Annotated in this window: 46 protein-coding genes and 1 tRNA gene (1 of these 47 running past the window's edge); 35 read left to right on the forward strand and 12 right to left on the reverse strand. The window is 62.1% G+C overall.

Annotation, left to right across the window (positions count from 1 at the left end; genetic code table 11):
* From AC27VQ_RS13340 to AC27VQ_RS13360, 5 genes are all read left to right on the forward strand, one after another.
* Positions 1 to 80, forward strand: partial view of an SGNH/GDSL hydrolase family protein gene (locus tag AC27VQ_RS13340; RefSeq protein ID WP_488716617.1) — the 3' portion only. Its footprint begins 562 nt before the window's first position; only the last 80 of its 642 coding nucleotides appear in the window; its start codon lies beyond the left edge, outside the window; the stop codon is at positions 78 to 80.
* Positions 81 to 138: 58 nt separating this feature from the next.
* Positions 139 to 1,584, forward strand: coding sequence for a dihydrolipoyl dehydrogenase (gene lpdA, locus AC27VQ_RS13345; protein ID WP_313526857.1), 1,446 nt, complete (start codon positions 139 to 141; stop codon positions 1,582 to 1,584).
* 90 nt (positions 1,585 to 1,674) lie between these two features.
* On the forward strand, positions 1,675 to 2,652 hold the full coding sequence (gene lipA / locus AC27VQ_RS13350; protein WP_488716618.1) for a lipoyl synthase: 978 nt from the start codon (positions 1,675 to 1,677) through the stop codon (positions 2,650 to 2,652).
* Between the two features lie 193 nt (positions 2,653 to 2,845).
* Positions 2,846 to 3,298: a type II toxin-antitoxin system RatA family toxin gene (locus AC27VQ_RS13355; protein WP_421592533.1), complete on the forward strand. Its 453-nt coding sequence runs from the start codon at positions 2,846 to 2,848 to the stop codon at positions 3,296 to 3,298.
* Positions 3,299 to 3,330: 32 nt separating this feature from the next.
* Positions 3,331 to 4,140, forward strand: coding sequence for a hypothetical protein (locus AC27VQ_RS13360; RefSeq protein ID WP_488716619.1), 810 nt, complete (start codon positions 3,331 to 3,333; stop codon positions 4,138 to 4,140).
* Here the strand turns inward: AC27VQ_RS13360 and AC27VQ_RS13365 are convergent.
* From AC27VQ_RS13365 to AC27VQ_RS13375, 3 genes are read right to left on the reverse strand one after another with little or no spacing between them, the layout of a single operon-like run.
* Positions 4,137 to 4,637, reverse strand: coding sequence for a CinA family protein (locus AC27VQ_RS13365; RefSeq protein ID WP_421592531.1), 501 nt, complete (start codon positions 4,635 to 4,637; stop codon positions 4,137 to 4,139). The genes AC27VQ_RS13360 and AC27VQ_RS13365 overlap by 4 nt on opposite strands.
* Complete coding sequence (locus AC27VQ_RS13370) at positions 4,634 to 5,854, reverse strand: bifunctional 2-C-methyl-D-erythritol 4-phosphate cytidylyltransferase/2-C-methyl-D-erythritol 2,4-cyclodiphosphate synthase (protein WP_488716620.1); 1,221 nt, start codon at positions 5,852 to 5,854, stop codon at positions 4,634 to 4,636. The genes AC27VQ_RS13365 and AC27VQ_RS13370 overlap by 4 nt, the downstream gene beginning before the upstream one ends.
* A 32-nt stretch (positions 5,855 to 5,886) precedes the next feature.
* Positions 5,887 to 6,015: a hypothetical protein gene (locus AC27VQ_RS13375; protein ID WP_421592558.1), complete on the reverse strand. Its 129-nt coding sequence runs from the start codon at positions 6,013 to 6,015 to the stop codon at positions 5,887 to 5,889.
* Between AC27VQ_RS13375 and dusB the strand changes: the two genes are divergently transcribed.
* The 9 genes from dusB to hflX all read left to right on the forward strand — a co-directional run bounded on the left by dusB (position 5,992) and on the right by hflX (position 17,469).
* A complete protein-coding gene (dusB, locus tag AC27VQ_RS13380) occupies positions 5,992 to 7,017 on the forward strand; it encodes a tRNA dihydrouridine synthase DusB (RefSeq protein ID WP_488716621.1) in 1,026 nt (341 codons plus the stop codon). The genes AC27VQ_RS13375 and dusB overlap by 24 nt on opposite strands.
* On the forward strand, positions 7,014 to 8,165 hold the full coding sequence (locus AC27VQ_RS13385; RefSeq protein WP_488716622.1) for a two-component system sensor histidine kinase NtrB: 1,152 nt from the start codon (positions 7,014 to 7,016) through the stop codon (positions 8,163 to 8,165). The genes dusB and AC27VQ_RS13385 overlap by 4 nt, the downstream gene beginning before the upstream one ends.
* Positions 8,165 to 9,619: a nitrogen regulation protein NR(I) gene (gene ntrC / locus AC27VQ_RS13390; RefSeq protein ID WP_488716623.1), complete on the forward strand. Its 1,455-nt coding sequence runs from the start codon at positions 8,165 to 8,167 to the stop codon at positions 9,617 to 9,619. Before AC27VQ_RS13385 ends, ntrC begins: the two co-directional genes overlap by 1 nt.
* Before the next feature lie 206 nt (positions 9,620 to 9,825).
* A complete protein-coding gene (locus AC27VQ_RS13395) occupies positions 9,826 to 12,099 on the forward strand; it encodes a sensor histidine kinase NtrY-like (protein WP_488716624.1) in 2,274 nt (757 codons plus the stop codon).
* The gene (gene ntrX, locus AC27VQ_RS13400) at positions 12,089 to 13,453 is read left to right on the forward strand and encodes a nitrogen assimilation response regulator NtrX (protein ID WP_313526882.1); all 1,365 of its coding nucleotides are present in this window, start codon (positions 12,089 to 12,091) and stop codon (positions 13,451 to 13,453) included. The genes AC27VQ_RS13395 and ntrX overlap by 11 nt, the downstream gene beginning before the upstream one ends.
* Positions 13,454 to 13,482: 29 nt before the next feature.
* Entirely contained in the window at positions 13,483 to 14,859 is a 1,377-nt protein-coding gene (gene trkA / locus AC27VQ_RS13405) for a Trk system potassium transporter TrkA (RefSeq protein WP_488716625.1), read from the forward strand.
* A gap of 7 nt (positions 14,860 to 14,866) precedes the next feature.
* Positions 14,867 to 15,730 carry a D-amino-acid transaminase gene (locus AC27VQ_RS13410; RefSeq protein WP_488716626.1) on the forward strand — a complete coding sequence of 288 codons (864 nt, stop codon included), beginning with the start codon at positions 14,867 to 14,869 and terminating at the stop codon, positions 15,728 to 15,730.
* Positions 15,731 to 15,829: 99 nt separating this feature from the next.
* Positions 15,830 to 16,072, forward strand: a complete 243-nt coding sequence (gene hfq, locus AC27VQ_RS13415; RefSeq protein ID WP_023514954.1) for an RNA chaperone Hfq — start codon at positions 15,830 to 15,832, stop codon at positions 16,070 to 16,072.
* A 77-nt stretch (positions 16,073 to 16,149) separates the two neighbouring features.
* Complete coding sequence (gene hflX / locus AC27VQ_RS13420) at positions 16,150 to 17,469, forward strand: GTPase HflX (RefSeq protein ID WP_488716627.1); 1,320 nt, start codon at positions 16,150 to 16,152, stop codon at positions 17,467 to 17,469.
* A 7-nt stretch (positions 17,470 to 17,476) separates the two neighbouring features.
* Here hflX and mazG read toward each other — a convergent pair whose 3' ends face one another.
* Positions 17,477 to 18,328 carry a nucleoside triphosphate pyrophosphohydrolase gene (gene mazG, locus AC27VQ_RS13425; RefSeq protein ID WP_488716628.1) on the reverse strand — a complete coding sequence of 284 codons (852 nt, stop codon included), beginning with the start codon at positions 18,326 to 18,328 and terminating at the stop codon, positions 17,477 to 17,479.
* Positions 18,329 to 18,335: 7 nt separating this feature from the next.
* Entirely contained in the window at positions 18,336 to 18,923 is a 588-nt protein-coding gene (locus AC27VQ_RS13430; RefSeq protein ID WP_488716666.1) for a nucleoside deaminase, read from the reverse strand.
* A gap of 197 nt (positions 18,924 to 19,120) precedes the next feature.
* On the opposite strand from AC27VQ_RS13430, the gene cysG reads away from it, so the two are divergent.
* The 5 genes from cysG to AC27VQ_RS13455 all read left to right on the forward strand — a co-directional run bounded on the left by cysG (position 19,121) and on the right by AC27VQ_RS13455 (position 24,112).
* Complete coding sequence (cysG, locus tag AC27VQ_RS13435; protein ID WP_488716629.1) at positions 19,121 to 20,560, forward strand: siroheme synthase CysG; 1,440 nt, start codon at positions 19,121 to 19,123, stop codon at positions 20,558 to 20,560.
* A gap of 1 nt (position 20,561) precedes the next feature.
* Positions 20,562 to 20,879 (forward strand): DUF2849 domain-containing protein, encoded by a 318-nt coding sequence (locus tag AC27VQ_RS13440; protein ID WP_488716630.1) that lies wholly within the window; start codon positions 20,562 to 20,564, stop codon positions 20,877 to 20,879.
* A gap of 11 nt (positions 20,880 to 20,890) precedes the next feature.
* The gene (locus AC27VQ_RS13445) at positions 20,891 to 22,564 is read left to right on the forward strand and encodes a nitrite/sulfite reductase (protein ID WP_488716631.1); all 1,674 of its coding nucleotides are present in this window, start codon (positions 20,891 to 20,893) and stop codon (positions 22,562 to 22,564) included.
* A 13-nt stretch (positions 22,565 to 22,577) separates the two neighbouring features.
* Positions 22,578 to 23,078, forward strand: coding sequence for a DUF934 domain-containing protein (locus tag AC27VQ_RS13450; RefSeq protein ID WP_488716632.1), 501 nt, complete (start codon positions 22,578 to 22,580; stop codon positions 23,076 to 23,078).
* A 221-nt stretch (positions 23,079 to 23,299) separates the two neighbouring features.
* Positions 23,300 to 24,112 carry a ferredoxin--NADP reductase gene (locus AC27VQ_RS13455; RefSeq protein WP_488716633.1) on the forward strand — a complete coding sequence of 271 codons (813 nt, stop codon included), beginning with the start codon at positions 23,300 to 23,302 and terminating at the stop codon, positions 24,110 to 24,112.
* Positions 24,113 to 24,164: 52 nt separating this feature from the next.
* Here the strand turns inward: AC27VQ_RS13455 and AC27VQ_RS13460 are convergent, their stop codons facing one another.
* Complete coding sequence (locus tag AC27VQ_RS13460) at positions 24,165 to 24,785, reverse strand: GntR family transcriptional regulator (protein ID WP_488716634.1); 621 nt, start codon at positions 24,783 to 24,785, stop codon at positions 24,165 to 24,167.
* A gap of 166 nt (positions 24,786 to 24,951) precedes the next feature.
* Positions 24,952 to 26,898, reverse strand: a complete 1,947-nt coding sequence (locus AC27VQ_RS13465; RefSeq protein WP_488716635.1) for a M10 family metallopeptidase — start codon at positions 26,896 to 26,898, stop codon at positions 24,952 to 24,954.
* Positions 26,899 to 27,005: 107 nt separating this feature from the next.
* Here AC27VQ_RS13465 and AC27VQ_RS13470 point away from each other — a divergent pair, with 107 nt between their 5' ends.
* The 6 genes from AC27VQ_RS13470 (at position 27,006) to AC27VQ_RS13495 (ending at position 36,305) form a co-directional block, all read left to right on the forward strand.
* Positions 27,006 to 27,281: a hypothetical protein gene (locus AC27VQ_RS13470; RefSeq protein WP_488716636.1), complete on the forward strand. Its 276-nt coding sequence runs from the start codon at positions 27,006 to 27,008 to the stop codon at positions 27,279 to 27,281.
* A gap of 224 nt (positions 27,282 to 27,505) precedes the next feature.
* The gene (locus AC27VQ_RS13475) at positions 27,506 to 28,765 is read left to right on the forward strand and encodes a ferredoxin reductase family protein (RefSeq protein ID WP_488716637.1); all 1,260 of its coding nucleotides are present in this window, start codon (positions 27,506 to 27,508) and stop codon (positions 28,763 to 28,765) included.
* Positions 28,766 to 28,869: 104 nt separating this feature from the next.
* Positions 28,870 to 32,187 carry a c-type cytochrome gene (locus tag AC27VQ_RS13480; protein ID WP_488716638.1) on the forward strand — a complete coding sequence of 1,106 codons (3,318 nt, stop codon included), beginning with the start codon at positions 28,870 to 28,872 and terminating at the stop codon, positions 32,185 to 32,187.
* Positions 32,188 to 32,260: 73 nt separating this feature from the next.
* Positions 32,261 to 33,148 (forward strand): OmpA family protein, encoded by an 888-nt coding sequence (locus AC27VQ_RS13485; protein ID WP_488716639.1) that lies wholly within the window; start codon positions 32,261 to 32,263, stop codon positions 33,146 to 33,148.
* Positions 33,145 to 34,713 carry a caspase family protein gene (locus AC27VQ_RS13490; protein ID WP_488716640.1) on the forward strand — a complete coding sequence of 523 codons (1,569 nt, stop codon included), beginning with the start codon at positions 33,145 to 33,147 and terminating at the stop codon, positions 34,711 to 34,713. Before AC27VQ_RS13485 ends, AC27VQ_RS13490 begins: the two co-directional genes overlap by 4 nt.
* Positions 34,713 to 36,305, forward strand: a complete 1,593-nt coding sequence (locus AC27VQ_RS13495; protein WP_488716641.1) for a caspase family protein — start codon at positions 34,713 to 34,715, stop codon at positions 36,303 to 36,305. Before AC27VQ_RS13490 ends, AC27VQ_RS13495 begins: the two co-directional genes overlap by 1 nt.
* Positions 36,306 to 36,368: 63 nt before the next feature.
* Here the strand turns inward: AC27VQ_RS13495 and AC27VQ_RS13500 are convergent, their stop codons facing one another.
* Both AC27VQ_RS13500 and AC27VQ_RS13505 read right to left on the reverse strand, forming a co-directional pair.
* Positions 36,369 to 36,557 carry a hypothetical protein gene (locus AC27VQ_RS13500; RefSeq protein WP_488716642.1) on the reverse strand — a complete coding sequence of 63 codons (189 nt, stop codon included), beginning with the start codon at positions 36,555 to 36,557 and terminating at the stop codon, positions 36,369 to 36,371.
* Between the two features lie 219 nt (positions 36,558 to 36,776).
* Positions 36,777 to 36,852 (reverse strand) — tRNA-Lys (locus AC27VQ_RS13505).
* Positions 36,853 to 37,083: 231 nt separating this feature from the next.
* On the opposite strand from AC27VQ_RS13505, the gene AC27VQ_RS13510 reads away from it, so the two are divergent.
* Complete coding sequence (locus AC27VQ_RS13510; RefSeq protein WP_488716643.1) at positions 37,084 to 37,833, forward strand: cytochrome c biogenesis CcdA family protein; 750 nt, start codon at positions 37,084 to 37,086, stop codon at positions 37,831 to 37,833.
* 45 nt (positions 37,834 to 37,878) lie between these two features.
* Positions 37,879 to 38,841 (forward strand): AEC family transporter, encoded by a 963-nt coding sequence (locus AC27VQ_RS13515; protein WP_488716644.1) that lies wholly within the window; start codon positions 37,879 to 37,881, stop codon positions 38,839 to 38,841.
* Here the strand turns inward: AC27VQ_RS13515 and AC27VQ_RS13520 are convergent.
* Entirely contained in the window at positions 38,809 to 40,017 is a 1,209-nt protein-coding gene (locus tag AC27VQ_RS13520) for a UbiH/UbiF family hydroxylase (protein ID WP_488716645.1), read from the reverse strand. The two genes, AC27VQ_RS13515 and AC27VQ_RS13520, sit on opposite strands and share 33 nt — an antisense overlap.
* Positions 40,018 to 40,270: 253 nt before the next feature.
* Here AC27VQ_RS13520 and pcsA point away from each other — a divergent pair, with 253 nt between their 5' ends.
* From pcsA to AC27VQ_RS13555, 7 genes are all read left to right on the forward strand, one after another.
* Positions 40,271 to 40,993 carry a phosphatidylcholine synthase gene (gene pcsA / locus AC27VQ_RS13525; RefSeq protein WP_488716646.1) on the forward strand — a complete coding sequence of 241 codons (723 nt, stop codon included), beginning with the start codon at positions 40,271 to 40,273 and terminating at the stop codon, positions 40,991 to 40,993.
* A gap of 21 nt (positions 40,994 to 41,014) precedes the next feature.
* Positions 41,015 to 41,986, forward strand: coding sequence for a quinone oxidoreductase family protein (locus tag AC27VQ_RS13530; RefSeq protein ID WP_488716647.1), 972 nt, complete (start codon positions 41,015 to 41,017; stop codon positions 41,984 to 41,986).
* Positions 41,987 to 42,037: 51 nt separating this feature from the next.
* Positions 42,038 to 43,609 carry an ABC transporter ATP-binding protein gene (locus AC27VQ_RS13535; protein ID WP_488716648.1) on the forward strand — a complete coding sequence of 524 codons (1,572 nt, stop codon included), beginning with the start codon at positions 42,038 to 42,040 and terminating at the stop codon, positions 43,607 to 43,609.
* Positions 43,599 to 44,693, forward strand: a complete 1,095-nt coding sequence (locus tag AC27VQ_RS13540) for an ABC transporter permease (protein WP_488716649.1) — start codon at positions 43,599 to 43,601, stop codon at positions 44,691 to 44,693. Before AC27VQ_RS13535 ends, AC27VQ_RS13540 begins: the two co-directional genes overlap by 11 nt.
* Positions 44,693 to 45,613, forward strand: a complete 921-nt coding sequence (locus tag AC27VQ_RS13545) for an ABC transporter permease (RefSeq protein WP_421592502.1) — start codon at positions 44,693 to 44,695, stop codon at positions 45,611 to 45,613. Before AC27VQ_RS13540 ends, AC27VQ_RS13545 begins: the two co-directional genes overlap by 1 nt.
* A gap of 41 nt (positions 45,614 to 45,654) precedes the next feature.
* A complete protein-coding gene (locus AC27VQ_RS13550; protein WP_421592501.1) occupies positions 45,655 to 46,725 on the forward strand; it encodes a BMP family ABC transporter substrate-binding protein in 1,071 nt (356 codons plus the stop codon).
* A 199-nt stretch (positions 46,726 to 46,924) separates the two neighbouring features.
* Complete coding sequence (locus AC27VQ_RS13555) at positions 46,925 to 47,632, forward strand: FadR/GntR family transcriptional regulator (RefSeq protein ID WP_488716667.1); 708 nt, start codon at positions 46,925 to 46,927, stop codon at positions 47,630 to 47,632.
* A 72-nt stretch (positions 47,633 to 47,704) separates the two neighbouring features.
* On the opposite strand, the gene AC27VQ_RS13560 is transcribed toward AC27VQ_RS13555, so the two are convergent.
* Both AC27VQ_RS13560 and AC27VQ_RS13565 read right to left on the reverse strand, forming a co-directional pair.
* A complete protein-coding gene (locus AC27VQ_RS13560) occupies positions 47,705 to 48,052 on the reverse strand; it encodes a hypothetical protein (RefSeq protein ID WP_313526958.1) in 348 nt (115 codons plus the stop codon).
* A gap of 124 nt (positions 48,053 to 48,176) precedes the next feature.
* The gene (locus AC27VQ_RS13565) at positions 48,177 to 48,704 is read right to left on the reverse strand and encodes a DUF992 domain-containing protein (protein ID WP_488716650.1); all 528 of its coding nucleotides are present in this window, start codon (positions 48,702 to 48,704) and stop codon (positions 48,177 to 48,179) included.
* A 572-nt stretch (positions 48,705 to 49,276) separates the two neighbouring features.
* On the opposite strand from AC27VQ_RS13565, the gene AC27VQ_RS13570 reads away from it, so the two are divergent.
* Positions 49,277 to 49,858: a hypothetical protein gene (locus tag AC27VQ_RS13570; protein ID WP_488716651.1), complete on the forward strand. Its 582-nt coding sequence runs from the start codon at positions 49,277 to 49,279 to the stop codon at positions 49,856 to 49,858.
* The last annotated feature ends 257 nt before the right edge of the window (positions 49,859 to 50,115 follow it).

Consider the following 50,115-nt stretch of genomic DNA (forward strand, 5'->3'; position numbering starts at 1 on the left):
GCGTGCATCTCGATGCGAAGAACACGCGGGCGATCGGCAAGGGTCTCGAGCCGGTCGTGCGCATGATGCTCGGATTATAATTCTAGAGAACAAAGGCGCGGTGCTTCTTCCCGCGCGAGAAACAAGGCAGGAAACGACATGGCTCAGACTTACGACGTCATCGTTATCGGTTCGGGTCCGGGCGGCTATATTGCCGCGATCCGCGCGGCGCAGCTCGGCCTGAAGACGGCCATCGTGGAGCGCGAACATCTCGCCGGCATCTGCTCCAACTGGGGCTGCATCCCGACCAAGGCGCTGCTGCGCTCGGCGGAAATCTTCCATTATGCCCAGCATCCGGGTGACTACGGCATCAAGATCGAGGGATCGGTGACGCCGGACCTGAAGGCGATCGTCGCCCGCTCGCGCGGCATCGCGGGCCGCATGAACGGCGGCGTCGGCTTCCTGATGAAGAAGAACAAGGTCGACATCATCTGGGGCGAAGCCAAGATCACCAAGCCGGGCGAAATTGTCGTGTCCAAGACGACGAAGGCGATCCAGCAGCCGCAGGCGCCGCTGCCGAAGAATGTTCTGCCCGAAGGTACCTACACGGCGAAGAACATCGTCATCGCCACGGGTGCGCGTCCGCGCGCGCTGCCGGGTATCGAGCCCGACGGTAAGTTGATCTGGACCTATTTCGAGGCGATGAAGCCGGAGGAAATGCCCAAATCGCTGCTCGTCATGGGCTCGGGCGCCATCGGCATCGAATTCGCCTCCTTCTACCGCACGCTCGGCGTCGATGTGACGGTCGTTGAAGTCATGAAGGCCGTCATGCCGGTCGAGGACGCGGAAATCTCGGCGCTCGCCAAAAAGCAGTTCGAGAAGCAGGGCATGAAGATCCATCTGGAGGCCAAGGTCGCCAAGGTGGAAAAGGGCGCCAACTCGATCACCGCCCATGTCGAGATGAAGGACGGCAAGGTGGAAAAAATCACCGCCGACCGCATGATCTCCGCCGTCGGCGTGCAGGCCAATATCGAGAATATCGGCCTTGAGGCGATCGGCGTGAAGACCGATCGCGGCTTCATCGCCATCGACGGCTACGGCAAGACCAACGTGCCGGGCATCTACGCCATCGGCGACGTCGCCGGTCCCCCGATGCTCGCCCACAAGGCCGAGCACGAGGCCGTCATCTGCATCGAGAAGATCGCCGGCCTGCCGAACGTCCACCCGATGGACAAGTCGAAGATCCCGGGCTGCACCTATTGCCACCCGCAGGTCGCCTCGGTCGGCCTCACGGAAGCCAAGGCCAAGGAACAGGGCCGCGACGTCAGAGTCGGCCGCTTCACCTTCGCCGGTAACGGCAAGGCCGTGGCGCTCGGTGAGGACCAGGGCATGGTCAAGACGATCTTCGACAAGAAGACCGGCGAATTGCTCGGTGCCCATATGGTGGGTGCGGAAGTGACCGAGATGATCCAGGGCTTCGTCGTCGCCATGAACCTGGAGACGACAGAGGAAGAGCTGATGCACACCATCTTCCCGCATCCGACGATCTCGGAAACGATGAAGGAAAGCGTGCTCGATGCCTATGGCCGTGCGCTCAACGCTTGAACGTGCTAAAGCCCGCCTCCACATGAGGCGGGCTCGCTTTTTGAGTGTCCGCAGGACAGGTGCGAAAGCCTGCCAGGAAGTGGAAACGACATGGTCACGATTCTCGACCGCACCAAACTCGACCCTGACGCCAAGCGCGTGCGCCACCCGGAAAAGGCCAATCGGCCGGACACGGAAGTGCTGCGCAAGCCGGAATGGATCCGCGTCAAGGCGCCGGTTTCCAAGGGTTATCAGGAAACGCGCGATCTGGTGCGCAGCCACAAGCTGGTGACGGTCTGCGAGGAAGCGGGCTGCCCGAATATCGGCGAGTGCTGGGATAAAAAGCACGCTACCTTCATGATCATGGGCGAGATCTGTACCCGCGCCTGCGCCTTCTGCAACGTGGCGACGGGCAAGCCGAACGCACTCGACATGGCTGAACCGGAAAACGTCGCCAAGGCCGTCAAGCAGATGGGCCTGTCGCACGTCGTCATCACGTCGGTGGACCGTGACGATCTGGCGGACGGCGGCGCAGAGCATTTCGAGAAGGTGATCTGGGCGATCCGCGCGGCCTCGCCGCTGACGACGATCGAAATCCTCACCCCCGACTTCCTCAAGAAGCCGGGCGCGCTGGAGCGCGTCGTCGCCGCCAAGCCCGACGTCTTCAACCATAATATGGAAACCGTGCCAGGCAACTACCTGACGGTCCGTCCGGGTGCGCGTTACTTCCACTCCGTGCGCCTGCTGCAGCGCGTGAAGGAACTCGACCCGAGCATGTTCACCAAGTCGGGCATCATGGTGGGCCTTGGCGAGGAGCGCAACGAAGTGCTTCAGCTGATGGACGACCTGCGCACCGCCGATGTCGACTTCCTGACCATCGGCCAGTACCTCCAGCCGACCCGCAAGCACCATGCCGTCATGAGCTTCGTGACGCCGGAGGAGTTCAAGTCCTACGAGACCGTCGCCTATGCCAAGGGCTTCCTGATGGTCTCGTCGAGCCCGCTGACGCGCTCCTCGCACCATGCCGGCGACGACTTCGCCCGCCTTAAGGCCGCCCGCGAGCGCAAGGTTCTCGCCGCCGCGGAATAGGCCCTTTCCGCCGTCACCCTTCGAGCCCCGCCATCCGTCCGACGGCGGGGTTTTTCGTTTGGCGACAGCATCCAGCCCAAAGAGGCAAAGCCTTGCGGCCGATGGCCGCGATATGCTGGTTTGCGTATTGAAATCGCGGGGCGAGAATGACCTTCCACTTGCAAGATTAGCCATGGTTCATTAGCTCTCGGCCATGCCCCAGTTCGAAACCCGCCGTCCGGTTCCCCACTCGCCCGAGCAGATGTATGCCCTCGTCGCCGACGTCGAGCGCTACCCGGAATTCCTGCCGCTTTGCGAGGCTCTGAGCGTGCGCTCGCGCAAGGAGCGTGACGGCAAGGAGCTGCTCGTGGCGGACATGACCGTCGGCTACAAGGCGATCCGCGAGACGTTTACCACGCAGGTGCTGCTGAACGGCGCAGAGCGGGCGATCGACGTGAAATATATCGATGGGCCGTTCCGCTATCTCGACAACCGCTGGCGCTTCGAGCCGCTGCCGGGCGGTGGCTGCTCGGTGCATTTCTTCATCGACTACGAGTTCAAGAGCCGCATTCTCGGCGCGCTGATGGGCTCGATGTTCGACCGTGCCTTCCGCATGTTCACCGAGGCGTTCGAGAAGCGCGCCGACACGATCTATCCGGCAGCCTGAATTTTTCAGTCCGCTCGCCCGTTACCGGGGACATGATCACCCGGTTCGCTCCCTTCGCCCTGATCGCCTTCATCTGCACGCCTGCGGCCGCGCAGGAAGCGCCGGGAGACTACATTCTTCTCCTCGATGAACAGAACCGGCCGCTCACCGGCAGTTATCGCATCGGGCCGGATGTGAAGATGACGATCCAGGGCAGGGAGGATGGCTTGCCCCGAAATCCGGTTTATCTGGATCGCGCCTTCTTCCCCACGCGCGAAGCGGAGATGCTGGCCTTCTACAATGCGCGTCATGCCTATTCCTCCGATCCGGCGGCGATCGACGTCGGCGGTGAGATGCGCATCGTGGACACGGAGACGCTGCAGCCGCCGCTCTTCAAGGACCAGAAGCCGGAGCGCGAGAAGGCGCTGAAAGTGAAGGTCTCGGCGCGCCTGGCCTTCGAGGCGAGCGGCTACAAGCTCGTCGGCAAGGCTTATACCGTCGAAGGGGCCGAACTTGGCGACGAGGACCGGCGCCTCGGCGATTTTTTCCATGTCGAGACCTTAGATATGGTGCTGTCCGCTCCGGCAGCCCGCAAGATCGCTGCCGTCGAGACCGGTAAGGCCTTGAGTTCCAGCGATTTCGAGGCGCTTTTCGTGGAGCGGACAAGCCCTATTCCGGATTTCACGAAATGCATCACCGAAAAGCGCAAGACAGCTGACTACAAGGCGCTCGCCGAAAAGCAGAAGGCGAGCGTCGATGCTTTCCTCGCGAAGAATTTCCCGGAGGGGCAGGTTTTCTGGGCAGATACGGCGCGCTACGAGGCGAATTTCGCCATGAACATCTATTCGCTCTGCCCGAATTAATCCCTCGCGATTTCGATCAGCATTTCCAGCGCGGTGCGCACTGTCGCAAGCCTGACGGCATTGCGGCCGATATCGCCGTAGCGCATTTCCCGATGCAGTGTCTCGTGGCCGGTGCGCGCGGCGGCGAGGTGGACGAGGCCGACGGGTTTTTCCTCCGTGCCGCCGCCCGGACCGGCAATGCCGGTCACGGCAATCGAGATATTGGCGCCGGAATTGCCGATGGCGCCCTGCGCCATTTCCAGCGCGGTCGGCCGCGAGACGGCGCCGTGCGCCTTCAAAGTCGCGTTGGCGACGCCGATCATCTCGCGCTTGGCCTCGTTGGAATAGGTGACGAAGCCTCGGTCGAAGACATTCGAGGAACCGGGAATTTCCGTGATCACGCCGGCAATCAGGCCTGCGGTGCAGGATTCGGCGGTGGCAATCAGCAGCTTCTTTTCGGTGAAATCGGCAACGAGGCCGCGTGCGGTCTCTTCAATGTCCTCAGGCCAGAAACTCATGCGTCGGTTCCCTTGTAGACGACGGTGGCGGTGGCGATGGCGGCAATGCCTTCGCGGCGACCGATGAAGCCGATCTTCTCGTTGGTCGTGGCTTTCACCGAACAGCGATCAATGGAAATGCCGAGGAAATCCGAGAGGTTCCGGCGCATCGCATCGCGGTGCGGGCCGACCTTCGGCGCCTCGGCGATCAGCGAGACGTCGGCATTCATGATCGTGCCGCCGTTCGCGCGCACGATACTTGCGGCGTGTTCCAGGAAGATGCGCGAGGCGGCGCCTTTCCATTGCATGTCCGATGGCGGAAAATGATCGCCGATATCGCCCGCGCCGCAGGTGGCGAGCAGAGCGTCGGTGAGGGCGTGCAGTGCGACGTCGGCGTCCGAATGGCCCGAGAGTTTCTGGTCGTGCGGAATGAACAGGCCGCAGAGCGTCACGCCATCGCCGTCGACGAGTTGGTGCACGTCATAACCATTGCCGGTGCGCACATCCGGGAGTGCGTGGGAAAGGCGCTGGTCCGCCATGGCGATATCCTTCTGCAATGTAAGCTTTACGTTCCCGGCGCTGCCTTCGACGAGGTGCACGCGCACGCCGGCCCATTCGGCAATCGAGGCGTCGTCGGTGAAATCCGTGCGGCCGGAGGCCGCCGCCCGACGATGCGCTTCAAGAATGGTGGCGAAGTGGAAGGACTGCGGCGTCTGGGCGGCAAAGAGGCCGGAGCGCGAGACGGTCTCGGCAACATTGCCGTTGGCGTCAGCACGCTTCAGCGTGTCGGCAACCGCGATGGCGGGCAGGACGGCGCGGGCGCCGTGGCTGAAGGCTGAGAGCGTGCGGTCCAGAATGGCGGGCTCGACGAAGGGGCGTACGGCATCCTGAATGAGCACGTGGCTGATCTCGTCCTTTGCCAGCACGTCGAGGCCGGCCAGCACCGATTGCTGGCGGGTCGCGCCGCCATAGACGACGATGAGCCGGTCGCCGGCGGGCAGGGCGTTTTCGCGCGCCATCTCGAACAAAGCCGCGTCATCGGGATGTATCACGACCACGATACGCCGGGCGGGCTGCCAATTGACAAAGAGATCGAGCGTATGGGAGATGACCGGCCTTCCGCCGATGCGGCGGTATTGCTTGGGGCCTTCGGCATGACTGCCGGCCCGCTCGCCGCGACCGGCGGCAACGATCACCACACCGCAGGAGTGCGCATTTTCCGCCTGCATTTCGGTCATCGACCTCCCGTTTCAAAGCGTTTTGAGGGGGTTTAGCCGGAAGGATGCCGCAATTCCAGCGCTGTCAGGAAAAATGCGGGTTCGCAGGATTGCGGCTTGGCAAGAACGACAATGATGGCTAAAAATAGTGCAGAGACATGACCTGCTTGAAAGATGAGCATTTGACGATCCCCGCTCTGTCGGCACCGCTGGCAATCCGAAACCAGACCCTGCGCAACCGCGTGGTCCTGGCGCCGATGTCGGGTGTCACGGACCTGCCGTTCCGCGATCTCGCCTGGCGTTTTGGCGCGGGATTGGTCGTGACGGAAATGGTGGCGAGCCGGGAACTGGCTCTGAATGCGCGGGAAAGCTGGTCGCGCATCCGCAATTGCGGCATCGCACCGCATATGGTGCAGCTCGCTGGCCGCGAGGCGCACTGGATGGCGGAAGCCGCGAAGATCGCCGAAGGCGAGGGCGCCGATATCATCGACATCAATATGGGCTGCCCCGCCAAGAAGGTGATCGGCGGTTATTCCGGTTCGGCGCTGATGCGCGATCCCGATCATGCGCTCGGCCTGATCGAAGCGACCGTCAACGCCGTGAAGGTGCCGGTCACGGTGAAGATGCGGCTCGGCTGGGACCATGATTCGCTGAATGCACCGCATATCGCCGCCCGCGCCGAGGCTGCGGGTGCCGCGATGATCACCGTACATGGCCGCACGCGCATGCAGTTCTACGAAGGCAAGGCGGATTGGGACGCGATCCGCGCGGTGCGCGACGTGCTGTCGATCCCGCTCGTCGCCAATGGCGATGTCGAGACGCCAGAGGACGCCGCGGAGATCCTGCTCCGCTCGGGCGCCGATGCCGTGATGGTCGGCCGCTCCGCGCAGGGCCGTCCCTGGCATCCGGCGGTTCTCGCCGGCGCCATCGAGCATCCTTCGCTGGATGTGGTCGCGTCAACGGCGGTGGAGCACTATCGCATGATGCTCGATTTCTACGGCGTCGAAGCGGGCCTGCGCCATGCCCGCAAACATGTCGGCTGGTATCTCGGCCATTACGCACCGGACATATCAGGCGCGGCGAAGGCGGAGATCATGACGGCGCGTGACAGCGAACTCGTCGCACGCCGTCTGGAGGTGGCCATTCTGGATGCGGGTGCCGCAGGGATCGGAGAGGCCGCATGACGGACAAGGCCCCACAGCAGAACGCCGCGAGGGCGCCGGACCTGGCGCTTGCCGTGCTCAACGCCATCCAGAACCCGGTGATTCTCGTCGATATCGACGGCCATGTCGCCTTCGCCAACTGGGAGGCGGAATCTTTCTTCGGCGCGAGCGCCAACCATCTGGCGAAACACAAGGTTTCGAGCCTCATTCCCTTCGGAAGCCCGCTTCTGACGCTGATCGATCAGGTGCGCGAGCGCAAGGCGCCGGTCAGCGAGTACCGGGTGGACCTGTCCTCGCCGCGTCTCGGTGCCGACAAGCTCGCCGATATCTATGTCGCGCCCGTGACGACCGAACCGGCGGGCTCCGTCGTGGTCGTCATTCAGGAACGCTCGATGGCGGACAAGATAGACCGGCAGCTGACGCATCGCGGGGCTGCCCGCTCCGTCACCGGCCTTGCCTCGATGCTGGCGCATGAGATCAAGAACCCCTTGTCCGGCATTCGCGGCGCGGCACAGCTCTTGGAAACCTCCGTGCTCGACGAGGACCGGGCGCTGACGCGGCTGATCTGCGACGAGACCGACCGCATCGTCTCGCTGGTCGACCGCATGGAGGTGTTTTCCGACGAACGTCCGGTCGATCGCGTGCCGCTCAACATCCACGCCGTGCTCGACCATGTGAAGGCGGTGGCGAAAGCCGGTTTCGGCCGCAACATCAAGATCACGGAACTCTACGACCCGTCGCTACCGCCGGTCTTTGCCAACCGGGACCAGCTGGTTCAAGTCTTCCTCAACCTCATCAAGAATGCCGCGGAGGCGATCGGCGACCGGCCGGAGGGCGAAATCCAGCTGACGACGGCCTACCGGCCCGGCATCCGGCTTTCCGTTGCCGGCACGCGGGAGAAAATCTCGCTGCCGCTGGAATTCTGCGTGCATGACAACGGCCCCGGCGTGCCTTCGGACCTAGTGCCGCATCTCTTCGATCCCTTCATTACCACCAAGACCAACGGCTCCGGCCTCGGCCTTGCGCTGGTGGCGAAAATCATCGGCGGCCATGGCGGCATTGTCGAATGCGACAGCCAGGGTTCGCGAACCACCTTCCGCGTGCTGATGCCGGCCTCCCGCGGCGTCAGCGAAGACGACGACTTTCCCAAGACCAAAGGACATATCTGATGACAGGCGCCACAGTCCTCGTTGCCGATGACGATGCCGCGATCCGCACGGTTCTCAATCAGGCCTTGAGCCGCGCGGGCTATGACGTGCGCATCACCTCCAATGCGGCGACGCTGTGGCGCTGGATTTCCGCCGGCGAGGGCGACATCGTCGTGACCGATGTCGTGATGCCCGACGAGAATGCTTTCGATCTCCTGCCGCGCATTAAGAAGGCCCGCCCGGACCTGCCGGTGCTGGTGATGAGCGCGCAGAACACCTTCATGACGGCGATCAAGGCCTCGGAGAAGGGCGCCTACGACTATCTGCCGAAACCCTTCGACCTGACCGAGCTGATCGCCATCATCGGCCGGGCGCTGGCCGAGCCGAAGCGCAAGCCGGCGCGGCTGGACGACGACACGCAGGACGGCATGCCGCTGGTCGGCCGCTCCGCCGCCATGCAGGAAATCTACCGCGTGCTGGCGCGTCTCATGCAGACGGACCTGACGCTGATGATCACCGGCGAATCGGGCACCGGCAAGGAACTCGTCGCCCGCGCGCTGCATGACTACGGCAAGCGCCGCAACGGCCCCTTCGTCGCCATCAACATGGCGGCCATTCCGCGCGACCTCATCGAATCGGAACTGTTCGGCCATGAGAAGGGCGCCTTTACCGGTGCGCAGAACCGCTCGACCGGCCGCTTCGAACAGGCCGAGGGCGGCACGCTCTTCCTCGACGAGATCGGCGATATGCCGATGGATGCGCAGACGCGCCTGCTGCGCGTGCTCCAGCAGGGCGAATACACCACCGTCGGCGGCCGCACCCCGATCCGCACCGATGTGCGGATCGTGGCGGCGACCAACAAGGACCTGAAGCAGTCGATCAATCAGGGCCTGTTCCGCGAGGATCTGTATTATCGCCTTAACGTCGTGCCGCTGCGCCTGCCGCCGCTGCGCGACCGCGCGGAGGACATTCCCGATCTGGTGCGCCATTTCGTGCAGCAGGCGGAGAAGGAAGGGCTCGACGCCAAGCGTTTCGACCAGGAGGCGCTGGAACTGATGAAGGCGCATGCCTGGCCGGGCAATGTGCGCGAGCTGGAAAACGTCGTGCGCCGCCTGACCGCGCTCTATCCGCAGGATGTCATCACCCGCGAGATCATCGAGACGGAGCTGCGGGCGGACGTTCCCGACAGTCCCATAGAAAAGACGGTGACGCGCAGCGGCTCGCTCTCCATCTCCCAGGCGGTGGAGGAGAATATGCGGCAGTATTTTTCAAGCTTCGGCGATGGCCTGCCGCCGGCGGGGCTTTATGACCGGGTGCTGGCCGAGGTGGAGTATCCGCTGATTCTCGCTGCGCTCACGGCGACGCGCGGAAACCAGATCAAGGCGGCTGACTTGCTCGGCCTGAACCGCAACACGCTGCGCAAGAAAATTCGCGAATTGGGCGTGTCTGTGTACAGAAGTTCCCGCTCCGCTTGACTTAACGGCAAGAGGCGTTGCATTTTGGCCACAATCTGTTGCTTGAGGGTAACAGAGGGGTTTGCGGCCGAATTCGTCCGCATGCCTGAACGTCTAGGGTCAGGGTGCGACTGCGGCCGGTCCTCCATACGGTCGGCGCCATCCCGAAAACAAGAGAAGAACGCCGGCGCCTTTCAGGGCGTTCGGCCGGGGAAGCGATGCAGCAGATGGACGAGCGTTTGGACCTGCTTGCGGGCAGCAATGAGGGGAAGGTGTCGGCGGACCGGCGTGCTTCCTTCGCCTTGCCGGGTCTCGTGCTGGCCGGCGGCGCGCTCGTCGCCGCGACGCTGTCGCTGTTCATCCTGCTTGGCCTGACGCCGATCAAGCCGGTCGCCAATGTCGTCATCGCCTCGGCGGCGATCAATGCCATCTTCATCGTCGGCCTGATGTTCCTGATCGGGCGGGAAATCGTGCGGCTGCTGCGCGCCCGCAGCCGCGGCCGCGCTGCCGCGCGGCTCCATGTGCGCATCGTGGCGCTGTTTTCGATCGTCGCGATCACGCCGGCCGTGCTTGTGGCGATTTTCGCGTCGATCACGCTCGATGTCGGCCTCGACAGGTGGTTTTCCATCCGCACGCAGTCGATCGTCAGCTCCTCGCTGAACGTTGCGCAGGCCTATATGTTGGAAAACGCCAGCTACCTGCAGGGCCAGACCGCCTCGATGGCGAACGATCTCGACCGCAACCGCCAACTCTACAGCCTCGACCGCACTGGCTTTACCGAACTGATGACGCGGCAGGCGCGGGGACGCGGTATGCTCGGCGCATCCCTGCTGCGCGCCGACGGTTCCGTCATTCTACAGGCCAATATCCCGACGGAAAACCGGCTGCCGCCGGCGCCGGAAGATGCGCTGCGCGCGTCCGCCGCCGGCCAGCCGACGCTTATTCCGCCGGGCCAGACCAATCTCGTCGGCGCCATCATCAAGCTCGACAACATCCCGGACGCCTTCCTCTACACGATCCGCACCGTCGATCCCGAAGTCATGCGCTCCATGCGTCTGATGGAGGAGAACACCGCGGAATATCGCGCGCTGGAAGCCGGCCGCACGACGCTGCAGATCGCATTCGGCGTGCTCTATCTCGGCTTCGCGCTCATCGTGCTGCTCGCTGCGATCTGGACCGCCATTGCGGTGGCCGACCGTATCGTCCGCCCGATCCGCCAGCTGATCGGCGCTGCCGACAGCGTTGCCTCGGGCAATCTCGATGTGACGGTGCCGGTGCGCGTGGCCGATGGCGACGTCGGTAACCTCTCGCGCACGTTCAACAAGATGATCGCCGAAATCCGCACCCAGCAGGGCGAGATCCTCAATGCCAAGGACGAGATGGATCATCGCCGCCGCTTCATCGAGGCGGTGCTGTCGGGTGTGACCGCGGCCGTGATCGGCGTCGAGGGGGACGGGCGTATCACCATCGTCAATCTTTCCGCCGAAATCCTGCTCGGCCGCAATGCGGTCGACCTGATCGGCGAGCCGCTGGTCGGCGTCACGCCGGAGATTGCCGCCGTGCTTGCCGAGGGTTCTGCCCGCCACCGCAACGAATTCCGCAAGCAGATCAATATCATGCACGGCGGCAAGGAGCGGACGCTGAATGTGCAGGTGATCCGCGAGGAAGCGAGCGACGCGCAGGAATCCTTCGTCATCAGCGTGGACGACATCACCGATCTCGTCATCGCACAGCGCTCGACCGCCTGGGCGGATGTGGCCCGCCGCATCGCGCATGAGATCAAGAACCCGCTGACCCCGATCCAGCTTTCGGCCGAGCGTATCCGCCGCCGCTACGGCAAGCAGATCGACCAGGAGGATCGCGCGGTCTTCGACCAGTGTACGGATACGATCGTGCGCCAAGTCGAGGATATCGGTCGCATGGTGGACGAGTTCTCCTCCTTCGCACGTATGCCCAAGCCCACCAAGGAGCGCTCTGACCTGCGCAACATCCTGAAGGATGCCGTTTTCCTGCGCGAAATGGGCAACAACCACGTCGCTTTCTTGAAGGATCTCGGCGAGGTGCCGCTGACGGGGCTGTTCGACGCGCGCATGCTCGGCCAGGCCTTCGGCAATCTCATCAAGAATGCGGTGGAGGCGATCGAGGCGCTGCCGCCGGATGCCGATCGCGGCGAGCACAAGATCCTCGTGCGCGCCGAGGCCGACGACGCGGGACGGCGGTTCGTCGTCGACGTCGTCGACAACGGCAAGGGCCTGCCGACCGAGAATAGACATCGCATTCTCGAACCCTACATGACGATGCGCGAGAAGGGCACGGGCCTCGGCCTCGCCATCGTGAAGAAGATCATCGAGGACCATGGCGGGCAGCTGGAACTACATGATGCCCCCCAGGACTTCGACCACGGCCAGGGGGCGATGATTCGCGTGATCCTGCCCTATGAAGAAACTTCGGCCGTCGAGGCGGACAAGAATAAGAGCAAGGAAATGAACCATGGCGTCTGATATTCTGGTCGTTGACGACGAAGAGGACATCCGCGAGATCGTCTCCGGCATCCTATCGGACGAAGGGCACGAGACGCGCACCGCCTTTGACAGCGACAGCGCGCTGGCCGCGATCAGCGACCGCGTACCGCGTCTTGTCTTCCTCGACATCTGGATGCAGGGCAGCAAGCTCGACGGGCTGGCGCTGCTTGACGAGATCAAGAGCCGCTATCCGGACCTCCCTGTGGTGATGATTTCCGGCCACGGCAATATCGAGACGGCCGTTTCGGCGATCCGCCGCGGCGCCTATGATTTCATCGAAAAACCCTTCAAGGCCGACCGGCTGATCCTGATCGCCGAGCGGGCGCTGGAGAATTCCAAGCTGCGACGCGAGGTGACCGAACTCAAGAAACGGTCCGGCGATCCGGCCGAGCTGATCGGCACCTCCGTCGCGGTCTCGCAGCTTCGTCAGAACATCGACAAGGTCTCGCCGACCAACAGCCGCATCATGATCCTCGGCCCCTCCGGCTCCGGCAAGGAGCTGGTGGCGCGCATGATCCACCGGAAATCGACACGGGCAAGCGGCCCATTCGTCGTGCTGAACGCGGCGGCGATCACGCCCGAGCGCATGGAAGTCGCGCTGTTCGGCACGGAGGGCACGCCCGGCCAGCCGCGTCGTACCGGCGCGCTGGAAGAGGCCCATGGTGGCATCCTCTATCTCGACGAGATCGGCGAAATGCCGCGCGAGACGCAGAACAAGATTCTGCGTGTGCTGGTCGACCAGCAGTTTGAGCGTGTCGGCGGCTCCAAGCGAGTGAGGGTGGATGTGCGCATCATCTCCTCCACCGCCTATAATCTCGAGAGCCTGATCGCCGAGGGCGGGTTCCGCGAAGACCTCTACCATCGCCTCGCTGTGGTGCCGGTGCGCGTGCCGCCGCTGGCCGAGCGGCGCGAGGACATCCCCTTCCTGGTCGACATGTTCATGCGCCAGGTCAGCGAGCAGGCGGGCATCCGCGCCCGCAAGATCGGCGACGATGCCTTGGCCGTGCTGCAGGCGCATGACTGGCCGGGCAACATCCGCCAGCTGCGCAACAATATCGAACGCCTGATGATTCTCGCCCGCAGCGACGGTCCGGATACGCCGATCACCGCCGACATGCTGCCGACCGAAGTGGGCGACATGCTGCCGAAGATCTCCACGCAGGGCGACCAGCACATCATGACGCTGCCGCTGCGTGAAGCACGTGAAATGTTCGAGCGTGACTATCTGATCGCGCAGATCAATCGCTTCGGCGGCAACATTTCCCGCACGGCCGAATTCGTCGGTATGGAACGCTCCGCGCTCCATCGCAAACTGAAGTCGCTTGGCGTATAAGGCGCCCGGGGATTGAGGGATTCTAGGGCATGAAGGTCATCATCTGCGGCGCCGGGCGCGTCGGCTACGGTATTGCCGAGCGGCTCTCGGAAGAGGGCAACGACGTATCCGTCATCGACACGCAGCCATCGCTGATCTCGGCCATCACCGAGACGCTCGATGTCAGCGGCGTCATCGGCCATGGCGCGCATCCGGAGGTGCTGGCCAAGGCGGGCGCCGACCAGGCGGACATGCTGATCGCCGTGACCCTGTTCGACGAGATCAACATGGTCGCCTGCCAAGTCGCCCATTCGCTGTTCAACGTGCCGACTAAGATCGCCCGCATCCGCGCGCAGAGCTATCTGGCGCCGGAATATTCCGATCTGTTCTCGCGTGAAAACATGCCCATTGACGTCACCATCTCGCCAGAGGTGGAGGTGGGCAAGATGGTGCTGCGCCGTATTTCTTTCCCCGGAGCGACGGATGTCGTGCGCTTTGCCGATGACCGCATCGTCATGGTGGCGATCGAATGCATGGAGGATTGCCCCGTCGTCGAGACGCCGCTGAAGCAGCTTAGCGAACTCTTCCCGGACCTCAATGCGACCGTCACCGGCATCTTTTCCAACGGCAAGCTGACCGTGCCGAATTCCTCCGACCAGCTGCATTCCGGTGATCTCGCCTATGTGGTCTGCGACAAGGGGCATGTGCGGCGCACGCTCGCGCTCTTCGGCCATGAAGAGCAGGAGGCGGCACGCATCGTCATCGCCGGTGGTGGCAATATCGGCTATTTCGTCGCCAAGGCCATCGAGGACTACCAGCCGAAGACGCGGTTGAAGATCATCGAGAGCGATCGCGAGCGGGCGGTTCTTGTTGCCGACAAGCTGCGCAACACCGTGGTTCTGCATGGCTCGGCGCTCGATCAGAAGATGCTGTTGCAGGCGGATATCCAGGATGCCGACCTTGTCGTCGCGCTCACCAACAACGACCAGATCAACATTCTCGGCAGCGTCATGGCCAAGCGCCTCGGCTGCAAGCAGAACCTCGTTCTGATCAACGATCCCAGCTATCAGGATTTCACCAAGACGCTCGGCATCGATGCGAGCATCAATCCGCGCGCCGTGACGATTTCAGGCATCCTGCAACACGTCCGCAAGGGCCGTATCCGCTCCGTCTATGCGGTACAGAAGGGCTCTGCGGAAGTGATCGAGGCCGAGGCGCTGGAAACATCGCCGCTGGTGGGCAAGCCGCTGCGCGATATCGAACTGCCGCCCGGCATCCGCATCGGCGCTGTCTATCGCGACAAGACGGTGATCCGGCCTGATGGAAACACCAAGATCAAGGCGAAGGACCGGGTGGTGCTCTTTGCGGCCGCCGCTGCCGTGCGCCATGTCGAACAGCTGTTCCGCGTCAGCATTCAGTACTTCTAGGATCCCCATGCCGCGCTTCGCCTATGTCAACGGCCGCTATGTCCGCCATGCCGATGCTGCGGTCTCCATCGAGGATCGGGGCCTGGTCTTCGGCGATGCGGTCTATGAAGTCTGCCAGGTGCAGAAGGGTTTTATTGTCGATCTGACGCGCCATCTCGACCGGCTCGATCGTTCGCTTGGCGAAATCCGCATCCGTCCGCCGATGAGCCGCGCGGCCCTCGTTGGGATCATGCGCGAGGTCTTGCGCCGCAACCGCGTCGTCAACGGCATGGTCTATCTCCAGATCTCGCGCGGCGTCGCCCGGCGCGATCATGTGTTTCCGTCGCCCGAGGTGCGGGCGTCGCTCATCGTCACGGCGAAAAGCCTAAACCCGGCGATCAATGCGGCGAAATACGCTGCCGGCATCAAGGCGATGACCGTGCCGGACAATCGCTGGGGCAGGGTGGATATCAAGACCGTCGGCCTGCTGCCGAACGTGCTGGCCCGCCAGCAGGCGAAGGAGGCGGCCGCGCAGGAGGCGATTTTCGTCGATCAGGACGGCAACGTCACCGAGGGCGGCGCAACGAACCTGTGGATCGTCGACAAGGCCGGAATGCTGGTGACGCGGCCGGCCGACCACGCGATCCTCAAGGGCATCACCCGCACCACATTGATGGATGTCGCGGAAAAACTTGGGATTGCGGTTGAGGAACGGCGCTTTTCGGTGACGGAAATGCTCGAAGCGCGTGAAGTTTTCATCACCGGGGCCACGACCATCTGTCTGCCGGTCGTCTCCATCGACGGACACAGCATCGCCAACGGCCATCCCGGCATGACGGCGCAGAAAATCAGGGATGCTTTTTTCGCCGTTGCGGAGAAGACTGTGATTTGATACCAAAATCGACGGTCCGACACTTTTGCTGCCGGGCCTGGGGGCAATTTATTTCATTCAACCGGTCTCAAGGGCCGGCAATCAGAAAGAAGCGGCGCGATGGCGGAACGTTCTCAGAACCTGCAGGATCTTTTTCTTAATACCGTTCGCAAGCAAAAGATTTCTCTCACGATCTTTCTCATCAACGGGGTCAAGCTGACCGGGGTTGTCACCTCCTTCGACAATTTCTGCGTGCTGCTCCGTCGCGACGGTCACTCGCAGCTCGTGTACAAACACGCGATCTCGACCATCATGCCCGGCCAGCCGCTGCAGATGTTCGAGACCGAGGAAAGCGGCTCCTGACAGGACCCAAGACCATTAAAAAATCTGATTCATCCAACGATTCCATCGTCCCGGACGTCGAAAAACGCCGGGACGACATGCGCGCTGTCGTCATCGCCCCCGTCCTGAAGGGGCGCACGAAGCCGGATCCGACCGTCGTGACGCGCTCCGACGAGGCCCGCCTCGAGGAGGCTGTCGGTCTCGCGCGCGCCATCGACCTCACCATCGTCTATTCGACGCTCGTGCCCGTCAGCCAGCCGAAGCCCGGTACGCTGCTCGGCAGCGGCAAGATCGAGGAGATCAAGGCGGCGCTCGATGCCAACGATGCCGGTCTCGTCATCGTCGATCACCCGCTGACACCGGTGCAGCAGCGCAATCTCGAGAAGGAATGGAACGCCAAGGTCATCGACCGCACGGGCCTCATTCTGGAAATCTTCGGCCGCCGCGCCTCCACCAAGGAAGGCACGTTGCAGGTGGAGCTTGCGCATCTGAATTACCAGAAGGGCCGGCTCGTGCGCAGTTGGACCCACCTTGAACGCCAGCGCGGTGGCGCGGGCTTCATGGGCGGTCCCGGTGAAACGCAGATCGAAGCCGACCGCCGCCTGCTGCAGGACAAGATCGTCAAGCTGGAGCGCGAGCTGGAGCAGGTGCGCCGCACCCGCCAGCTGCACCGCTCCAAGCGCAAGAAGGTGCCGCATCCGATCGTGGCGCTCGTCGGTTATACGAACGCCGGCAAGTCGACCCTGTTCAACCGCATCACCGGTGCGGGCGTGCTGGCCGAAGACATGCTCTTCGCCACGCTCGACCCGACGCTGCGCCGCATGAAGCTGCCGCAGGGCCGCACCGTCATCCTGTCCGATACCGTGGGCTTCATCTCGGATCTGCCGACCCACCTCGTCGCTGCCTTCCGCGCGACGTTGGAAGAGGTGCTGGAAGCCGATTTGATCCTGCATGTGCGCGACATGTCCGACCCGGACAATGGCGCACAGTCGTCGGACGTGCTGCGCATCCTGACCGATCTCGGCATCGACGAGAAGGACGGCGCGGAGCGCATCCTCGAAGTCTGGAACAAGATTGACCGGCTGGAGCCCGAGGCGCGCGACGCGCTGGTGCAGAAGGCCGAGACTCAGCCGAATGTCGTCGCGGTATCCGCGATTTCCGGCGAGGGCGTCGATGCGCTGCTGTCGGAAATCAACCAGCGGCTCTCCGGCGTGCTGGTCGATCGCGACATCGTCGTGCCCGTCATGCAGCTGCAACTGCTGCCGTGGATCTACGATCACTCGATCGTCGACGCCCGCGAGGACCTCGAAGACGGCAATGTGCGGCTGGAGCTGCGGCTGACGGAAACCGAAGCCGCCGAACTCGATCGCCGCCTCGGCATCGGTGGCAGGGTGGCGCGTGAGGATTGGGAGCGCTAACGCGGCGTCAGTCTGCTGACGTTGCGTTACCCAGACTGCGCTCGATCTGCTTGGCAGCCTGCCACAGCTCTTCCATGCGCTCCAGCGTCGCCGCCTCCAGGCTTTCGCCATTGGCTGCGAGGCTGTCCTCGATATGCGAGAAGCGGTTGCGGAACTTGGTGTTCGTGCCGCGCAGCGCCATTTCCGGATCGGCGCCGACATGGCGGCCGATATTGACCAGCGCGAAGATGAGGTCGCCGAGTTCGTCGGCAACTGCCTTGGGATCATCGTTGCGCAGGGCTTCACGCAGCTCGCCTATTTCCTCCTCGATCTTGTCGAGGATCGGCGCCGGCTCCGACCAGTCGAACCCGACCTTTGCCGCCCGTTCCTGAAGTTTCAGCGCCTCGACGAGGGCCGGGAAGGAGCGCTGCACGGAGCCGAGATGGCCGCGCAACGGATCCTCCGGCAGGCCGCGTTTGGCACGCCGCTCCTTGCGCTCGCGCTTTTCGGCCTGCTTGATCGCATCCCATTGCAGCTTCACGGCCTCGGGCGTATCCGCATCCGAACGGGCGAAGACATGCGGGTGGCGACGGATCATCTTGTGCGTCACCGCCTCGACGACGCTGCCGAAATCGAAGTCGCCCCGCTCCTCCGCCATCCTTGCATGGAACACGACCTGCAGAAGCAAGTCTCCGAGCTCCTCGCAGAGGTCGTCCATGTCGTTGCGCTCGATCGCGTCGGCGACCTCGTAGGCCTCCTCGATCGTATAGGGCTTGATCGTTTCGAAGGTCTGGACCACGTCCCACGGGCAACCGGTTTCCGGCTGGCGCAGGGCTTGCATGATCTCGATCAGGCGCTCGATGTCGCGGCTCGGCTGCATGGCACTCTCAGTTCAGCGGAATGTTGTTGTCGGCCTTGCCGGACTGGTAGCTTTCCGACAGCGCATCATAGGCGGCACGGATTTTTGCATCCTGCGTCTTGAGATCGGCCTTGGCCGTCTCGTCGGCGGTGGCGATCAGGTCGGCAATGGCGGCGGAGTGCCAGAAGGCGTTGGTCCTGGCATAGCCGCCGGGATCGAGCCGGAAGACTTCCTTCAGGATGCGCAGGTCGTGCGGGATGGCAAAGCTGTCGCGCGAATCTTCATGGCTGAAGAAATAATAGAAATTGTCGAAACCGGCCCAGGTGATGGCCGAAAGGCACATGGAGCAGGGCTCGTGCGTGGAGAGGAAAACATAGTCCTTTGTGTTGGGCTTCTCCACGCGCTCGTAGAGGCGTTTCAGCGTGTGAATTTCACCGTGCCAGAGCGGATTTTCCGTCTCGTTGTTCGATTCGGCGAGAACGAGCGAGAGATCTGCCTTGTTGAGAATGGCCGCGCCGAACACCTTGTTGCCCGCGGCGACGCCTTCTCGCGTCAATGGCAGAATGTCGAATTCCATCACGTCGAGCAGACGTTTTGCGAGCGCGGCCTGGTCCATCGCGGGTTTCCCTGTTGGCGTCATGCGGCATCCTTACCGGGCGCTCGGGCGGACAGGCAAGGCCGCCCGGTGACTTATGCTCAAAATGCCGGGTCGCAGAGCAAAACAATACGCCCCTTCGAGGCCATTGGAATTTCTGTTTCTTTTGTTTCTTGTCGTTTTTCGCAATAGTGCGCACACTTCAACCGGACCAGATCATGACCGAGGCACAGCAGAAGCTTTCGACATTCCCGGCGTTCTTCCGCGTCAGCGGCAGGACGGTCGTTGTCGTGGGCGAGGGCGACGAGGCCTTCGCCAAGGCGCGCCTGCTGTTCAACACGGATGCCCGGATCGTCGTTCTGGCCGAAGCGCCGGAAGCGGATTTTGCCCGTTTCATCGCCGACAAGGGGCTGACGCTGGTCCGCGCGCCGTTTTCGAAGGAAGCGATCGCCGAGGCCACGCTGGTTTTTGCCGCAACGGGCGATGCCGCCGCTGACCGCGCCATTTCGCAGGCCGCGCGCGCGCTGCGCATTCCGGTCAATGCTGTCGATCAGCCCGATCATTGCGATTTCTTCACGCCGGCGCTCGTCAATCGTGCGCCTGTCGCCGTTGCCATCGGCACGGAAGGGGCTGGCCCCGTTCTGGCGCAGATGATCCGCGCGCAGGTTGATCAAATCCTGTCGCCGTCGCTCGGCCGCCTTGCAAGCCTTGCCAACGGTTATCGCGAGGCCGTCGACCGTATCCTGCCGCGCGGCGTGACGCGCCGCGTCTTCTGGCGCCGTTTCTTTCAGGGCGCGGTCGCCGATGCCGTCAACAATGGCGATATTGCGCTGGCCCGCCACACGGCCGACGCGCTACTCAACGCGCAGGGCAAGGCCGCCGGCCATGTTTGGCTCGTCGGCGCCGGTCCGGGCGCCGAGGACCTGCTGACGCTGCGCGCCCAGCGCGTGATGATGGAAGCTGATGTCATCGTGTTCGATGCGCTGGTGCCGCAGGCCATTGTCGATATGGGCCGCCGCGATGCCGAGCGCCTTTCGGTCGGCAAGCGCAAGGGTTGCCACTCCAAATCCCAGGACGAGATCAACGACCTGCTCGTCGAACTCGGCAAGGCCGGCAAGCGCGTCGTGCGCCTGAAATCCGGCGATCCGCTAGTCTATGGTCGTGCCGGCGAGGAAATGGCGGCGCTGCGCCAGGCGGGTGTCACCTATGAGGTCGTGCCGGGCATCACCTCGGCTTTCGCTGCCGCCGCCGATTTCGAACTGCCGCTGACGCTGCGCGGCGTTGCCTCCTCACTCGTCTTCACGACCGGCCACGATCTCACGGGCTCCGTGCTGCCGGATTGGGCGCGCCTTGCGATCTCCGGCGCCACCGTCGCGGTCTATATGGGCCGCTCGGTCGCCGCCTCCGTCGCCGAACGGCTGATGGAAGCCGGGCTGCCGGACGAAACGACCGTCGCGGTCGTCGAAAACGCCAGCCGCCGCGAAAAGCGCCTGCTGCACGGCACGCTCAAGGATCTTCCGGGCCTCGAACACCGAGACGAACTGTCCGGCCCGGTCATGGTTATCATCGGCGACGCGGTTGCGGGCGCCAATTTCGAACATTCCGAACCGCTTGCCGTCAGGCAGACGGTTCGCGACACAGCAGCATTGGGAGCATGACATGGCCGACAAGGTTCTGACAGCCAACCGCCTTTCCGACGGCATTTCCGTCTGGCTGGATGCCGCCGGCACCTGGAACGAATCCTTGCAGGCCGCCTTCGTCGCGCGCCACAAGGAAGCCGTCGACGCACTGGAAGCCACCGGCAAGCAGGCCTTTGCCGACAACAAGGTGGTTGACGTGAACGTCGTTGATGTCGAAGACGTCGATGGTGTTCTCCGGCCGCTGCGCATGCGCGAGCGCATTCGTGCCGAAGGTCCTTCGATCCCCTATGCCGTCGGTTATGCCGGCTTGATTGCGACGGCCGCACCGGCCGCCTGAGGAAGTCCCAGATGTATCGTTACGACGAATTCGATCACGCCTTTGTCTCCGACCGTGTGGAGCAGTTCCGCGATCAGGTCGCCCGCCGCCTGTCCGGCGAGCTGGCCGAGGATGCGTTCAAGCCGCTGCGCCTGATGAACGGCGTCTATCTCCAGCTGCATGCCTATATGCTGCGCGTCGCCATTCCCTACGGCACGCTGAACGGCCGCCAGATGCGCATGCTGGCCCTCATCGCCCGCAAATATGACCGGGGCTATGGCCATTTCACCACGCGCCAGAACATCCAGTACAACTGGCCGAAGCTTTCGGAACTGCCGGATGCGCTCGCTGATCTCGCCACCGTCGAGATGCATGCGCTGCAGACCTCAGGTAACTGCATCCGCAACGTCACGGCCGACCATTTTGCCGGCGCTGCCGCCGATGAAGTCGCCGATCCCAGGCCTTATGCGGAAATCCTGCGCCAGTGGTCCTCGGTCCATCCGGAATTCTCGTTCCTGCCGCGCAAGTTCAAGATCGCCGTCACCGGTGCGGAGCGCGACCGTGCGGCAATCCAGGTGCACGACATCGGCCTGCATTTGAAGAAGGACGAGAACGGCCGCATCGGCTTTGCCGTCTATGTCGGCGGCGGGCAGGGCCGCACGCCGATGATCGCCAAGAAGATCCGCGACTTCCTGCCGGAAGAGGACCTTCTGTCCTACACGACCGCCATTATGCGCGTGTACAACCTGCACGGCCGCCGCGACAACAAGTACAAGGCACGCATCAAGATCCTCGTGCACGAAACGGGTGCCGAGGAGTTGGCGCGCCAGGTCGAGGTCGAGTTCGCCGCCCTCAAGAACACAGAGCTGAAGCTGCCGGAGCGCGACGTCGCCGCCATCTCCGCCTATTTCGCGCCGCCGGCGTTTCCGCCGCGCGCCGAAGGCTGGGCGAATCTTGCGCAATGGAAGAAGGCAGACGCCGATTTCGCCCGCTGGATTCAGCAGAACGTGCAGCCGCACAAGCATCCCGACTACGGCATGGTGACGATCTCGCTGAAGCCGATCGGCGGCATTCCTGGGGACGCGACCGACGCGCAAATGGAAGCCGTCGCCGATATCGCGGAAGACTATGCCTTCGACGAAATCCGCGTCAGCCACGAACAGAACCTGATCCTGCCGCATGTCGCGCTCGCCGATCTGGAGCCGGTCTATCGCGGCCTCGTCGCCGCCGGTCTTGCGACCGCCAATGCCGGTCTCATCACCGATATCATCGCCTGTCCCGGCTTGGACTACTGCGCCCTGGCAAACGCCCGCTCGATCCCGGTCGCGCAGGAGCTTTCGCTGCGCTTCGGCGCGCCCGAGCGTCAGGCCGAGATCGGCGAGCTGAAGATCAAGATTTCCGGCTGCATCAATGCCTGCGGCCATCACCATGTCGGCCATATCGGCCTGCTCGGTGTGGAGAAGAAGGGCGAGGAGCTCTACCAGATCACGCTCGGCGGCTCGGGGGACGAAAACACCTCGATCGGCGAGATCATCGGCCGCGGCTTCGAGCCGGAGAAGGTGACGGACGCCGTCGAGGTGATCGTCAACACCTATCTCGGCCTGCGCCTCGACCCCTCGGAAATCTTCCTCGATGCCTATCGTCGCGTCGGACCGCAGCCTTTCAAGGATGCGCTCTACGGTGACAAGACGGCCGCGGCAGCCTGAGGAGTTTTGAAACATGACGAAAATCTGGAACGAATCCGGCTTCGTGACCGACGATCCCTGGATCATCGAAACCGAGGAAACCAAGGCCGGCTCGAACGAGAAGACGATCCTGGGCCTCGATCATTTCCTGGCGAAGGTTGCCGAAGGGGATGAAACGGGCCTCGGCGTGCTGATCAACCCGGCCGACGACGTGCGCGAGCTGGAAGGCCATCTCGACCGGCTGGCGCTGGTGGCGGTCGCGTTCCCGGCCTTTAACGACGGCCGCGCCTTCAGCCACGCCTCGCTCTTGCGCTCGCGGCTGCATTTCACCGGCGAGGTGAGGGCGGTCGGCGACGTGTTGATCGACCAGATCCCACTGATGCTGCGCTGTGGCATCGACAGCTTCGCCGTAACCAACGCGACGGCGCTTAAGCGTCTTGCGGAAAACCGCCTGCCGGGCATCGACAACCACTACCAGCCGACCGCACGTCCTTCCGAGGACGTCGGCTCCTACAGCTGGCGCCGCCGGGCCTGATTTCAGGCCCGGTTTGCGGGATCGCCGGCGAAAGGCCGCAATCGCGGTGTAGTCTTGCGTCAGATCAAGGACGCGGGCCGGGCTTTGCGGGAAAAACGCATCGACGGCAAACTATTGCGCGGCCAATCGGCGCATTGGAACGGAATACCTTCCTTTGATGATCCACATGTAATATCTGCCTATCGTCAAGATTATCAGACGCAGCCAGGATCGATCCCGAAATGAACGCACCTGCCAAGACCGAAGAATTCGTTCCCGCCATCCCCGCCGGCGTTTTCGCCGAGACGGTGACGAGCGTGCAGCATTATACGGATCGCCTGTTCCGCTTCCGCATGACGCGCCCGGAAAGCTTCCGCTTCCGCTCCGGCGAATTCGCGATGATCGGCCTGATGGTCGGCGACAAGCCGGTCTACCGCGCCTATTCGATCGCCAGCCCGTCCTGGGACGAAGAGCTCGAATTCTTCTCGATCAAAGTGCCGGACGGCCCGCTGACCTCGCATCTCCAGCAGATCAAGCCGGGCGACACCGTGCTGATGCGCAAAAAGCCGACCGGTACGCTGGTGCTCGACGCGCTCACCCCCGGCAAGCGCCTCTACATGTTCTCGACCGGCACGGGCATTGCGCCCTTCGCCAGCCTGATGCGCGATCCGGAGACCTATGAGAAGTTCGACGAGGTCATCCTGACGCATACCTGCCGTGAAGTGTCGGAGCTGAAATACGGTTTTGACCTCGTCGAGGAAATCCGCAACCATGAATTCCTCGCCGAAGTCGTCGGCAACAAGCTGCGCCACTATGCGACCGTGACACGCGAGGACTTCCCGTTCCAGGGGCGCATCACCGATCTCATCAGGAACGGCAAGATGTTCGCCGATCTGAGCGTACCGCATTTCGACCCGGCGGTGGATCGCGGCATGATCTGCGGCTCCTCCGCGATGCTGAAGGAAACCAAGGCGCTGCTGGAAGAGGCAGGTCTCGTTGAAGGCTCCAATAACAAGCCCGGCGAATTCGTGATCGAGCGCGCTTTCGTCGATTGATCTACGGCACAATCCCTATGAAAAGGGCGGCCTTCGAGCCGCCCTTTCTGTTTCAGGCCGAGAGATAGTCGATAAGGTCGGTCATCGCCTCCGATGCCGCCTGGCCATCGCCGTTGCGAATGGCGCGGATGACCTTGACGTGGAGATCCACGGACCGGTCCATGTGCCTGTTGTCGGCGCGAGCGAACCACAGACGGCGGGCGTGGGTCTGCAAGGGCGCGAGCGCGCCCGTCAGGAAGCGGTTTGGGCAGGCCTCCTCGAGGATTTCGTCAAACACCTTGTCGGCGGCGAGAAATCCTTCGAGATCGGAGCGGATCGAGCAGGCCGTCATGCTCTGCGCGCATTCGACAAGCCGTTCGCGATGCGCCTCGCTGGCATGGCGGGCGACGAGATCGGCGGCGAGCGGTTCCAGCTGCCGGCGTGTCGCCATGACCTGGATGTGGTCCTCCGCCCGGATCGCCGTTATCTGGAGCCCCGCGCGCGGCCGCACCGCAATCAATCCCTGCCATTCGAGCTTCTGGATAGCCTCGCGCACCGGCGTGCGGCCATGTCCTGCCAGATCGATTAACTGCTTTTCGGTGACGAGTGAACCGGGTTTCAGCTTGAGCGTGACGATAAGGCCTTCGAGGGCGAGATAGGCGAGGTGGGCCTGCGAGGCCGCCGTTTCCGTCATTCCACGATTCCCATTGATATATCACATGCTCGCATGTCGCGTTTAGAATGGCAAATAGACTGATATATCAGCGAAAATGTACATATGATGACTAGCCGTTTTGCGGATCATAAAAAAGGCCGGGAATACCCGGCCTTTGATACAGATGATTTAGTATTGATGATTTCTAGAGCAGAAAGTCCCGAGCATCGAGGTCCTTCAGCTTGAAGTCGTCAAGGATGATGATGTCCGTGCTGCTGAGTTTAATGTGAACATCATCACTAACCTGCATGGCCTTATTTATAACAGTTTTCGCCGACGAGAAATCATAGGAACGGAGATCGATATCATCGACATTGTTCTTGAAATCCGTGATCGTGTCTTTGCCGTAGCCTTTCTTGAAGACGAAGTCGTCGTCGCCGGTACCCCCGGTCAACTTGTCATTGCCTTTGCCGCCATCAATCAGGTCATTGGCACCTCCGCCATTGATTTTATTGGCACTGCTGTTGCCATTTAGTTTATCGGCGTGAGATGTGCCGATCAGATTTTCGATGGAGGAATAAGTATCGCCCTTGGCATCATTCGTGTTGATGGACGGCTTTGCAAGGCTCACGGTCACGCCTTTCGAACTTCCAGCGTATGATGCCGTGTCCGAACCGGAGCCGCCTATCAGCTTGTCTGCACCTGCGCCGCCGATCAAGGTATCGTTACCGCCAGCTCCATTGAGTGTATCGCTACCGCTTCCGCCGTTGATCTTGTTAGCGCTATTGTTGCCGGTCAATTTGTCGACGTGAGATGTGCCGATCAGGTTTTCGACCGAGGAATAAGTATCGCCCTTGGCATCGTTCGTGTTGATGGAAGGCTTTGCAAGGCTCGCGGTCACGCCTTTCGAACTTCCGGCGTATGATGCCGTGTCCGAACCGGAGCCGCCGACGAGCTTGTCGGCGCCGGAGCCACCGACGAGGGTGTCGTCGCCACTGCCGCCGTCGAGTGTGTCTTTGCCGGAGTTGCCGAAAAGTTTGTCGTTTGCCGCTTCGCCAAACAGCTTGTCATCGCCGCCGCCGCCTTCAAGCGTGTTTTTTGCCTGATTGCCGCGGAAGGTATCGTTTCCGCTACCGCCTTTGGCATTTTCGATAAGTGAGCGAACATCACCGTTGAAGAGTAGCGCGTTGAATATGTTGCCGCGGGCAAATCCGTCATTTGGCCCACCGCCGAGGTCGGCCAGCTGTGTAGCGCTGAAAACAGAGTGTTTTCCAGGGCGTAAATCCACCTTCACCCCTTTGGTGTAGGCGCTCAGATCATAGGTGTCATTTCCGCCGCCATCCCAGATCGTCGCAAAGATGCGGTTTGCGCCCGGCGCGATGGCCACCTTGCCGTTGACGAGCGTGTCGCCGCTGCCCGGTTTCCATTTGTAGACGGTTGCACCCGAGTTCGTGGAGTAGTCCGCTCCGTACATATGCTGGAGAGCGGCTATATCGGCCATCATGAACGTCTGCGGCGCGTCGAATTGCCCGTAGTCGTAACCGGACGTGACATCCCCGATGTATGTCCTGTAGCTCATGACGGTGAATTCGACACTGTTCGTCTCGTCGGGCATTTGGCCGTAGACCAAATTTTCCTGGGCATGCTTGAGGCCAAGCGCGTGCCCAAGTTCGTGAATGAGCGTATGCCATGCATAGTTGCCAGCAACAGGATTGCGCATGTCGTTGGAAGTGCCGACATAAGCGGTTCCGAACCAGATGTCGCCGTCATCGGCGATAGTGTCTTGGGTTATCAAATTGCCCGGAAAGTCCGCCACCTCTGCCGTATCCGGCACGCTGGACTCGGCGAAGCGGAAGGTCGCATTCGTGGAATCTCCCGCTGAAAACTTTAAATTCGTGAAGCCCTCAACGGAAAACCCATCATTGGCGCTGCTTCCAAATGATTTTTCCATCGCAAAAAGAGCGGCATTCTTCTGTGCGGTAGTAACACTATTGAACCCGCTATCGTATTTCGTATAGCTATAATCCGTCACTTGGGTTGGAAAAGCATAAGTGACTGTAGACGAGCTCCAGCCTGTTCCGACGAGAACCGAATCGACAAAAATGGACCCGGTAGCATCGACAGTTTTTGTAGGTGTTGCGGAACCTGACATGTTTCCCTCCAGAAGTAATAGGACCTGCTTTCAGAATTGGCAGGGCTTCCCAAAAAAGGCCTTAGTGTCGATACACTATCATAGTAGACGATCAAAAGACGCGCGAGATGATCATGCTATTCGGGATTTTTTTGGCGCTATATGCTACGGGTCTCAACCTTGCTGGCTGGACGGGTCCGCTACGGACGCAAGCCGCAGAACACGAAACGGTTACGCGCATGGTCATGCAGAAGCCAGGCGATCCAGAAAAAATTATCGAATCCGAATATACGCGGCTGAAAAATCGCGGCACGCGCGAAGGGCTTGAGCTTTTCATCGCCCGGCATCCGGACCATCCGCTTGCCGAAAAGGCGCGTGAAGACATCAAGCGTCTCTACGATTGAGCATGGCCTGGACGCAATATAAGTCTGGCATTATCTGTCTTATTCCATTGTCATTTTAGCGATCTCTGGCGACGTCGCCAGCTTCCGCGCCACCCCTGCGCAGATATACCCGAATAAAGCCGTCAGCCCACCCGTCGATAGGAGGATTGCGGTTGACGAACGTCATGGGCCTTGCCAGCATGCCCTGACATTCGGACCGTCCAGTTGCATTGTGGGGGCATACGTTGACTGCGGGTTCTATCGTCGCGACACTTCTGATCGTCTTCGCCGGTCTTCTGGCCGTGCCGGCCGTCAGCCATACCAATGCGGGGACGACCTTTTCCCTGATGGCCTCGTCCATGGCCTTCGTCGCGATGGCGATCGCTCAATTCATGGCGACGCGCCCGCCCTTCGTCGAGAAGCTTTTCGGCGGGCTTGACCGCATCTACCAGTTCCACCGCAAGATCGGCATCGCGGTGCTCTGTCTTATCCTGTTCCATTATTTCATCGCGCCTGATTTCCAAGGGCTCTCGTTGACTGGCGATCTCAACAAGATTGCCAAGGTAGTAGGAGAATGGGCTTTCTACGGCTTCGTCTTCCTACTCATCTTCAGCCTCGTGAAGATCATCCCGAAGACGCGCTTCCAGATTCCCTATCAGTACTGGCGCATCACGCACCGCTTCATCGGCCTGCTCTTCGTGCTGGTCGCCTTCCACCAGATGTTTATCAAGCGCCCCTATGACGGCACGGCACTTCTGGCCACCTATCTCAACATCTTCGCGCTGATCGGCATCATCAGCTATGCCTATACGCAGCTTCTGCCTTGGTTGCGCACGCGGCGTTACGAGGTAGTCGATGTCGAAAAGCACGATGGCGCGACGATCATTTCGGCGCGTCCCATCCATGGCAAGCTGCGTGCGATGCCAGGCCAGTTCGGCTTCTTCCGGGTCAACAAATCGGGTCTGCGCGAGCCGCATCCCTTCACCATTGCCGGCATAGACGAAGACGGCTCGGTGCGTTTCGCGATCAAGCCGCTCGGTGACTATACCAAGGCGTTGCGCGAGGGCGTGGCGGTCGGCGATGCGTTGACGCTCGAGGGCGGCTATGGGCATTTCAATCACAAGCGCGGCGGCAAGAAACAGATCTGGCTTGCCGGCGGCATCGGCGTTACGCCGTTCCTCGCCATGGCGAGCCGGCTGAAGGGCGACGAGGGGCAGGATATCCACATGATCTACTGCGTGCGCGACGGAGCCGAGGCGATCGGCCTCGACACGTTCCGTGCGCAGGCCGAAAAGCTCGGGAATTTCAGCTTCGTGCTGCACAATTCGGCGACCGACGGACGCTTCGATGCATCGAAGCTCGTTTCCGGTACCAGCATGAACCCGGCCGAGGCCGACCTGTGGTTCTGCGGCCCGCCGCCTTTGCGGCTGGCGATCGAGAAGGGTTTAAGAGAACTCGGCAAGCCGCCTCGGCGCGTCGAGTTCGAGCGTTTCGAGTTTCGATAGGACAGTTCCCGAAGAAACTGCGAAGTGGTTTTGCATCCGGAATTGTTGAGACAGTTTGAATTTCCAGCCGGCTCGCCGGCCTCTTGGAGCGAAGGGAACAAGCCATGCGCGTGTTCAACACATCACTTCTGCGGCCGGTCAGCCGCCTTGCCGCCGCCCTCGGTCTGATGCTCGCGGTTTTCTGTCCCGCCGGCGCCTTTGCCATCGATCAGTTCGCACCGGATGCCTTTGGCACTTACAAGGCGAATGTCGATAACGGCAAGGTCCTGTTCGGTGCGGCCGGCTGCGGCGCCTGCCACGGTTCCGGCGACAATACGGAACTGCTCTCGGGCGGCATGGAAATGCAGACGGCGATCGGCAAGTTCTTCGCGCCGAACATTTCCGCCCATCCGAACGGCATCGGCGGCTGGTCCAATGCGGACTTCCTCAACGCCGTGATGGTCGGCCTCAAGAAGGATGGCGACAATCTCTATCCGGTCATGCCCTACACGTCCTACGGCGGGATGAAGCCAGAAGACGTGCTCGACATCAAAGCCTATATCGACACGCTGCCGCAGTCGGATGCGGCTTCTAAGGAACACGAGATCGCGTTCCCCTTCAGCCGCCAGACGACGATCACGCTCTGGAAGCGCAGCCATTTCGTCGTGCAGGCCTATCAGCCGCGCGAGGAGACGCAGATGGAGCGCGGCCGCTACCTGGTCGAGAACGTCGGCGGCTGCGGCGATTGCCACACCCCGCGCACCACGACCTACGGTCTCGATCTCACCCGCGCGTACGAGGGTGAAAAAGGCCTGACCGGCGCCGTCGCGCCCGATATCACCAAGGCGCGCATGGGCGGCCTTGCCTCGCATGAAGTGTTCACCAAGGGCCTGATCGAGGAAGGCAAGAAGCTTTCCGGTTCGCCGCTGTCCGATCCGGTCATGCGCCGCATCGCGCAGGGCCTTTCGGCGCTGTCTGACGAAGACAAGCAGGCCATGTACGCCTTCCTCGCCGATCGCGAGGTGAAGGTGACGCCGGTCGAAGCCAGCACCGCGCCGGTCTGCAGCGAGGCGACCGCCGAAAGCGCACTTTCGGCCGGTGGCGGCAGCGCGGAATTCGCGTCCGCGGCCGATGCCTTCATCGGCAAATATTGCCGCAACTGCCATGGTCCGGGGGAAAGCTCGCAGGGCTCGTTCCCGTCTGGCGATCTCGCTTCGATTGCCGCCAATCCGGCTTTCGTAACACCAGGCGATGCCTCCAAGTCGCTGCTCTATACAAGCGTCACCAGCGGCCGCATGCCGCTCGGCAAGCGTCCCGATGATGCCGAAGTGCAGGGCCTTGCCAACTGGATCAACTCGCTCAGCCAGTCGGCCATTCCGACGGCGGTGTCGGCGACCCAGGTCAAGCGCTCGCGGCCGATGCTGAAATATCTCGATTTCGTCGATCTTGCGTTGCAGGACATCTCAAAGGTCGATGAACACGACCAGCCCTTCATGCGCTATTTCAGCTATCGCGACCAATATAACGGCATGATGAGCTGTGAGACGCACGAAACCTTCCTGAAGCGCATGAAGGTTCTGGCCGGCGGTTTCAAGAAACTCATCAACTCGCTGTCCTACGGTCCGGAACTTGTGCTTCCCGAGGAAGTCGAGGGTTCGGATGGCCTGCTCGTCCGCGTCGATCTGCGCGACCTCGAATGGAGCCAGGAAGACTATGACTTCCTGATCAACGAGTATTTCTACGGCGTCGATCCGGCGAGTAACGCGACACTGCACGCCCTTGCCAAGGCGACGCAGACGACTCTGCCGATCATGCGTGTCGACTGGTTCATGAGCAACGGCGCCCGGCCGAAGGTCTATAACCGCCTCATGAAGCTGCCGACCAATATCAGCGAGCTCGAACATCGCTTCGGGGTCAACGTCAACCAGAACATCGAACGCCGCCGCATCGTGCGCGCCGGTTTTGCCGATGGTTCCTCCGGCGTGTCCGACCACAACCGCATGCTGGAACGCCACGACATGCCCTTCGGCGGCTATTACTGGAAGTCCTACGACTTTGCCGGCGATCTCGGCCGCCAGGTGCTGAAGCGCTTCCCGGCCGGCCCGGATGGTGTGCAGCTGAAAGCCGGGCTGCTGCCCTTCGAACATGACGGCGGCGAAATGATCTTCTCGCTCCCGAACGGCATGCAGGGCTACTATCTGTCGACCAACAAGGGCGATCAGCTCAATGTCGGCCCGACGACGATCGTCTCCTTCCGCAAGCGGCCGATCGGCAAGGGCGTCGAGATCATCAATGCCCGCTCGTGCTTCGACTGCCATTTTGACGGCATCCTGTCGAAGCGCGACCAGCTACGCGAGCATATCGAGACATCCACGCTGTTCTCCAAGGACCAGCAGGACGAGTTGCTCGCCGTCTATGTGCCGCAGGAAGAGCTGAACGAGGTCTACAAGCGCGACACCGATCGCTTCGTCAGCGCGCTCGATCGCCTCGGCATCACCGAACCGACATCCGGCGGCGGCAAGACGGGCCTCAAGGCGCCGGGCGGTGCGGAGATCTTCACCTACTTCGCCGACCAGTACGAGGACGAGCTGAACTTCGAGCAGCTGGCGGCCGAATTCGACATGACGCCGGAGGAGTTCTCCTCCGACATCCGCCGCCTGACCGATGTCGACGCCCTGCGCATCGGCCTCGACTGGGTGGCGACGCTGGAAGCCGGCGCCACGATCCCGCGCAATGAGGTCGAGGAGCAGTATGCCTTCATGTTGCAGCCGCTCGTGCAGCTCGATCCGCTGAAGCGCGGCGTCAATCCGGAAGAGGGGGCCGCCAACACGGCCAACAACACCCAGTACCAGCAGCCGGAGCAGAAGCAGGAACAGAAGGTCGACAACACGGCCTATCAACAGCCGCAATCGACCGAAGGGCAGGTTGCCAATACGGAGCAGTATGCCACCCAGACCCAGACCAACACGGCCTATGTCGTTCCCGCCTACAAGCAGGAAGACAAGGCACAGGCTGAAAAGGTGAAGCTGGCGCTCAAGGTGCCCAGCACCTACGCCAAGGTCGGCGATTACCTCAGCTTCGAGCTCAGCACCAACCATAGCTGTGAGCTTCAGGTGATGTATGTCGAGGATACCGGCAATGTCGAAATCATCCCGGATGTGATGATCGGCAATACCACGCTGAATGAAGGCGAAAGCCGTCTTATTCCGCAGCCGGGTTCTGGTAACCTGACCTTCGATTCGCCCTCGCCGGGCGAAACGATGATTGCCTTCTGCCGCATCGGCGGGCTTGGCGACCAGAAGATGACGGCGGACAAGGCCAGACAGCTGGTGGCCAGCTCCAAGCTGCCGGCGACCAAAGGTATCGCCGTCAACCTTGCCAAGCAGGCCGAGCAGGACAACGGCGCGAGCGGCCTCCAGATGGTGACGTTCGAAATCAAGTGATGACAAGGGCAGGGGCTTTCGAGCCCCTGCCTGTTCGTTTCAAGAGGACATGAGGGCTGGACCGACAATGCTGATGCGATCTCTGGCAGCGACACTCTTCGTACTGGCTGGTGCTGCTCCGGCCGCAGCGGCCTGCGATGCCTTTACCGGTGTCATCGAGGCGTTCAATGCCGGTGACGAGCAGAAGGCCCAGTCGATTGCCGAAACCGCAGGCACCGCCAATTGCAGCGCCAACGAGCGCACCCTTGTCGGGCGCGTCGCGGCGCTCTCCAGCTTCAACCGCATCGCAACCGAGGTCGGCAATGGCGGCAAGCTTGCGGATCACCGCGCGGATCTGGAAGCGCTTCAGAAGAAATACGGCGGCCCCTGGCAGGTCTTCGATGCGCTGGGCGACCTCGCCCGCGAGCGCAAGGACTATGAGGAAGCGGCCAAGCTCTACCAGATCGCGCTGGAGGACGGCTCCAACACGACGCTGACGCCGGACTGGATGGCGCCCGACGAGGATTACATTCGCCGCCTCGACCGGCTTGCCGGCGAAATGCGCCTTGCCGCGCCGCGCCCGGTGAAGCTTGCCATGCGCGGCGGCTGCAAGGTCTCCTTCCGCGGCGTGACGATCAAGAAGAAATCGACCCCGGTGCGCTATGTCTTCGGCACCGCCGATTTCACGCCCGAGGGCATTGAAGCCGCAAAGGACGTTGCGGAATGCCTGAAAGCCGTCAAGCCCGGCGCGATCCAGCTGATCGGCCATACCGATCCGGTCGGCTCGGCGGTGGCGAACTACAAGCTCTCGCTGGCGCGTGCCGACGCGCTGAAGACCTACCTTTACGACGCAGGCTATGCCGGCACGATCACCACCGTCGGCAAGGGCGAGGACGAACCTTTCAAGCCTGATGATGCCAGCGCCTATGACACGGAGACGCTGAATCAGTTGAACCGCCGCGTGGAAGTGGATGTGCAATGAAACGGCTGCTGCCCCGTCTGCTGGCGCTTTCCCTGACGGCGGCCTTCCCGCTGCCGGCCTTCGCGGCGCAGACCTATGCGCTCGTCGTCGGCGTCGACGAATATCCCTATGAAGTCAGCCTCGACGGCGCGGTGCGTGACGCGGAGGATGTCTATGCATCGATGAGCGCCGCCGGCTTCACCGTGAAGAAATTCACCAATGCCGAAGCGCGCAAGGACGATATCCGCAAGGCCTGGACGGACATGGTGGCCGAAGCGGCGGCCGGCGACACGATCATCTTCACCTATGCCGGCCACGGCGCGCAGATGCCGGAGCTCATTCCCGGCGACGAGGCCGATGGGCTCGACGAATTCCTCCAGCTGCCGGGTTTCGACCGCAACCGTTTCCAGGAAACCTTCAAGGAAATCATTGTCGATAACGAGATGAACGAATGGTTCGGGGAGGCGGAAGCCAAGGGCGTGCATGTGCTCTTCGTCTCCGACAGCTGCTTTTCCGGCGGCATGAGCCGCTCGATCAAGGGCAAGACGCGTCTTGCGCCCGCCGTGACGGTCAAGCTCGCGCCGCCTTCGCAGGAGGCCATCGCAGGCGCGAACCTCAAGGAGGTCAATTTCAAGCAGGTGACGGTGCTGGCCGCTTCGCTGGAAAGCCAGCCGACGCCGGAGGTCATCATCGACGGCGAGCCGCGCGGCGCGCTGAGCTGGAGCTTTGCCCGCGCCGTGGAAGGCAGCGCCGATCGCGACGGCAACGGCATCATCACGCGCATCGAGCTCGAAGACTATATCTTCAGCAATGTGAAGAACCGCTCCGAGGCGTTGCAGGTGCCGAACTTCATGCCGCAGGTCGCCCGCTCGGAGAGCGAGGTCGTCGTGACGCTGACGCGTGGCATACCCGTCGCGACGGCCGATACGACGACAACGACCGGCGACGCTAGTACCACCCAGAAAACCATCAAGAGCGTCAAGGACCTCGGCTGGACGGGCAACATTGCACTCCAGATCGATGGCGACGCCGAAAAGCCAAAAGGCACAGACGGCACCGGCACGCCCTTCCGCTGGGACGTGGCGAGCGACACCTTCTACACGCCGAACGGCGACGTCGCGGGCGAGAATGTCGGCGCCGACCGCATCCAGTCGGTGGTCGACAAATACATCCTGCTCGATTTCCTCAAGGCCATGGCCAGCCAGAACCCGGGCACGGTCTCGCTGACCCCGGTCAAGGACATCTATGCCGCCGGCCAGCGTCTGCGCTTCGATGCGCCTCCCGGCCGCTATCCGAACATGCTGGTCTTCAATCTCGCCAATACCGGCGAGGTGCAGTTCCTCGACATGCAGACGGCGGGCACCAACAGTTCCGAATTCAAGCTGACGGATGTCGAGGTCGTGAAACCCTTCGGCGCCGATCACCTGATCACCATCTGGACCGCCGAACCGGTCGATGCCATCGGCGCGGTGCTGTCCGACAAGAACGTCACCGCCGCGGCCCTGTTGCAGGCACTCCTGACACGGCTCGACGGCAAGGAGGCAAGCGTGGCCATCCAACCTCTCTATACGCGGGAAACGCTCTGATGCTCCGTTACGCCGCAGCGCTCCTCCTTTCGCTCTCGTTGGCCTCGATTGCAGAAGCCGCCGACCGCGCGCTCCTCATCGGCATCGGCACCTATGCCTCGCTGCCGGAAAAGATGTTCCTCGAAGGGCCGAAGAACGACGTACCGCTGATCGAGAAGCTGCTGAAGGAAAAGCAAGGCTATTCCGCCGACTCGATCCGTATCCTGCTCGACAAGGATGCAAGCCGCGCCTCCATTCTCGCCAGCATCGACGAATGGCTGATCAAGGGCACGCAGCCGGGCGACCGCGTCTATTTCTATTTTTCCGGCCATGGCCTCCAGGTGAAGGATGTCAGCGGCGATGAGGAGGACGGCCTCGACGAGGCGCTCTCGACCTATGACATTGCCGCCGGCGACGGCGACTGGACGAATGTCATCCTCGACGACGAAATCGACGCGATGCTAGAGAAACTGAAGGACCGCGCCGTCTCGATCGTCATCGACGCCTGCCACTCAGGTACGATTTCGCGCTCGCTCTCGACCCAGGTTTCCGACGTGATGGAAAGCGCGCGCTTCCTGCCGCGGCCCTTTGCCAAGCCGGTGGAAGCCGTGAAGACCCGCGGCCTGCGCATCGACGTTGCCGTGGTCGACAAGCCTGATATCGTCAAGCAGAACGGCGTGGAAGCCTGGAGCGCGGCCTCGTCCTATCAGGTCGCCTGGGACGACACGCGCCTGCCGCCGGAAGAACGTCACGGTGTCTTCACGCTCTCCTATGTCAACGGCCACGACACATCCGCCGCCGACAGCAACGGCAACGGCATTGTCTCCAATGCCGAGCTCCTGGAATATGTGAAGAAGCAGTCGCAGACCTATTGCGCGAGCCAGACCCAGTGCCAAGGCCTCGACCCGCAGCTCGAGGTCAATTACGCACTTTTGGGGGCGGCAGCGGTGACCCCGACAGGTGGTGAAGCGACGGGCCAGCAGACCCAGCAATATCAACAGACGCAGACCGGTGGCGACACACAGCAGCAGACGACGGACTATTCACAGCAACAACAGAGTGCGGATTACGGCAAGGTCGAACCGGTCAAGGTCGAGAACACCCAGCAGACGGCCTATGTCGCGGCAAATCCGGTGGATGCCGTCAGCGATATCCTCGGAAAGCCGCCGGCCGGCGATGTCCAGCTCTCGCTGTCCTCTGATCACTTAAACGTCGGTGATCCCTTCCGCATTACCGTGACGAGCGCCACCGGCGGCCATCTTATCCTTTACGACGTCGACAAGGACGGCAAGGCGACGCAGATATTCCCGAACGAGGCCGCCAAGAAGATCACGGCGCTCACCCCCCATACACCGCTGACCATCCCGGACGACTATTACGGCTTCGATTTCGAGGCCGATGGGCCAAGCGAAAACGTTCTGGTCGCCATCGTGGTAGCCGACGACGTCGATCTCACGAAGGTCGCGCCCAACGACTACGGCCTGCAGAAAGAGCTCGACGCCCGCACGACGATCGCCGACATTGCCGGTACGCTGCAGCAGACCTGGACGCGCGACACGGAAAACCGCAGCGTGAACTGGTCGCTGGGACTGTTGAAATATACAGTTTATTGAGTAGCCATTGCCATTTCAGGCGTTCGCGGGTGTTACATCCGCGAACGCTTTCATCCCAATAACTCAAGAGCGCTGCTTCTCGCCTGCGCTCTTGCCGTCGGAGCTCTTTGATCGCTCCTCGAAACGATCGGCGCCCTTGGCCAGCTCCGATCCTTTTTCGTCTTCGATCTTGCGCTCTTCCGCCCGCGCCGCCTTGTGCAATCCCCGGCCGCCTTGCTTGCCGGTTTCCGTGGGTGCGTTTTCAATAGCCATGATTTGTCCTCCATCGACTCAGTGGAAACGGCGAGAAGACGCGTTGGTTCCCCGGTTGGATGCAAGGCAATTTCGTTGAGGAAATGCGGTGTCCGATCTCAAGCTCATCCAGCACGATGCGGCCGAAGAAGGGCATTGATGACGAGCAAAGCCTCGCGCCCTCGGAAAGTGGGTAGAGCGGAAGAATCTACTACAGAATACCGTGCTGCTGGCGAGTGGTGGTGAGCGCGCAGGGATTCGAACCCTGGACCTACTGATTAAAAGTCAGTTGCTCTACCGGCTGAGCTACGCGCTCCCAAGGGGTGCAAATTGTGCCCCGCAGAAGTGCGCGGAACATAGGCAGGAGGGTTTGCCGGGTCAACCCGGAAAATGCGGCAGAAAACAGGTTTTGCTGCATTTCGCCGCGTTCTCCAAAAGGTGATTGGCAGGAGGGGGTCTCGGCGGCTATCAGGGGGCACTCGCGGCGGTGAGGGCGGGCGGGATTTTCGCCTTGTGTCCAATCCGCCTGATGTCTCGGAGCAACCTCTTGTCGATTGCCGATATTTCCCTCTGGAGCGCGCTTCTGGCCGGAGCGCTGTCGTTTCTATCGCCCTGCGTGCTGCCGCTTGTGCCGCCTTATCTGTGTTATATGGCGGGCATTTCCGTGGATCAGTTTCGGGGCGGGGAGGCGGCTGCGGTGCGGCGCGATACGCGGGGCGCGGTGTTGCTGGCGGCGTTTTTCTTCACGCTGGGCTTTGCCACCGTTTTCGTCTCGCTTGGGGCAGGGGCTTCGACCATCGGCATGGTGCTCAGGCGCCATCTCGACCTGCTCGCGCAGATCGGCGGCGTCGTCATCATCCTGATGGGCCTGCATTTTCTAGGGCTTCTGCGCATCGGGCTCTTTGCCCGCGAGGCGCGGTTCCAGGGCGGCGGCAAGCCGGCTACGGCGTCGGGCGCCTATATTATGGGGCTAGCCTTCGCCTTCGGCTGGACGCCGTGCATCGGGCCGGTACTGGGGGCTATTCTCGGTATTGCTGCAGCGCGTGAGACCGTCGGTGACGGGGCTGTGCTGCTTGCCGTCTATTCGCTCGGCCTGGCCATTCCATTCTGGATCGCGGCGGGTTTTTCCGGCGCCTTTATGCGTTTTCTCGTGCGGTTCCGCCGCCATCTCGGCACGGTGGAGAAGATCATGGGCGTGCTGCTCGTTCTCACGGGCCTTGCCTTCATCTTCGGCTATGTCAGCGCCGTCGCCATCTGGTTCCAGCAAACGTTTCCCATTCTCTCGCAAATCGGCTAGTCCGGGACAATATCTTCGGACGAGTGCGGGAGCACGCTTCGGCCCATGGCTGACATCATCGGACTGGTCCTGCCGTTTTTCGGCATGATCCTTTTGGGCTATGTGGTCGCAAAGATCACCAAACAGCCGGTCGAGGCGCTCGGCTGGCTCAACACGTTCATCATCTACATCGCGCTGCCGGCGCTGTTCTACAAGTTGGTGGCAAAGACGCCGATCGAGCAATTGACGCGCGTCGATTTCATCGTCGCCAATATCAGTGCGACCTATCTGGTCTTCGCGCTGATCTTCGCGGTCGGACTGTTTTTGCGCCGGGCGACGGTGGGCGAAGCGACGATCCAGGGGCTGGCGGCGGCCTATGGCAATATCGGTTATATGGGGCCTGGGCTGGCGCTGCTTGCCTTCGGCGAGCCGGCGGCGGTGCCGGTGGCGCTGGTCTTCTGCTTCGAGAACATGCTGCATTTCATGGTCGCACCCGCGCTGATGGCACTGGGCGGCGGGGAGAAGCAGGCGCCGTTTCAGATTGTTACCGGCGTCGTGAAGAAGATTGTCACGCATCCCTTCATCATCGCGACGGCGGCGGGTTTTGTTGCGGCTTTTGCCGGCTTCGAGGCGCCGGTACCTTTGCAGCGGCTGATCGATTATCTGGCGCAGGCGGCGGCTCCTTGCGCGCTGTTTGCAATGGGGGTGACGCTGGCGCTGCGTCCGTTGAAACGGGTGCCGGTCGAGATCGGCTATATCGTACCGGCAAAGCTGCTCTTGCTGCCGGTGACGATGTATCTGGTGCTGGGGCTTGCCGGCAATTTCGATCCGGTCTGGGTCTTTACCGCCGTGCTGCTCGCCGCCCTGCCGACGGCGACCAATGTCTTCGTCATCGGCCAGCAATATGGCGTCTGGCAGGAGCGGGCATCGGCGACCATCCTCATCACGACGGTCCTGTCCGTCGCGACAGTGACGATCCTGCTTTATCTCATCAAGTCAGGCCTGCTTGCGGGTGACCCGTTCCCGTAGCGTGTCGCGAAACGCCTTGAGCGAGCCGCCCGGCTCGATTCCCTCGCGCATGACGATGCTGCGCAGCGGGCCGAGCGCCGAAAGGAGATGCAGGCCAGCCGAGCGCAGGAACTGCATGGGCAGGAAATCCGACAGCAGCGACCGGTTGAGCAGGTCGACGCTCACGGTGCGCGAGCGGACATCCGCCTGGCGCTTGCGGTCGAAACGCTCGCCGATGCCGTCATAGGCGGCCGGCTCCGTCACCTGCAGCAACTCCTTCAGGGCCATGATATCGCGCAGGCTAAGATTGAGGCCCTGGGCGCCGATCGGCGGGAAGGCATGCGCGGCCTCGCCGACGAGCGCGATGCGGCCCTTGCCGAAGCGATCCGCCGTCATGCCGGAAAGCGGGAAGCTCTGCGCGCCACCTTCGACGATGACCTTTCCGAGCATGGACTGCATGCGCGTTTCTACGGCCTGGCTGAGCGTGGCATCCGAGAGATCGCGAAGCCTTGCGGCTTCCTTCGGTGGCAGCACCCAGACGAGGCTGGAGCGACGGCCGGGCAGGGGAACCTGCGTGAAGGGGCCGCTCTCCGTATGAAACTCGGTGGAGACGTTGCCATGCGGGCGATCATGCGAAAAATTGAGCACGAGGGCGGCCTGCGGATAGGACCAGCTACGAATGCCGATGCCGGCACTCTCACGGATCTTCGACTTGCGGCCATCGGCGCCGACCACGAGACGGGCCAGCACGCGTTCACCGTCGTCGAGCGCCAGTTCCACGCCGTTTTCAAAGGCGGTGGCGGCGGTTACGCCATTTGGCAAGCGCAGGATATTGCCGTCGGCCCCGATGCGGGCGTCCAGCACATCGATGAATGGGGCATTCGGAATGTTGTAACCGAAGGCGGCAAGGCCGACCTCGCCGGAGCGGAACGCAACCGGCGGCGCTCGCAGAAGCCGCACCGTGCCATCAAGGATCTGCATGGTTTCGAGGGCTGCCGCATGCGGTGCGATATCGTCCCACAGGCCGAGCACCTTCAGGAACGCGATGGACTGGTCCATCAGCGCCGTTGTGCGGCCGTCGCCGGTGCGGGCGGGCGGGGCGATCAGCGCGACGCTGCGGCCCGAATCGGCAAACGCCAGAGCCGCGAGGCTGCCGGCGAGACCGGCACCGACGATCGCAATATCGAATTTCTTCATGGCCGACCTCCGAAAGGGCACGCGTTACCCACAGATTTGCAAGCGCTTCTACTCCACTGAAACTAGGCCGGCAAAGGGGCAATTTCCATGGGATGAATCCGCGCAGGCCGCCGAAGCGCTTGATGGGCAACCGATTTTTGCTGGCGGTACCGGGCAATCAATGCATATTACCGTCAAGAGGGCGTGTTTGGCGGATCGCGGCCGAGATCAGAGACCCCAATCAAAGCCCACAAGGGATGGACAGCGAACGGTAATGAAGTTCTTCAACTACAAGCGTGTGCCCTACGCGGAAATCCGCGCCTTTTCCGTTCATATTCTGACGGCGTCCGGCTCGTTCCTCGCATTCCTCGGCGTCGTGGCCGCGGCCGAACATCGCTTCGTCGATATGTTCTGGTGGCTAGGGCTTGCCTTGGCTGTCGATGGCATCGATGGCCCGATCGCGCGAAAAGTGCGGGTCAAGGAAGTGCTGCCGAACTGGTCCGGCGACACGCTGGACAACGTCATCGACTATGTGACCTATGTGCTTCTGCCGGCCTTTGCGCTCTATCAGAGCGGCATGATCGGCGAACCCTGGTCCTTCGTCGCTGCTGGCGCCATCGTGGTGTCGAGCGCCATCTATTATGCCGATATGGGCATGAAGACGGAAGAGTATTTCTTCTCCGGCTTTCCCGTCGTCTGGAACATGGTGGTGTTCACGCTGTTCGTCATCAAGGCGAGCGAGCTGACGGCGTCGATCATCGTTTTCGTCTCGGTCTTCCTGACGTTCATGCCGATCAACTTCCTGCATCCGGTGCGCGTGCAGCGGTTGCGGCCGCTCAATTTGCTGGTCTTTCTGCTCTGGGCGATCCTCAGCGGTTGCGCGCTTCTCTGGCATTTCGATTCGCCGGACTGGGTGGTCTGGGGCGTGGTGGCGACCGGGCTCTACCTCTATTGCATCGGTGCCGTGCTGCAGGCCTTTCCAAGGCTCGGCCGGTAACACAGTCTCGGGAGAACCGACATGACCAAGGCGATCGTCATCCGCAGTCTCGGCGGACCTGAAGTGCTGAAGCTCGAGGATGTCGCGCTCGACGCGCCCGGCCCCGGCGAGGTGCAGATCAAACAGGCGGCCATCGGCCTCAACTTCATCGACGTCTATTTCCGCACCGGCCTTTACAAGGCCGAGCCGCCGTTCATTCCCGGCAAGGAGGGTGCGGGGACGATCACCGCGCTCGGCGAGGGTGTCACGGATTTTTCCGTCGGCGACCGCGTCGCCTATGCCTCGGCGGACGGCGCCTATGCGGCCGAGCGCAATGTCGCGACGAAACATCTGGTGAAGGTGCCGGACGGTATCTCGCTGGAAACGGCGGCGGCGATGATGCTGAAGGGCATGACGGCGCAATATCTGCTGCTCCAGACTTATCCGGTGAAGCCGGGCGGCGTGATCCTGTTCCATGCCGCGGCCGGCGGCGTCGGCCTCATCGCCGGCCAGTGGGCGAAGGCGCTGGGCGCCACCGTCATCGGCACGGCAGGCTCGCAGGCGAAGATCGATCTTGCACTGGCGCATGGTTATGATCATGTCATCGACTACGGAAAGGACGATTTCGTCGCGCGGGTGCGTGAGCTGACCGACGGGGCGGGTGTCGACGTCGTCTACGATTCCGTCGGTAAGGATACGTTCCCGCAGTCGCTGGATTGCCTGAAACCGCGCGGCCTGTTCGTCAGTTTCGGCAATTCCTCCGGCCCGGTCGATGCGTTCAACATGGGCCTGCTCGCGCAGAAGGGCTCGCTCTATGCGACCCGCCCGACGCTCTTCGCCTATATCGCTACACGCGCTGCGCTGGATGCATGTGCAAACTCGCTCTTTGATGTTGTGCAGAGCAACAAAGTGCGTATCAATATAAATCAGACTTATCCGTTGGCGGACGCAGGGCAGGCGCACACGGATCTGGAAGCAAGAAAAACAAGTGGAACGACATTGCTCATTCCCTGACAACGACCCGAACGGGCGCAGGGGATCGGGATCGCAGGAAAGAGGGGAAGCGTGTCAGCCGTTGGAGCATCCGAGGGCAGCCCGTTGTTGGCTGTCCGCAGCCTGACAAAACTGTTCGGGTCTTTCGCCGCATGCAACGGCATCGATCTCGACATCAAATCCGGTGAAATCCACGCCTTGCTGGGTGAAAATGGCGCCGGCAAATCCACACTCGTCAAGATGCTCTTCGGTGTTCTCGCGCCAAGCAGCGGCCAGATTCTCTGGAAAGGCGAACCGGTCAGAATAGCAAGCCCCGGTGCCGCGCGCCGCATCGGCATCGGCATGGTGTTCCAGCATTTTTCGCTGTTCGAGGCGCTGACGGTAGCGGAAAACATCGCCCTGTCGCTCAGCCCCGGCATCTCGCTGTCCAAGGTCGCGGAAGAGGCCTCGCGGCTTTCCCATCTCTACGGCCTGCCGCTCGATCCGCATGCCCATGTCGCCGATCTCTCGGTCGGCGAGCGCCAGCGCATCGAGATCGTCCGCGCGCTTTTGCAGAACCCGGAACTCATCATTCTCGACGAACCGACCTCGGTGCTGACGCCACAGGAAGCCGACCGGCTGTTCGAGACGCTCGCAAAACTGAAGGCCGAGGGCCGTTCGGTGCTCTATATCAGTCACCGGCTGGAGGAAGTGCAGCGCATCTGCGACCGTGCCACCGTTCTGCGGCATGGCAAGGTGACGGGCGCCTGCGATCCACGGCAGGAAACGCCGGCCTCGCTGGCTCGCATGATGGTCGGCAGCGACGTCGCCTCTGTAAGTGCTGCGGGCACCAACACCAAGGGCGATGTGCTGCTCGAGGCCCGGCATCTCACCGTGCCGTCGCGCACGCCCTTTGCTGTCGCGCTGAAGAATGTGTGTCTCAAGGTGCGCAGCGGCGAGGTACTGGCGATTGCGGGCGTGGCCGGCAATGGCCAGGGCGAGCTTTTCGACGCATTGTCCGGGGAATATCCGGTCGCGGACCCGGCGGCGGTTTCCATCCGTGGCAAGGCGGCCGGCAATCTCGGCATCACCGCGCGCCGCCTGATGGGCGCCGGCTTCGTGCCGGAAGAGCGCCATGGCCATGCCGCCGTGACGACGCTGCCGCTCTCCGACAATCTCGTGCTGGCGCGCAGCCAGTCCGACCGCAAGACCTTCCTTGCCGGCGGCCTGCTTGGCATCATCCGGCAGGCGGTCGTCCGCATCGCTTCGAAGCGCATTTCCGAGACGATGGACGTGCGCAAGAGCGGTGAAAACCCGGCGGCCGGCTCGCTCTCCGGCGGCAATCTGCAAAAGTATATCGTCGGTCGCGAACTCGACCGCCAGCCGGCCGTGCTGATCGTCAACCAGCCGACCTGGGGTGTCGATGCGGGGGCCGCAAGCCGCATCCGCCAGGCGCTCGTCGATCTCGCGAAAGCCGGCTCGGCGGTTCTGGTCATCAGCCAGGATCTCGATGAAATCTTCGAGGTCGCCACGGAAATCGCCGTCATCAGCGAGGGGCGGCTTTCGGATGCCTATCCGGCGCATGATCTGACGCGCGAGAAGATCGGCCTTCTGATGGGCGGCATGTACGCAAAGACCGAAGGCGAGGTGGACCATGCGCATTGAACTCGAAAAGCGCGCCAATCCATCGACGCTTTATTCCATCCTGTCGCCGTTCCTGGCGCTTGCGCTGACGGTCATTGCCGGCGGCATCATGTTCGCGCTGCTCGGCAAGGATCCGGGTTCGGCGCTCTACAGCTTCTTCATCGAACCGCTGCTCGACGTCTGGTCGCTGCATGAGATCGCCATCAAGGCCGCGCCGCTGATCCTGATCGGCGCCGGCCTTTCGGTCTGCTACCGCTCGAACAACTGGAACATCGGCGCCGAGGGCCAGTTCATCGCGGGTGCCATTGCCGGCTCCATCGTGCCGGTTCTCTTCCATGAGTGGCATTCCTCGCTCGTCCTGCCGCTGATGCTGATCTTCGGCATGATCGGCGGCGCGCTCTATGCTTCCATTCCCGCCTTCCTCAAGGCGCATATGAACACCAACGAGATACTGACGAGCCTGATGCTGGTCTATATCGCCCAGCTCTTCCTCGACTGGCTGGTGCGCGGCCCCTGGCGCAGCCCGGATGCCTATAACTTCCCGGTCACCCGCGATTTCGCGCCGGAAGCGATCCTGCCGGAACTCGTCTCGTCGGGCCGCGCCAATCTCGGCTTCGCACTCGCCATCATCGCTGCCGTCGGCCTGTGGCTGATGCTGCGCTACACGCTGAAGGGCTTCGAGATCACCGTGCTCGGTCAGTCGGAGCGGGCAGGGCGCTTTGCCGGCTTCTCGTCGAAGCGCATGATCTGGTTCTCGATGCTGCTTTCGGGCGCGCTTGCCGGCCTTGCCGGCATTTCCGAGGTGAGCGGCACCATCGGCAAGCTCCAGCCGATCATCTCGCCGGGCTATGGCTTCACCGCCATCATCGTCGCCTTCCTCGGCCGCCTCAACCCGCTCGGCGTCATCGCTGCCGGCCTGTTCCTGGCACTCACCTATGTCGGCGGCGAGGCCGTGCAGCTGACGCTCAGCGTTTCCGACAAGGTAACGCGCGTCTTCCAGGGGCTGCTGCTGTTCTTCGTGCTCTCCTGCGACACGCTCATCCAATACAAGATCCGGCTGGTCTTCTCCCGCCTCGGCCAATCCAATGAGGGGGGAGCGCACTGATGGGCATGATCGAAGCAATCCTCCTCACCGTCATCACCGCGGCGACGCCGCTGGTGCTCGCTTCCATCGGCGAGTTGGTGACGGAGCGCACGGGCGTTCTGAATCTCGGCGTCGAGGGCATGATGGTGATGGGCGCCGCCATCGCCTTCGCCGCCACGCAGGTGACGGGGTCGCCCTATATCGGCATTCTCGCCGGCATTGCGGGCGGCGCGCTGTTCTCGCTGCTCTTCGGTTTCCTGACGCTGACGCTCGTCGCCAACCAGGTCGCGACCGGCCTGGCGCTCACCATTCTCGGCCTCGGCGTCTCCGGCCAGATCGGCGAGCCCTTCATCGGCATGTCCGGCGCCAAGCTGCAGCCGATCACCATTCCGCTCCTGTCGGACATTCCCTTCATCGGGCCGCTGCTCTTCAAGCAGGACATCATCTTCTACATCTCGATTGCGCTCGTCATCGGCGTCAACTGGTTCCTGTTCAAGAGCCGTGCCGGCCTGAAAATCCGCGCCATCGGCGATAACCACGGCTCGGCGCATGCACTCGGCATCCACGTCATCCGCACGCGTTATCTCGCCGTGATGTTCGGCGGCGCCTGTGCGGGGCTCGCCGGCGCGCAGCTTTCGCTGGTCTATACGCCGCAATGGGTGGAGAACATGTCGGCGGGGCGCGGCTGGATCGCGCTGGCGCTAGTCGTCTTCGCCTCCTGGCGCCCCTGGCGGGTGCTGGCCGGCGGTTATCTGTTCGGCGCGGTGTCGATCAGCCAGCTGCATGCGCAGGCCTTCGGCATCGGCATCCCCTCGCAGTTCCTGTCGGCTCTTCCCTATGCCGCCACTGTTGTCGTACTCATTCTGATCTCGCACAACAGGCGCATGACGCAGATCAACACACCGGCCTGCCTCGGCAAGCCCTTCGTGCCGGATCGATGAGAAGAACAAGAAAAACAACCACTCCAACCTCAGAGGATAAAATGAAGAAAATCATTATCGCGCTTGCAACCTCAGCCGCCATGCTCGGCTTCGCCACGGCCGCCAGCGCCCAGGACAAGACCAAGATCTGCTTCATCTATGTCGGCTCCAAGACCGACGGCGGCTACTCGGAAGGCCACGACCGCGGCCGCCAGGAGCTGGAAAAGGCGATGGGCGACAAGATCGAGACCGCCTTCCTCGAAAACGTCCCGGAAGGCCCGGATGCCGAACGCGCCGTCGAACGCATGGCGCGCTCGGGCTGCGCGCTGGTCTTCACCACGTCCTTCGGCTTCATGGACGCCACGATCAAGGTCGCGCAGAAATTCCCGGACGTGAAGTTCGAGCATGCGACCGGCTTCAAGAGCGCTGCAAACGTTGGCACCTACAATGCGCGCTTCTATGAAGGCCGCTACATCCAGGGCGTGATCGCCGCCAAGATTTCGAAAAAGGGCGTGGCCGGCTACATCGCCTCCTTCCCGATCCCGGAAGTGGTGATGGGCATCAACGCCTTCATGCTCGGCGCGCAGTCGGTCAATCCGGACTTCAAGGTCAAGATCGTCTGGGCTAACACCTGGGCCGATCCCGGCAAGGAAGCCGATGCCGCCAAGGCGCTGGCCGACCAGGGCGTCGACATCCTGACGCAGCACACCGATTCGACCGCGCCGATGCAGGTCGCCGCCGAACGCGGCATCCACGCCTTCGGCCAGGCCTCGGACATGATCGCCGCCGGACCCAACACCCAGCTGACCGCCATCGTCGACACCTGGGGCGCCTATTACATCAAGCGCACCCAGGCCGTTCTCGACGGCACCTGGAAGTCGGAGCAGATCTGGGACGGCCTGAAGGACGGCATCCTCACCATGGCGCCCTACACCAACATGCCCGACGACGTGAAGAAGGCCGCGGAAGAGGTGGAAGCGAAGATCCGCTCCGGCGAACTGCATCCCTTCACCGGCCCGGTCAAGAAGCAGGACGGTTCCGAATGGCTGGCACAGGGTGCCAAGTCCGACGACGGCACGCTGCTCGGCATGAACTTCTATGTCGCCGGCATCGACGACAAGCTGCCGCAGTAAGCGACAGCCTACCAAACAGATGGGAAAGGCGCCCTTTCGGGGCGCCTTTTTCGTTTGCGAAGGATGTGTGACGCGTTCAGGCTTTGCGGAATCGGCGCGGCGCTCTATACCTGCCGGATGTTCCGGAACAAAAGGGGTGGTCCGGAGCCGAGGAGGGGAATTTTTGCGCAAGGGTTTGCTTGAAACGGTCATCAGCGGCATGAACACGCGCACAAGTCATGCGCAGGTGGTCAATGCGCTGGGCCGGTCGATCATCGCAGGCGACTATCCCGTGGGATCGACGCTGCCGGGCGATGCGGAACTGGCCGCGCGTTTCAAGGTGTCGCGCACGGTGCTGCGCGAGGCGATGAAGACACTGGCCGCCAAGGGCCTCGTCGTGCCACGTGCCCGCATCGGAACCCGCGTGACGCCCAACACGCAGTGGAACCTTTTCGACAGCGATATTCTCACTTGGTACTTCGCCGTTGGCGTCAACGAGGATTTCCTGCTGCATCTTTCCGAAGTGCGCCTGGCCTTCGAGCCGCATGCGGCCGCGCTCGCCGCGCGCCACGCATCGGAAGCCGATATCAGCCAGATGATGCGCCTTGCCGTCGCCATGGGCGACCCGGAGCATACGGCCGAAACACTTGCCCTGGCGGACCTGAAGTTTCATCTCTCGGTGCTGGAAGCCTCGCGCAATCCTTTCCTGCGCACGGTCGGCAGCCTGATCGAGGCCGGCCTTGTCGGCGCCTTCAAGCTCAGCTCGCCGGCCGCCGACCGCGGCAAGATCGGCGATGTCGCGGCAACCCACATCCGCATCGTCGAGGAGATCGACAAGCGGGACGAGGAGGGCGCGCGCCGCGCCATGGAAAATGTCATCAAGGTCGGCCGCGAACGCGTCGTGCAGGCTTTGCGCGAAGGGAAATAGCTTTCCCAGGCCATGCGACCACGCAACAAGCGCGACGAGGCGGGGGACTGCCCCGTCGCGCGCTATTGAAGCTCAATCATCGTTGCTGGCGTTGAGGTCTTCCGGGCGCGTACCCTCGTCCAGGCTACGCGTCGCAAGCTGGGCAGCCCCCATCGATTGGTAGAGATTGAAAAGTGCCTCGCTCGCCTTCGCGGCCAGCCGGAACCACTCGTCATTGCCGGCGATCGCCGGGTGATGAAGCAACTGATCGTCGACGAGATCGAGCACAATGGAGGTTGTGTGTACGGCTTCATGGAAGCCGAAAGAGCCGGAAGCGTAGTGGGCGAGCAGGTCCGAGGGCGTCATGGAACGCTCGGCGGCGAGAATGTCGAGCTGCTTCAGCCGTTCGTCTTCGAGTTCGATGTCGGTGCTCTCAAGCATATCCGCCTCCGTTGCAGTGCCTGTTCCAGACCTACCCGATTCGGACACGGTGGTGGATCGGAGATCCAGTCTTCGGCAAGATAATTGAAAAGGCCGGACGGTGGGAGCCGCCCGGCCTTTTGGATCAGCCCTGGGGCGTCAGGGTAACCGAGGTGCCCGTTGCGGCAATGTTCAGGCCGATCTGGCCGCTGACGCTGACCGTCTGCAGCTGGATGGAGCCCGAGGTGCCGCCGACCAGCACGTTTGCACCAAGGCCGACGCCGACGGTCGCCTCGGCCGTTGCGCCCTGATACAGGCCGCCAAGCGAACCGTGGTGATAGCCGGCCGTGGGTGCAAAGACCGCCCAGACGATACGGCCCTGCGTGGTGAAGCCGATATCAACGCCCATCTTACGGATCACGCCGCTATAGACATCCTGCTGGCCGCGGGTCGACTTGAAGACGCAATCGACGGATTTCGCCGAACCGAGCACGTAGCCGAGGCCGCCGCCAACCTCGCAGGTCAGCATGCCGATCTTGACGCCGTCACGATCGCCGCCGCGCTCGACATAGACAGGCTCCTGATCGCGAATGACCATGTCGGCTGCACTGGCCGTTGATGCCAGAGCCTGCGCCAGGGTAAGGGCGAGGATCGCTCCAAGCTTCTTGTTCATCGTTGTTCTCCTTCTAGCTGGCACGATAATGGCGAATCCGGTAAATTGGTTCCCGGTCGCCCTTCATCTCATCGCGAAGATCGTGGCAGAGTAGGGGCAGCCGGTGCCGCTCCGCCAGGAAGGCGGCGTATCGTCGTTTTACGGTCACACCCGGTTGATCGTGGGGAGATGCGTGATTACGTCGTTACGACGCGCATCATCGAGGGAGGCGATGTTCTCGTTCCAGAACGCTTCCGCCGCGCGCGTCTCGTGTTTCCATTGCCGGGTACGGCGAAACAGCAAGATCGGTGTGATTGTTCCAGGCAACAGAGGAGCGCAGGCAACAAAAAAGGCCGGGGCGAAAACGCACCGACCTTCCTCATCATCACCCTTTCACCAGTGCCAGTACATCCGTGGTCAAGGGCAGCAGGTGATGGCGGCCATCGCGAGCGGCAGAGGCTTTCCAGCGCTCTTAAGCGATTACCGATGACGGTGATGTAGGAGGCGATTGTGGTGAAATCAAGTTCACGGTGTTTTATTTCATTTCGGCTACGGAGGTGGCGTTTCGAACAAGCCAGGACTCGGATTGAGAAATGGACATAGATGTTGCTGCGCTTCCCCGCCGGGACTTCAAGCTTTCAGGGTCGAGTTACTTTCTCGGCATATTCGCGCTAGGAATTTTTCTGGCATGTTTCACGTCCATGATGATCCATGCTCTCATACCCAACTACCCTCTGCTCGTCATGGCCCTCGGCCTGATCGCTGGTATCGTTCTTGTGCCAGCATCCATCTTCTGCGGGCTGAAATCCATCTCAAACATTGACTTTGATAAACCAGTCCTGAGCATTGATGGCGATGGAATTCACATCCATGACGCCAAGGTGCTCCATATCCCCAGAAAGGTCGTCACCTTTGTCGCATGGAGCCAGATATCAAAGATGCGCTACCAGCTCAGCGGTCGCTACAACGAAACCAAGCATATCATCATCGAGAGCCCGGCAGTCGGCCCTAGTGGTTTATGGATCGTTGCAAGCGGCCTCGCATCCGTCGATCCGCGCGATCTGTTCGAAACGATGCGGCAGTATCGCCGTACAATCACGCCACCGCCAGCGGACGATCCGCGCCTGAAAATCTATGAAGCCTCGTCCTGGACAGGTCTCGACGACGAGGGCTGAAACGTGTTTGAAAACAAGCGGAATTTGGCGGAAGAGGCGGGATTCGATAAGTGGTTGATTTCCTTGATTTTCAGGCATTTCAGCCTGCCTGTCAACCGCCTTTATGTAACAGCTTGTGTAGCACCGAACAGGCTGCAAATGGACGCCGAACAGCGAAAAACCCGGTCGATGCCGGGGTCTCTGACTAAGCTGCGATTAGATACGTGGTAGACGATCTTCATCGCGCACCTGCTCATTGAAGGCGCGAACGATATGTA

The sequence above is a fragment of the Shinella sp. 20P9.1.1 genome (assembly GCF_057798995.1).

What these genes read in the sequence shown, in the direction of transcription:
- lpdA (WP_313526857.1), top strand. Translation starts at nt 139, where the DNA reads ATGGCTCAGACTTACGACGTCATCGTTATCGGTTCGGGTCCGGGCGGC.
- lipA (WP_488716618.1), top strand. Translation starts at nt 1,675, where the DNA reads ATGGTCACGATTCTCGACCGCACCAAACTCGACCCTGACGCCAAGCGC.
- AC27VQ_RS13355 (WP_421592533.1), top strand. Translation starts at nt 2,846, where the DNA reads ATGCCCCAGTTCGAAACCCGCCGTCCGGTTCCCCACTCGCCCGAGCAG.
- AC27VQ_RS13360 (WP_488716619.1), top strand. Translation starts at nt 3,331, where the DNA reads ATGATCACCCGGTTCGCTCCCTTCGCCCTGATCGCCTTCATCTGCACG.
- AC27VQ_RS13365 (WP_421592531.1), bottom strand. Translation starts at nt 4,637, where the DNA reads ATGAGTTTCTGGCCTGAGGACATTGAAGAGACCGCACGCGGCCTCGTT.
- AC27VQ_RS13370 (WP_488716620.1), bottom strand. Translation starts at nt 5,854, where the DNA reads ATGACCGAAATGCAGGCGGAAAATGCGCACTCCTGCGGTGTGGTGATC.
- dusB (WP_488716621.1), top strand. Translation starts at nt 5,992, where the DNA reads ATGACCTGCTTGAAAGATGAGCATTTGACGATCCCCGCTCTGTCGGCA.
- AC27VQ_RS13375 (WP_421592558.1), bottom strand. Translation starts at nt 6,015, where the DNA reads ATGCTCATCTTTCAAGCAGGTCATGTCTCTGCACTATTTTTAGCCATC.
- AC27VQ_RS13385 (WP_488716622.1), top strand. Translation starts at nt 7,014, where the DNA reads ATGACGGACAAGGCCCCACAGCAGAACGCCGCGAGGGCGCCGGACCTG.
- ntrC (WP_488716623.1), top strand. Translation starts at nt 8,165, where the DNA reads ATGACAGGCGCCACAGTCCTCGTTGCCGATGACGATGCCGCGATCCGC.
- AC27VQ_RS13395 (WP_488716624.1), top strand. Translation starts at nt 9,826, where the DNA reads ATGGACGAGCGTTTGGACCTGCTTGCGGGCAGCAATGAGGGGAAGGTG.
- ntrX (WP_313526882.1), top strand. Translation starts at nt 12,089, where the DNA reads ATGGCGTCTGATATTCTGGTCGTTGACGACGAAGAGGACATCCGCGAG.
- trkA (WP_488716625.1), top strand. Translation starts at nt 13,483, where the DNA reads ATGAAGGTCATCATCTGCGGCGCCGGGCGCGTCGGCTACGGTATTGCC.
- AC27VQ_RS13410 (WP_488716626.1), top strand. Translation starts at nt 14,867, where the DNA reads ATGCCGCGCTTCGCCTATGTCAACGGCCGCTATGTCCGCCATGCCGAT.
- hfq (WP_023514954.1), top strand. Translation starts at nt 15,830, where the DNA reads ATGGCGGAACGTTCTCAGAACCTGCAGGATCTTTTTCTTAATACCGTT.
- hflX (WP_488716627.1), top strand. Translation starts at nt 16,150, where the DNA reads ATGCGCGCTGTCGTCATCGCCCCCGTCCTGAAGGGGCGCACGAAGCCG.
- mazG (WP_488716628.1), bottom strand. Translation starts at nt 18,328, where the DNA reads ATGCAGCCGAGCCGCGACATCGAGCGCCTGATCGAGATCATGCAAGCC.
- AC27VQ_RS13430 (WP_488716666.1), bottom strand. Translation starts at nt 18,923, where the DNA reads ATGGACCAGGCCGCGCTCGCAAAACGTCTGCTCGACGTGATGGAATTC.
- cysG (WP_488716629.1), top strand. Translation starts at nt 19,121, where the DNA reads ATGACCGAGGCACAGCAGAAGCTTTCGACATTCCCGGCGTTCTTCCGC.
- AC27VQ_RS13440 (WP_488716630.1), top strand. Translation starts at nt 20,562, where the DNA reads ATGGCCGACAAGGTTCTGACAGCCAACCGCCTTTCCGACGGCATTTCC.
- AC27VQ_RS13445 (WP_488716631.1), top strand. Translation starts at nt 20,891, where the DNA reads ATGTATCGTTACGACGAATTCGATCACGCCTTTGTCTCCGACCGTGTG.
- AC27VQ_RS13450 (WP_488716632.1), top strand. Translation starts at nt 22,578, where the DNA reads ATGACGAAAATCTGGAACGAATCCGGCTTCGTGACCGACGATCCCTGG.
- AC27VQ_RS13455 (WP_488716633.1), top strand. Translation starts at nt 23,300, where the DNA reads ATGAACGCACCTGCCAAGACCGAAGAATTCGTTCCCGCCATCCCCGCC.
- AC27VQ_RS13460 (WP_488716634.1), bottom strand. Translation starts at nt 24,785, where the DNA reads ATGACGGAAACGGCGGCCTCGCAGGCCCACCTCGCCTATCTCGCCCTC.
- AC27VQ_RS13465 (WP_488716635.1), bottom strand. Translation starts at nt 26,898, where the DNA reads ATGTCAGGTTCCGCAACACCTACAAAAACTGTCGATGCTACCGGGTCC.
- AC27VQ_RS13470 (WP_488716636.1), top strand. Translation starts at nt 27,006, where the DNA reads ATGATCATGCTATTCGGGATTTTTTTGGCGCTATATGCTACGGGTCTC.
- AC27VQ_RS13480 (WP_488716638.1), top strand. Translation starts at nt 28,870, where the DNA reads ATGCGCGTGTTCAACACATCACTTCTGCGGCCGGTCAGCCGCCTTGCC.
- AC27VQ_RS13485 (WP_488716639.1), top strand. Translation starts at nt 32,261, where the DNA reads ATGCGATCTCTGGCAGCGACACTCTTCGTACTGGCTGGTGCTGCTCCG.
- AC27VQ_RS13490 (WP_488716640.1), top strand. Translation starts at nt 33,145, where the DNA reads ATGAAACGGCTGCTGCCCCGTCTGCTGGCGCTTTCCCTGACGGCGGCC.
- AC27VQ_RS13495 (WP_488716641.1), top strand. Translation starts at nt 34,713, where the DNA reads ATGCTCCGTTACGCCGCAGCGCTCCTCCTTTCGCTCTCGTTGGCCTCG.
- AC27VQ_RS13500 (WP_488716642.1), bottom strand. Translation starts at nt 36,557, where the DNA reads ATGGCTATTGAAAACGCACCCACGGAAACCGGCAAGCAAGGCGGCCGG.
- AC27VQ_RS13515 (WP_488716644.1), top strand. Translation starts at nt 37,879, where the DNA reads ATGGCTGACATCATCGGACTGGTCCTGCCGTTTTTCGGCATGATCCTT.
- AC27VQ_RS13520 (WP_488716645.1), bottom strand. Translation starts at nt 40,017, where the DNA reads ATGAAGAAATTCGATATTGCGATCGTCGGTGCCGGTCTCGCCGGCAGC.
- pcsA (WP_488716646.1), top strand. Translation starts at nt 40,271, where the DNA reads ATGAAGTTCTTCAACTACAAGCGTGTGCCCTACGCGGAAATCCGCGCC.
- AC27VQ_RS13530 (WP_488716647.1), top strand. Translation starts at nt 41,015, where the DNA reads ATGACCAAGGCGATCGTCATCCGCAGTCTCGGCGGACCTGAAGTGCTG.
- AC27VQ_RS13540 (WP_488716649.1), top strand. Translation starts at nt 43,599, where the DNA reads ATGCGCATTGAACTCGAAAAGCGCGCCAATCCATCGACGCTTTATTCC.
- AC27VQ_RS13545 (WP_421592502.1), top strand. Translation starts at nt 44,693, where the DNA reads ATGGGCATGATCGAAGCAATCCTCCTCACCGTCATCACCGCGGCGACG.
- AC27VQ_RS13550 (WP_421592501.1), top strand. Translation starts at nt 45,655, where the DNA reads ATGAAGAAAATCATTATCGCGCTTGCAACCTCAGCCGCCATGCTCGGC.
- AC27VQ_RS13555 (WP_488716667.1), top strand. Translation starts at nt 46,925, where the DNA reads ATGAACACGCGCACAAGTCATGCGCAGGTGGTCAATGCGCTGGGCCGG.
- AC27VQ_RS13560 (WP_313526958.1), bottom strand. Translation starts at nt 48,052, where the DNA reads ATGCTTGAGAGCACCGACATCGAACTCGAAGACGAACGGCTGAAGCAG.
- AC27VQ_RS13565 (WP_488716650.1), bottom strand. Translation starts at nt 48,704, where the DNA reads ATGAACAAGAAGCTTGGAGCGATCCTCGCCCTTACCCTGGCGCAGGCT.
- AC27VQ_RS13570 (WP_488716651.1), top strand. Translation starts at nt 49,277, where the DNA reads ATGGACATAGATGTTGCTGCGCTTCCCCGCCGGGACTTCAAGCTTTCA.